49 protein-coding genes, 1 tRNA gene and 1 rRNA gene are annotated in these 57,671 nt (G+C 63.3%); 35 read left to right on the forward strand and 16 right to left on the reverse strand.

From position 1 onward, the window contains the following. Positions 1-30: 30 nt before the first annotated feature. Positions 31-144 (forward strand): 5S ribosomal RNA (rrf, locus tag BMW76_RS20455). 369 nt (positions 145-513) lie between these two features. Here rrf and BMW76_RS20460 read toward each other — a convergent pair. After that, positions 514-1,707, reverse strand: a complete 1,194-nt coding sequence (locus tag BMW76_RS20460) for a M20 aminoacylase family protein (protein ID WP_090868348.1) — start codon at positions 1,705-1,707, stop codon at positions 514-516. A gap of 171 nt (positions 1,708-1,878) precedes the next feature. On the opposite strand from BMW76_RS20460, the gene BMW76_RS20465 reads away from it, so the two are divergent. Both BMW76_RS20465 and BMW76_RS20470 read left to right on the forward strand, forming a co-directional pair. Continuing rightward, positions 1,879-3,957 carry a molybdopterin-containing oxidoreductase family protein gene (locus tag BMW76_RS20465; protein WP_090868350.1) on the forward strand — a complete coding sequence of 693 codons (2,079 nt, stop codon included), beginning with the start codon at positions 1,879-1,881 and terminating at the stop codon, positions 3,955-3,957. A gap of 175 nt (positions 3,958-4,132) precedes the next feature. Beyond that, positions 4,133-5,806, forward strand: coding sequence for a long-chain fatty acid--CoA ligase (locus BMW76_RS20470; protein WP_090868352.1), 1,674 nt, complete (start codon positions 4,133-4,135; stop codon positions 5,804-5,806). Between the two features lie 235 nt (positions 5,807-6,041). On the opposite strand, the gene BMW76_RS20475 is transcribed toward BMW76_RS20470, so the two are convergent. Next, a complete protein-coding gene (locus BMW76_RS20475; protein ID WP_090868354.1) occupies positions 6,042-7,202 on the reverse strand; it encodes a porin in 1,161 nt (386 codons plus the stop codon). Between the two features lie 290 nt (positions 7,203-7,492). Here BMW76_RS20475 and coq7 point away from each other — a divergent pair, with 290 nt between their 5' ends. From coq7 to lpxC, 18 genes are all read left to right on the forward strand, one after another. Next, positions 7,493-8,122: a 2-polyprenyl-3-methyl-6-methoxy-1,4-benzoquinone monooxygenase gene (coq7, locus tag BMW76_RS20480; protein ID WP_090868356.1), complete on the forward strand. Its 630-nt coding sequence runs from the start codon at positions 7,493-7,495 to the stop codon at positions 8,120-8,122. Between the two features lie 401 nt (positions 8,123-8,523). Then, on the forward strand, positions 8,524-8,952 hold the full coding sequence (mraZ, locus tag BMW76_RS20485; protein WP_090868358.1) for a division/cell wall cluster transcriptional repressor MraZ: 429 nt from the start codon (positions 8,524-8,526) through the stop codon (positions 8,950-8,952). Positions 8,953-8,979: 27 nt separating this feature from the next. Next, positions 8,980-9,921: a 16S rRNA (cytosine(1402)-N(4))-methyltransferase RsmH gene (gene rsmH, locus BMW76_RS20490; protein ID WP_090868360.1), complete on the forward strand. Its 942-nt coding sequence runs from the start codon at positions 8,980-8,982 to the stop codon at positions 9,919-9,921. Further along, complete coding sequence (ftsL, locus tag BMW76_RS20495; RefSeq protein WP_090868362.1) at positions 9,918-10,268, forward strand: cell division protein FtsL; 351 nt, start codon at positions 9,918-9,920, stop codon at positions 10,266-10,268. The genes rsmH and ftsL overlap by 4 nt, the downstream gene beginning before the upstream one ends. Further along, positions 10,265-12,139 carry a peptidoglycan D,D-transpeptidase FtsI family protein gene (locus tag BMW76_RS20500; RefSeq protein WP_090868364.1) on the forward strand — a complete coding sequence of 625 codons (1,875 nt, stop codon included), beginning with the start codon at positions 10,265-10,267 and terminating at the stop codon, positions 12,137-12,139. The genes ftsL and BMW76_RS20500 overlap by 4 nt, the downstream gene beginning before the upstream one ends. Continuing rightward, a complete protein-coding gene (locus BMW76_RS20505; protein WP_090868366.1) occupies positions 12,136-13,674 on the forward strand; it encodes a UDP-N-acetylmuramoyl-L-alanyl-D-glutamate--2,6-diaminopimelate ligase in 1,539 nt (512 codons plus the stop codon). The genes BMW76_RS20500 and BMW76_RS20505 overlap by 4 nt, the downstream gene beginning before the upstream one ends. Beyond that, positions 13,671-15,098 carry a UDP-N-acetylmuramoyl-tripeptide--D-alanyl-D-alanine ligase gene (locus tag BMW76_RS20510; RefSeq protein WP_090868368.1) on the forward strand — a complete coding sequence of 476 codons (1,428 nt, stop codon included), beginning with the start codon at positions 13,671-13,673 and terminating at the stop codon, positions 15,096-15,098. The genes BMW76_RS20505 and BMW76_RS20510 overlap by 4 nt, the downstream gene beginning before the upstream one ends. Before the next feature lie 17 nt (positions 15,099-15,115). Then, the gene (gene mraY, locus BMW76_RS20515; RefSeq protein WP_087735237.1) at positions 15,116-16,285 is read left to right on the forward strand and encodes a phospho-N-acetylmuramoyl-pentapeptide-transferase; all 1,170 of its coding nucleotides are present in this window, start codon (positions 15,116-15,118) and stop codon (positions 16,283-16,285) included. Between the two features lie 36 nt (positions 16,286-16,321). Beyond that, a complete protein-coding gene (murD, locus tag BMW76_RS20520; RefSeq protein WP_090868370.1) occupies positions 16,322-17,836 on the forward strand; it encodes a UDP-N-acetylmuramoyl-L-alanine--D-glutamate ligase in 1,515 nt (504 codons plus the stop codon). Beyond that, positions 17,833-19,116, forward strand: a complete 1,284-nt coding sequence (gene ftsW, locus BMW76_RS20525) for a putative lipid II flippase FtsW (RefSeq protein ID WP_090868372.1) — start codon at positions 17,833-17,835, stop codon at positions 19,114-19,116. Before murD ends, ftsW begins: the two co-directional genes overlap by 4 nt. A 94-nt stretch (positions 19,117-19,210) precedes the next feature. Continuing rightward, positions 19,211-20,326, forward strand: a complete 1,116-nt coding sequence (gene murG / locus BMW76_RS20530; protein ID WP_090868374.1) for an undecaprenyldiphospho-muramoylpentapeptide beta-N-acetylglucosaminyltransferase — start codon at positions 19,211-19,213, stop codon at positions 20,324-20,326. Then, positions 20,323-21,717, forward strand: a complete 1,395-nt coding sequence (gene murC, locus BMW76_RS20535; RefSeq protein ID WP_090868376.1) for a UDP-N-acetylmuramate--L-alanine ligase — start codon at positions 20,323-20,325, stop codon at positions 21,715-21,717. The genes murG and murC overlap by 4 nt, the downstream gene beginning before the upstream one ends. Further along, positions 21,714-22,655: a D-alanine--D-alanine ligase gene (locus BMW76_RS20540; RefSeq protein WP_090868378.1), complete on the forward strand. Its 942-nt coding sequence runs from the start codon at positions 21,714-21,716 to the stop codon at positions 22,653-22,655. The genes murC and BMW76_RS20540 overlap by 4 nt, the downstream gene beginning before the upstream one ends. 30 nt (positions 22,656-22,685) lie before the next feature. Further along, the gene (locus BMW76_RS20545) at positions 22,686-23,438 is read left to right on the forward strand and encodes a cell division protein FtsQ/DivIB (protein ID WP_090868380.1); all 753 of its coding nucleotides are present in this window, start codon (positions 22,686-22,688) and stop codon (positions 23,436-23,438) included. Between the two features lie 27 nt (positions 23,439-23,465). Then, positions 23,466-24,698 (forward strand): cell division protein FtsA, encoded by a 1,233-nt coding sequence (gene ftsA, locus BMW76_RS20550; RefSeq protein WP_007747080.1) that lies wholly within the window; start codon positions 23,466-23,468, stop codon positions 24,696-24,698. 121 nt (positions 24,699-24,819) lie between these two features. Beyond that, positions 24,820-26,010, forward strand: a complete 1,191-nt coding sequence (gene ftsZ, locus BMW76_RS20555; protein WP_090868382.1) for a cell division protein FtsZ — start codon at positions 24,820-24,822, stop codon at positions 26,008-26,010. A 237-nt stretch (positions 26,011-26,247) separates the two neighbouring features. After that, on the forward strand, positions 26,248-26,757 hold the full coding sequence (locus BMW76_RS20560; protein ID WP_090868385.1) for a peroxiredoxin: 510 nt from the start codon (positions 26,248-26,250) through the stop codon (positions 26,755-26,757). Between the two features lie 270 nt (positions 26,758-27,027). Further along, positions 27,028-27,945 carry a UDP-3-O-acyl-N-acetylglucosamine deacetylase gene (gene lpxC / locus BMW76_RS20565; protein WP_090868387.1) on the forward strand — a complete coding sequence of 306 codons (918 nt, stop codon included), beginning with the start codon at positions 27,028-27,030 and terminating at the stop codon, positions 27,943-27,945. 89 nt (positions 27,946-28,034) lie between these two features. On the opposite strand, the gene BMW76_RS20570 is transcribed toward lpxC, so the two are convergent. After that, positions 28,035-28,538: a DUF721 domain-containing protein gene (locus BMW76_RS20570; protein WP_090868389.1), complete on the reverse strand. Its 504-nt coding sequence runs from the start codon at positions 28,536-28,538 to the stop codon at positions 28,035-28,037. Positions 28,539-28,856: 318 nt separating this feature from the next. Between BMW76_RS20570 and secA the strand changes: the two genes are divergently transcribed. The 4 genes from secA to BMW76_RS20590 all read left to right on the forward strand — a co-directional run bounded on the left by secA (position 28,857) and on the right by BMW76_RS20590 (position 34,423). After that, positions 28,857-31,664: a preprotein translocase subunit SecA gene (gene secA, locus BMW76_RS20575; RefSeq protein ID WP_090868391.1), complete on the forward strand. Its 2,808-nt coding sequence runs from the start codon at positions 28,857-28,859 to the stop codon at positions 31,662-31,664. Between the two features lie 148 nt (positions 31,665-31,812). After that, the gene (gene argJ, locus BMW76_RS20580; RefSeq protein ID WP_090868393.1) at positions 31,813-33,054 is read left to right on the forward strand and encodes a bifunctional glutamate N-acetyltransferase/amino-acid acetyltransferase ArgJ; all 1,242 of its coding nucleotides are present in this window, start codon (positions 31,813-31,815) and stop codon (positions 33,052-33,054) included. Positions 33,055-33,113: 59 nt separating this feature from the next. Next, a complete protein-coding gene (locus BMW76_RS20585) occupies positions 33,114-33,983 on the forward strand; it encodes an ATP-binding protein (RefSeq protein ID WP_090868395.1) in 870 nt (289 codons plus the stop codon). Further along, on the forward strand, positions 33,980-34,423 hold the full coding sequence (locus BMW76_RS20590; protein ID WP_090868397.1) for an NUDIX domain-containing protein: 444 nt from the start codon (positions 33,980-33,982) through the stop codon (positions 34,421-34,423). Before BMW76_RS20585 ends, BMW76_RS20590 begins: the two co-directional genes overlap by 4 nt. A gap of 64 nt (positions 34,424-34,487) precedes the next feature. Here BMW76_RS20590 and yacG read toward each other — a convergent pair whose 3' ends face one another. The 9 genes from yacG to BMW76_RS20635 form a co-directional block, all read right to left on the reverse strand. Then, positions 34,488-34,682 (reverse strand): DNA gyrase inhibitor YacG, encoded by a 195-nt coding sequence (yacG, locus tag BMW76_RS20595; RefSeq protein WP_090868399.1) that lies wholly within the window; start codon positions 34,680-34,682, stop codon positions 34,488-34,490. 59 nt (positions 34,683-34,741) lie between these two features. Continuing rightward, on the reverse strand, positions 34,742-35,497 hold the full coding sequence (gene zapD / locus BMW76_RS20600; protein ID WP_007747120.1) for a cell division protein ZapD: 756 nt from the start codon (positions 35,495-35,497) through the stop codon (positions 34,742-34,744). Positions 35,498-35,692: 195 nt separating this feature from the next. Next, positions 35,693-36,295: a dephospho-CoA kinase gene (gene coaE / locus BMW76_RS20605; RefSeq protein ID WP_090868401.1), complete on the reverse strand. Its 603-nt coding sequence runs from the start codon at positions 36,293-36,295 to the stop codon at positions 35,693-35,695. 3 nt (positions 36,296-36,298) lie between these two features. Beyond that, positions 36,299-37,228, reverse strand: coding sequence for a prepilin peptidase (locus tag BMW76_RS20610; RefSeq protein WP_090868403.1), 930 nt, complete (start codon positions 37,226-37,228; stop codon positions 36,299-36,301). 31 nt (positions 37,229-37,259) lie between these two features. Beyond that, the gene (locus BMW76_RS20615) at positions 37,260-38,480 is read right to left on the reverse strand and encodes a type II secretion system F family protein (RefSeq protein ID WP_090868405.1); all 1,221 of its coding nucleotides are present in this window, start codon (positions 38,478-38,480) and stop codon (positions 37,260-37,262) included. Then, a complete protein-coding gene (locus BMW76_RS20620; protein WP_090868407.1) occupies positions 38,477-39,724 on the reverse strand; it encodes a GspE/PulE family protein in 1,248 nt (415 codons plus the stop codon). Before BMW76_RS20620 ends, BMW76_RS20615 begins: the two co-directional genes overlap by 4 nt. Before the next feature lie 91 nt (positions 39,725-39,815). Next, positions 39,816-41,123: an HlyC/CorC family transporter gene (locus tag BMW76_RS20625; protein ID WP_090868409.1), complete on the reverse strand. Its 1,308-nt coding sequence runs from the start codon at positions 41,121-41,123 to the stop codon at positions 39,816-39,818. 158 nt (positions 41,124-41,281) lie between these two features. Further along, positions 41,282-41,358 (reverse strand) — tRNA-Pro (locus BMW76_RS20630). Between the two features lie 43 nt (positions 41,359-41,401). Continuing rightward, positions 41,402-42,394, reverse strand: a complete 993-nt coding sequence (locus tag BMW76_RS20635; protein ID WP_090868412.1) for a polyprenyl synthetase family protein — start codon at positions 42,392-42,394, stop codon at positions 41,402-41,404. Between the two features lie 229 nt (positions 42,395-42,623). On the opposite strand from BMW76_RS20635, the gene rplU reads away from it, so the two are divergent. The 4 genes from rplU (at position 42,624) to proB (ending at position 45,761) form a co-directional block, all read left to right on the forward strand. Then, positions 42,624-42,935: a 50S ribosomal protein L21 gene (gene rplU / locus BMW76_RS20640; RefSeq protein ID WP_006025184.1), complete on the forward strand. Its 312-nt coding sequence runs from the start codon at positions 42,624-42,626 to the stop codon at positions 42,933-42,935. A gap of 24 nt (positions 42,936-42,959) precedes the next feature. Further along, the gene (gene rpmA / locus BMW76_RS20645) at positions 42,960-43,220 is read left to right on the forward strand and encodes a 50S ribosomal protein L27 (protein WP_090868414.1); all 261 of its coding nucleotides are present in this window, start codon (positions 42,960-42,962) and stop codon (positions 43,218-43,220) included. Between the two features lie 237 nt (positions 43,221-43,457). Then, positions 43,458-44,570: an Obg family GTPase CgtA gene (cgtA, locus tag BMW76_RS20650; protein ID WP_090868416.1), complete on the forward strand. Its 1,113-nt coding sequence runs from the start codon at positions 43,458-43,460 to the stop codon at positions 44,568-44,570. A gap of 72 nt (positions 44,571-44,642) precedes the next feature. Then, positions 44,643-45,761 (forward strand): glutamate 5-kinase, encoded by a 1,119-nt coding sequence (gene proB, locus BMW76_RS20655; RefSeq protein ID WP_090868418.1) that lies wholly within the window; start codon positions 44,643-44,645, stop codon positions 45,759-45,761. Positions 45,762-45,882: 121 nt separating this feature from the next. Here proB and BMW76_RS20660 read toward each other — a convergent pair whose 3' ends face one another. Both BMW76_RS20660 and BMW76_RS20665 read right to left on the reverse strand, forming a co-directional pair. After that, positions 45,883-46,458, reverse strand: coding sequence for a CNP1-like family protein (locus BMW76_RS20660; protein ID WP_090868598.1), 576 nt, complete (start codon positions 46,456-46,458; stop codon positions 45,883-45,885). 88 nt (positions 46,459-46,546) lie between these two features. Beyond that, positions 46,547-47,242, reverse strand: coding sequence for an RNA pyrophosphohydrolase (locus tag BMW76_RS20665; protein ID WP_090868420.1), 696 nt, complete (start codon positions 47,240-47,242; stop codon positions 46,547-46,549). A gap of 267 nt (positions 47,243-47,509) precedes the next feature. Between BMW76_RS20665 and BMW76_RS20670 the strand changes: the two genes are divergently transcribed. Further along, on the forward strand, positions 47,510-49,258 hold the full coding sequence (locus tag BMW76_RS20670; protein WP_090868421.1) for a proline--tRNA ligase: 1,749 nt from the start codon (positions 47,510-47,512) through the stop codon (positions 49,256-49,258). Between the two features lie 12 nt (positions 49,259-49,270). Continuing rightward, complete coding sequence (locus BMW76_RS20675) at positions 49,271-49,870, forward strand: MarC family protein (protein ID WP_090868423.1); 600 nt, start codon at positions 49,271-49,273, stop codon at positions 49,868-49,870. Positions 49,871-49,949: 79 nt separating this feature from the next. Here BMW76_RS20675 and BMW76_RS20680 read toward each other — a convergent pair whose 3' ends face one another. After that, a complete protein-coding gene (locus BMW76_RS20680) occupies positions 49,950-50,501 on the reverse strand; it encodes a hypoxanthine-guanine phosphoribosyltransferase (RefSeq protein WP_090868425.1) in 552 nt (183 codons plus the stop codon). A 151-nt stretch (positions 50,502-50,652) separates the two neighbouring features. After that, positions 50,653-52,020 (reverse strand): signal recognition particle protein, encoded by a 1,368-nt coding sequence (ffh, locus tag BMW76_RS20685; protein ID WP_090868427.1) that lies wholly within the window; start codon positions 52,018-52,020, stop codon positions 50,653-50,655. A 109-nt stretch (positions 52,021-52,129) separates the two neighbouring features. Here ffh and BMW76_RS20690 point away from each other — a divergent pair, with 109 nt between their 5' ends. From BMW76_RS20690 to BMW76_RS20705, 4 genes are all read left to right on the forward strand, one after another. Continuing rightward, positions 52,130-53,077: a cytochrome C assembly family protein gene (locus tag BMW76_RS20690; RefSeq protein WP_090868429.1), complete on the forward strand. Its 948-nt coding sequence runs from the start codon at positions 52,130-52,132 to the stop codon at positions 53,075-53,077. Between the two features lie 5 nt (positions 53,078-53,082). Further along, positions 53,083-53,406, forward strand: a complete 324-nt coding sequence (locus BMW76_RS20695) for a PP0621 family protein (protein WP_090868431.1) — start codon at positions 53,083-53,085, stop codon at positions 53,404-53,406. Further along, positions 53,403-54,023, forward strand: coding sequence for a 1,6-anhydro-N-acetylmuramyl-L-alanine amidase AmpD (gene ampD / locus BMW76_RS20700; protein WP_090868433.1), 621 nt, complete (start codon positions 53,403-53,405; stop codon positions 54,021-54,023). The genes BMW76_RS20695 and ampD overlap by 4 nt, the downstream gene beginning before the upstream one ends. A gap of 490 nt (positions 54,024-54,513) precedes the next feature. Beyond that, the gene (locus tag BMW76_RS20705; RefSeq protein WP_090868435.1) at positions 54,514-57,531 is read left to right on the forward strand and encodes a ribonucleoside-diphosphate reductase subunit alpha; all 3,018 of its coding nucleotides are present in this window, start codon (positions 54,514-54,516) and stop codon (positions 57,529-57,531) included. The last annotated feature ends 140 nt before the right edge of the window (positions 57,532-57,671 follow it).

Raw genomic sequence — 57,671 nt, forward strand, 5'->3', positions numbered from 1 at the left:
GTGCAAAGCGCGACGCAGCAACCCGTCATGCCTGATGACCATAGCGAGTCGGTCCCACCCCTTCCCATCCCGAACAGGACCGTGAAACGACTCCACGCCGATGATAGTGCGGATTGCCCGTGTGAAAGTAGGTAATCGTCAGGCTCCTCACCCCAGTCCCGGCCCCGCCCCTCAAAAGGCGGGGCCGCGGCGTTTGTGGCGTCGCGTTTTACCCTGCCGCTGGCCGGCGCTGGTGCAATGAAAACCGGCAAAACCCGGCCGTTTTTGCTACACCCATAGATAGTGCTTTCCAATTGATCCCCCGCTGAGCAACCCAGCGGCAAGTCATTGGGACGGACCTTGGTCGACACAACTGACCTACGCGGCCGGGCACATCACTCGCACGTGCGCCAGCGCGCGCTTTTTCGGTTATGCAGTTGCCGCAGTGGCCCGTTGAAACGCACGGTCTCTCATCGACCGAAACAACAGGCACCCACCCGGCATTTTGATGAATGCCACCCGCGCCCAACTTCCTCACTTCGCGGCCAAGAAACGCTGCGCCAACCGAACCCAGTACGTGGACCCGACTGGCAGCAAATCGTCGTTGAAGTCGTAGCTCGCGTTATGCAGCATACAAGGCCCGGCACCATGACCCGATTCGCGATGTCCACCGTCCCCATTGCCGAGGAATGCGTAGCATCCCGGCTTCTCTAGCAACATGAAGGAGAAATCTTCCGCGCCCATCGTCGGTTCGACGGCGTCGTCGACGTTTTCGTCGCCGACAATCTCCTTCATCACCGTCGCCGCGAACCGCGCTTCCTCGCTGCTGTTGATCGTAGGCGGATAGTTGCGGTGAAATGTGATTTCGACAGAGCAGTCGTAAGCTTCCGCCGTGCTTTGGACGATCTTGCGCATCCGGGCTTCGATCAGATCAAGCGTTTCCGTGGTAAAGGTCCGTACCGTGCCCGCAAGCCACGCCTCGTCCGGTACCACGTTCACCGCGTCGCCCGCATGAATCTGGGTGATCGAGAGCACAGCCGTATCGAGCGGCTTCTTGTTGCGCGTAATGATGCTTTGCAGACCATTGGCGATCTGCACCGCGGTGAACACTGGATCTCGGCCGTTATGCGGCAGCGCCGCGTGTGAGCCCACGCCCTTGATTTCGATGCGAAACTCATTACTGGAAGCCATGATCGGCCCTTCCGTCACACCGAAATTGCCGGCCGGCATCCCAGGCCAGTTGTGAATCCCGAATACCGCATCGACGGGAAAGCGCGTAAACAGCCCATCATCGATCATGGCCTTTGCGCCCGCGCCGCCTTCCTCGGCCGGCTGAAAGATGAACACGATTGTGCCGTCGAAATCGCCTTCCTTCGCGAGATGCCGCGCCGCGCCGAGCAGCATTGCCGTATGTCCGTCATGCCCGCACGCGTGCATTTTCCCTTCATTTTTCGAGCGATGATCAAACGTGTTCAGCTCGTGGATCGGCAGCGCATCCATATCGGCGCGCAGTCCGATCGATTTCGTTCCCGTACCATGCTTCAGTACGCCGACTACGCCGGTTTTGCCGATGCCTTCATGTACTTCGATTCCCCATCCAGCCAGCGTTTTTGCGACCAATGACGCCGTTTGCGCCTCCTCGTATCGCAATTCTGGATTAGCGTGAATCGTTCGTCGGAGACTCTGAATTTCGCCGCGTGCGGCTTGGATTTCGGGGATCAGTTTCATGATGGATTGAGAAAGTGGCAGTGAGCAGTGTGATCCGGACAAGTCGATTCCGGAGAGCGTGATAATTGATTCTACGCTCATCGCTATTTTTGACGGTCGTGTGTCAGATCGGATGAGGGGAACGTAATAGAATCAGAGCCTTCACTCGCGCAATCCCCGCTCGATATCAATATGAACGCTCCCGCTGAATTCGCCCGCGCCGTCTGCCCGCACGATTGTCCCGATACCTGCGCAATGCGCGTAACCGTCGAGAATGGCCGCGCCGTCAAGGTCGTCGGCGACCCGGATCATCCGCCGACGCAGGGCGTCCTGTGCACGAAAGTGAGCCGTTACGCGGATCGCGTTCATCATCCGCGCCGGCTGACGACGCCGATGCGCCGTGTCGGCCAGAAAGGCGAAGGGCGGTTCGAGTCCATCAGTTGGGACGAGGCGCTACGTCTCGCAGCGGAGCGGCTGTCGGAAATCGCGCGCCGCGCGCCCGAGGCGATTTTGCCGTACAGCTACGCCGGGACGATGGGTTTCGTGCAGGGCGACAGCATTGCGCAGCGCTTTTTCCATAAGCTCGGTGCGTCGCAACTCGACCGCACGATCTGTGCAGCGGCGGGCGCGGCGGGTCTCAAATATACGTACGGCGCGAGCCTCGGCATGCTCACGGAGTTTTTCGACGAAAGCGAGGTGATCCTGATCTGGGGTGCGAACCCGATCGCGTCGAATCTGCATTTCTGGACGCGCGCGCAAGAGGCCAAGCGCCGTGGCGCGCGCCTGATTGCCATCGATCCTTACCGCTCACTCACCGCCGAAAAGTGCCACCAGCACATTGCGCTGAAACCTGGCACGGATGGCGCGCTCGCGCTCGCCATGATGCATGTGCTGATCACGGAAGACATGCTCGATCATGCCTACATCGCTGACCATACGCTCGGCTTCGAGCAATTGAAGGCGCGCGCGCTCGACTATTCGCCATCGCGTGCGGCTGAAATTTGCGGAATCGATAAGCAGACGATCATCGATCTCGCGCATCTTTATGGCAGCACGAAAAAGGCGGCGATCCGCATGAATTACGGCATGCAGCGCGTGCGCGGCGGCGGCAACGCGGTGCGGGCGATCGCGTGTCTTCCGTCGCTGACGGGCGCATGGCGCGTGCGTTCAGGCGGTGTGCTGATGTCGTCGTCGGGCTGGGCGCCAGTCGATTCGCACGCATTGGCGCGACCCGATCTGATGCCGGGCTGGCCGTCGAACCAACCGCGCATCGTGAACATGAACGCGATCGGCGACGCCTTGTGCAACCCGGGCGACGCCGGGTTTGGCCCGAAGATCGAAGCGATTGTCGTGTACAACTCGAACCCTGTCGCCGTTGCGCCGGATTCGGAGCGCGTTGCAGCGGGCTTCGCGCGCGAAGATCTGTTTACGATCGTCCTCGAGCATTTCCAGACCGACACCGCCGACTACGCCGATTTGCTGCTGCCCGCGACGACGCAGCTCGAACATGTCGACATTCACAAGTCATACGGGCACACGCACGTAATGGTCAACCTGCCCGCGATTCCGCCCGTCGGTGAGGCGCGCCCGAATACGGAGATTTTCCGCGGCATCGCGCGCGCGATGGGTCTGCAGGAACCGGCACTGTACGAAAGCGATGAGACGGTCGCGTCGTCGGCGTACCGCTGGGACGATCCGATGCTCGACGGCGTCACATGGGAAACGTTGAAGCGTGACGGCTGGGCGAAGCTGAACGTTCCCGACGCGCCGTTCGCAAATGGCGGCTTCCGCACGCCGTCAGGCAAATGCGAGTTCTATAGCGAGCGGCTCGCGCAAGCCGGGCTCGAACCCGTGCCCGATTATGTGCCGCCTTACGAGTCGGCGGACGGCTCGCCCGAACTCGCCGCGCGCTATCCGCTCGCGATGATTTCGCCGCCGGCGCGCAATTTCCTGAACAGCACGTTCGTGAACGTGGAAAGCCTGCGCGCGACGGAAGGCGAACCGCATCTCGACATCCATCCCGCCGACGCCGCCGCGCGGGGCATCCATGACGGCGACCGGGTCCGCATCTTCAACGATCGCGGCTCGATGCAGGCGCGCGCCCGCGTCACCTACAAGGCGCGCGTGGGGCTCGTCGTCGGCCTGTCGATCTGGTGGAAGAAGCTCGCTCCGGACGGCCGCAACGCCAATCAGGTCACGAGCCAGGCGCTGACCGATCTCGGCGGCTCAGCGACGTTCTACGACTGCCTAGTCGAAATCGAGCGAGTCTGAGCCGCTTCTGAATGCGCAACGGAGATTCCCGCTGCGCCACCACATTCCCGGTCCCCCGGTCGGCGCTTTCGAGTGCCTCGTCTAACTGGGGGCTAACCCCGAATAATCACGCGTCGGCGCATGCTACGATGCGATTTTTAGCACGATCATTCGAAAATCACGGAGGAGACGCCGTATGGAAAAAGTCTGGCTGAAATCGTATCCGCCCGGCGTGCCCGAAGAGATCGATCCGACCCAGTACGAGTCGATTACCGCGATGCTGGAAGAGAGCTTCCGTGCGAACCGCGCGAAGCCGGCGTTCGCGTGCATGGGCAAGCAGATTACGTATGGCGAGCTCGACAGCCTCTCCATTCGGCTTGCAGCGTGGTTTCAGTCAAAGGGCATCGCGCGCGGCGCGCGCATCGCGATCATGATGCCCAACGTCCTGCAGTATCCCGTCGCCATCGCTGCGATCCTGCGCGCGGGCTATGTCGTCGTGAACGTGAATCCGCTCTACACGCCGCGCGAGCTTGAGCATCAGCTGAAGGACAGCAGCGCGGAAGCGATCATCCTGCTCGAAAATTTCGCGGTTACGTTGCAGGCGATCGTGCGCAACACGTCGGTGAGGCACATCATCGTGGCGTCGATGGGCGATCTGATGGGCGCGAAAGGCATGCTCGTCAATTTCGTCGTGCGACGCGTGAAGAAGATGGTGCCGGCTTGGAGTCTTCCTGGGCACCTCCGTTTCAACGACGCTATTTCCGAAGGCGCTCGCAGCCGGTTCACGCCGGTCAAGCAGGGCCCCAACGACGTCGCATTTCTTCAATACACGGGCGGCACGACTGGCGTCGCGAAGGGCGCGACGCTTCTGCATCGCAATCTGGTTGCGAACGTGCTGCAGTCGCACGTGTGGCTTGAGCCCGCGCGCTCGAAGCGCCCCGACATCGACCAGTTCGTGACCGTCGTCGCGCTGCCGCTTTATCACGTCTTCGCGCTGACCGTGTGCGGTCTGCTGACGATCCGCACGGGCGGTCTCGGCGTGCTCATTCCGAATCCACGCGACATCGCCGGGATGATCAAGTCGCTGCAAGGCTACAAGATCACGACGATCCCGGCCGTCAACACGCTGTACAACGCAATGCTCAATCATCCGGACTTTTCGAAGCTCGATTTCTCGAATCTGCTGGTCGCGAACGGCGGCGGGATGGCCGTGCAGGAAGCCGTCGCGAAACGCTGGTTCGAGCGCACGAACGCGCCGATTGTCGAGGGTTATGGCCTGTCGGAGACGTCGCCGTGCGTGACATGCAATCCGGCGATCGTCAGCGAGTACAGCGGCACGATCGGTTTGCCGCTGCCGTCAACGGAAGTGTCGATCCGCGACGACGACGGCAACGAACTGCCGATTGGCCAGGTAGGCGAGTTGTGCATCCGGGGGCCGCAGGTGATGGCGGGCTACTGGAACCGTCCGGACGAAACCGCGAAGGTGATGACGGCCGACGGCTTCTTCCGCTCGGGCGACATCGCGACCATCAGCGAAGACGGCTTCGTGAAAATCGTCGACCGGAAGAAGGACATGATTCTCGTGTCGGGCTTCAACGTCTATCCGAACGAAATCGAGGATGTGGTCGCGAAACATCCGGGCGTTTTCGAAGTGGCGGCCGTCGGGGTGCCGGACCAGCATTCTGGCGAAGCGGTGAAGCTCTTCATCGTCAAGAAGGATGAAGCGATCACCGACGCCGACATCTTCGCATTCTGCAAAGAGCAACTGACGGGTTACAAACGTCCGCGCATCGTCGAATTCCGCAAGGAACTGCCGAAGAGTAATGTCGGCAAGATCTTGCGCCGCGAGCTGCGCGACGGTCGGGCTTGACCGCGCGCGGGGCGAGAAGAACCGGAAAAGCGCGTAGGAGGCTACTGAAAACAGCTGGCGCGCCGCAGTGAAAGCACGGCCCAATGGACGCTACGTCATTGGGCCGTTTCCATTTGCGCAGTGGCAAACGAGCAACGGCAACAACGGTAGCCGACACCACGAACACAACAAACGCCGCGCAAATAAAAAAGGGCGCCCGAAGGCGCCCTCGAGGGTACTACGCATTCACAACTTATTAGAACTTGTGGCGGATACCGATACGAGCCGTGAACTGGTTCTCGTTCGACGACTGGGTCAGGCCATTGATTGCAGCGACAGCCGTCTTGCCCGTTGAGTCCGTGCCCGAAGCGTGCTGGTACACGCCGATCAGGTAGACGTCCGTGCGCTTCGACAGGAAGTAGTCGACGCCAGCCGAACCTTGGTGATACTTCGCAGCATCGTGACCGTTCAGGCTGCTGCCGTGCGTGTAGTCATACGCCGCACCGACCAGCAGAGCCGGCGTCAACTGATACTTGAAGTTGATTTCCGCGTTGTTGAACAATGCCGTCTGACCCGTGAGGCCCGGTGCTGCGAACGACGAGCCGAGGTCGTAGAAACGGGTGTACGAGTAGGTTGCACCGACCGTCGCTGCGCCGAACGTATATGCACCGCCCGCGCCGATCACCTGATACGTGTGAGCCGAACCGTAGCCGCTGTAGACCGGCGACGCGACGTTCGAAGCCGCGGGGTTGGGCGTGCCCGACGTGCTGTTGCCGAAGAACGAAACGTTCGGGTTACGAACGTTCAAATAACCGACGCCCAACACCAGCGGACCGTTGTTGTAGCCAGCGCCCAACGACCAGATCTGATTACGCGAGTAGTCGCCCGCAACGCCGCCCAGGCTGTACATACCGCCGAACGTCAGGCCAGCGTAGTTTGCGCTCGTGAACTTGACGGCATTGTTGGTACGGTATGCGTTGTTGAAGTTGTCCAGGTCGCCCGGGTGAGCGGCGATGTAGCCGCCCCACTGGTCGCCCGCTTCGAGCGGACCGACGTAGTCGACGACGGAGTCGTACTGGCGACCCATCGTGACCGTACCGAACTGGCTGCCCAGGCCGACGTAAGCCTGACGGCCAAACAGCAGGCCGCCTTGACCGGACTTGCCGTTGTTGACGTCGAAGCCGCTTTCGAGCACGAAGATCGCCTTCAGGCCACCGCCGAGGTCTTCCGTGCCGCGCATGCCCCAACGGCTGCCTTGCAGAACGCCGCTCGACAGGTTGTACAGGTGCTTGCCGCCCGAGTTGGTATTGATGTTAAAACCTTCGTCAATAATGCCGTACAGCGTCACGCTGCTTTGCGCATGAGCGACCCCAGCAAACGCGCCCAATGCTGCGAGAGCGAGAAGCGACTTTTTCATCGAAAGATCTCCAAGGATTTGCGAATTATTGTCAAGCAAGGCAAGTATTTATCTGCGTTGCGGCCTTGCGTAACTCCGTAAAGAAGTTGCACGTAATGTAACAAAGACACCTAAGTGAACAAAGAAAAAGCAGGCGGCCCGCCGGACCGCTGTTTCGTTTACGCAACATGGTCTAAAATCGAAAGTCGGCCGTCGGAACCACCCTGAAGTTTTTCTTGCCGTCAGCTGCAAACCCTTGATGTACAAGGCTCTGCGGAGAGGGGTGCGCGCGCCGCGTCGTGGAGGCCAAGATGCTGATTGATGAGTTGATTGCAGAGTTCGATCGGGGTTTACGCTCAATAAACGGGGTGTCGCGAATGTCGCGTCCGCTACCTGTTCCGCCCGCGTCTGTCGAACCTGTCGAACTGACCGATGAAGAGCGCGCGCATGCGGCGGGGCTGATGCGCGTCAATCATGTCGGCGAGGTGTGTGCACAAGCGCTGTATCAGGCGCAAAAGCTCGCGACGCGCTCGCCGGCGCTCAAGCAGGCATTCGAGCATGCCGCGCGCGAGGAGGAAGATCATCTCGCGTGGACCTACAAGCGCCTCGAAGCGCTCGATTCGCGCCCGAGTCTGCTCAATCCACTCTGGTATGCTGGCGCCCTCGCGATCGGCTTCGCGGCGGGGCGCCTTGGGGATCGAGTAAGTCTCGGCTTTATGGCCGAGACGGAGCGGCAGGTCGAGTTGCACCTCGGCGGCCATCTCACCACGTTGCCGGAAGGCGATCACGAATCGCGTGCGATCGTCGAGCAGATGCGTATCGATGAGGTCGCGCACGGCAAGGCCGCGGCGGACGCGGGAGGCGCCGAATTGCCGTTCCCGGCGCGTGCGTTGATGCGCGCCGCGTCCAAAATCATGACTCGCACCGCGTACCACGTTTGACCTGATTTATCGCTGTTTGCCTGAAGTGGGCGGCGCTCTCCGCGCCGTCACTAAAATCGCTCCAAATCCTCAGCCGCCCCGCGCCATTCGTCCTACCAGAACGCTTTCCCGCCACGCTTTTCGCTCACACATTTCACGTATCACCTTCACAAGCATCACTAGCCCATTCATTTATAACGGTTTTCCTTTTTTGCGCGCTGCGTGAGCAAGCGGCGCTAAGTCCTTGTTCTTGCAAACAAAATTCGTCAAAAAACCGCGCGTCACCCTTGACCGGTGTTGGGGGTTACTCTAAAGTGGGAGACAGTGTGAGAAAGTGTATTTTTGTGTGATCCGACGCGCTTTCTCCGGTAAATTTCCAGAATCGGGCGACATCTTTCAGCGCCCTGAAAAAGGGGAGCGACGTGTTCCAAGGGGCGTCAGCGCTGACACTCGACGCGAAGGGGCGGATGTCCGTCCCGGCTCGCTATCGGGACGCGCTGCAAGGGCAGGCAGAAGGACGGGTGACGGTTACCAAGCACCCGGACGGCTGCCTGTTGCTGTTTCCGCGCCCCGAGTGGGAGGTCTTCCGCGCGAAGATCGCCGCGCTCCCGATGGAAGCCAAGTGGTATCAGCGGATTTTTCTCGGCAGCGCCGCGGATGTCGATCTCGATACGGCCGGCCGCGTGCTGATCGCGCCGGAGCTGCGCCAGGCGGCCTCGCTGGAAAAAGACGTGATGTTGTTGGGAATGGGTAATCGCTTCGAACTGTGGGACAAGGAAACGTACATCGCGCAGGAACAGGCGGCGATGGCGCAGGGCATGCCCGAGTCTCTGAAGAACTTCACATTCTGAACGCAGGTAAACGAAATGGCGCCTGCGATGGGAAACGAATTGCAGCATCGCACGGTGCTGCTCGAAGAAGCGGTGAATGCGCTCGTCACGCGCACGGACGGCGTCTATGTTGACGGCACGTTCGGGCGTGGCGGCCATAGCCGCGCGGTGCTGGCAAGGCTGGGTGAGGCGGCGCGTCTGATCGCTTTCGACAAAGACCCGCTTGCGATCGCCACCGCGCAGCAGATCGCCGATCCGCGCTTCGAGATCGTGCATGAAAGCTTCGCATCACTGCGCGACGCGATGAGCGCGCGCGGGGTAGGGCGTGTGTCGGGGGTGTTGCTGGATCTGGGCGTGTCGTCGCCGCAATTCGACGATCCGGAGCGGGGTTTCAGTTTCCGCGCCGACGGCCCGCTCGACATGCGGATGGACCCGACGCGCGGCGAGTCCGCGGCGGACTGGCTGGCGCGGGCCACGGTGCAGGAAATGACGGAGGTGATACGGGATTATGGGGAAGAACGGTTTGCTTTTCAGATTGCAAAGGCGCTTGCTGCTCGCCGGGCAGAGTCCGACCGTCTTGGGCCTCTCGTCAGCACGGGCGAGCTTGCCCAAATCGTGGCTAACGTCGTCAAAACCCGTGAGAAGGGTAAGGACCCGGCAACCCGCACCTTTCAGGCTATACGGATTCACATCAATCAAGAGCTTGCGGAGCTGCAAGTCGTACTAGAAGCAGCATTGTCGTTGCTGGAGCAAGGGGGACGGCTGGTCGTGATCAGCTTTCATTCGCTCGAAGACCGGATCGTCAAGCGGTTCATGCAGGCGCAGTCCAGCGCGCCTGCTGTCGACCGCCGTCTGCCGATCCGCGCCGTCGATCTGCCGAGCCCTCCGCTCAAGCTGCTAGGCCGCGTATTCGCGAGCGACGCCGAAGTCGCCGCCAACCCGCGCGCCCGTTCCGCCGTGATGCGCGTTGCGGAGCGGATCGCGCCATGAATCGTCTCAACATCTTCCTGCTGATCGTCGTAATGGGTTGTGCGCTTTCCGTCGTCAAGGCGACGAACCAGCAGCGTCAGTTCTTTATCCAGTTGCAGCGTGCCCAATCACAGGAGCGCCAGCTGCAGCAGGACTATTCGCAGCTTCAATATCAGCAGAGCGCGCTGTCGAAGACCTCACGCATCGAGCAGATCGCGACCGACTCGCTGAAGATGCAGGGCGCGACCACGGGCCGCACACAATATCTGACGCTCGACGCCGTATCCGCGAAGGCCGAAGACGCACCGATTCCTACTTCCGCGCCGGCTTCGGCGCCTGCCGCGAACGTTCGTCGAGGCACGCGATGAAGAAATCGTCGAACAAGAACAAGAGCGTCGCGTTCTCGGCGAATCCGATTCTTTCGGTGCGCCTGCCGATGTGGCGCTCGAAGCTCGTCGTGTTTCTGCTCTTCATGGCGTTCGTCGCGCTCGCGGGGCGCGCGTTCTGGATTCAGGGCCCCGGCAACGCGTTCTATCAGAAGCAGGGCGAAAGCCGTTATCAGCGCCGGCTGGAGCTGCCCGCGACACGCGGCAAGATTCTCGACCGTAACGGCCTCGTGCTCGCGACGAGCTTGCCCGTGCGCGCGATCTGGGCGATTCCCGAATCAGTGCCGGACGATCTCGGCGCGGACAAGCTCTCCCAGTTGGCCAAGCTGCTCGACATGACGCAGCCGGAACTGCGCAAGAAGCTGTCGGAAGACAAGACGTTCGTCTATGTGAAGCGCCAGGTGCCCATCGAGGTGGCCGCGAAAGTGGAAGCGCTCAATATTCCCGGCGTCTATCAGCGCACCGAGTACAAGCGCTTTTATCCGGAAGGCGAGATCACCGCTCACCTGATCGGTTTCACGAACGTCGAAGACGAAGGCCAGGAAGGCGTCGAGCTCGGCGACCAGAAGCTGCTCGCGGGCGTGGCGGGCAGCCGCCGCGTGATCAAGGACCGTCTGGGCCACATCGTCGAGGACGTGGACGAGCAGGTCGTGCCGCACAACGGTCTGGACGTCGATCTGTCGATCGACAGCAAGATCCAGTACATCGCGTACACGAACCTCAAGGCGGCTGTGCAGAAGTTCAAGGCCAAAGCGGGCGCCGCGATGGTGATCGACGTGCGCACGGGCGAAGTGCTCGCGCTCGTCAATTACCCGACGTACAACCCAAATGACCGCTCGCACCTGACGGGCGAACAGCTGCGCAACCGCATCCTCACCGACACGTTCGAGCCGGGCTCGATCATGAAGCCGTTCACGGTTTCGCTCGCGCTCGATCTGCATCGCGTCACGCCGACTACACTGGTTGATACAGGCGGCGGCCGTTTCGTGCTTGACGGCGCGCCGATCACCGACGACTCCGCGTTCGGCGTGCTGACGGTCGGCGGCGTGATCCAGAAGTCGAGCAATATCGGCGCGACAAAGATCGCGATGCAGCTCAAGCCCGAAGAAATGTGGAACATGTACACCAGCATCGGTCTCGGCCAGGCGCCGAAGGTCGGTTTCCCCGGCGCGGCGGCGGGCCGTCTGCGTCCCTGGAAGAGCTGGCGCCGGATCGAGCAGGCGACGATGTCGTACGGCTACGGCCTCTCGGTGTCGCTGTTCCAGCTCGGGCGCGCGTACACGGCGATCGCGCACGACGGCCAGATTCTGCCCGTGTCGATCTTCCGCACGCCGAAAGATCAGCCGATGACAGGCGCGCAGGTTTTCTCGCCGACCACCGCGCGTGAAGTGCGCGCGATGCTCGAAACCGTCGTCTCGCCGGGCGGCACGTCGCCGGATGCGGCGGTGCCGGGCTATCGCGTGGGCGGCAAGTCGGGTACGGCGTACAAGCATGTCGGGCGCGGCTACGATCACAGCAAGTACCGCGCGTCGTTCGTCGGCATGGCGCCGATGCCGAATCCGCGCATCGTGGTGGCCGTGTCCGTCGACGAACCGACGGCGGGCAGCCACTTCGGCGGCCAGGTGTCGGGTCCCGTGTTCTCGTCGATCGTCGGCGATACGCTGCGCTCGCTGAACGTGCCGCCCGATCAGCCCGTCAAGCAGATGGTCGTATCCGACGACGTGAACCCCGCCACGCCCGCGGCCGCATCCCAACCGGCAGCGAACGGCGCGAAAAAACTCTCGACGCATTCGGCGCCGAAGAAGTTGACGATTTCAGATAACGCGAAGAACCGCCCCGGAGTAGTTCGATGAGTGCGCTGCGTTCTTCTCATCCGGCGCAACAGCAGATTGCTGATGCGCTTGCCTGGCTGCGCGCACGCGTGCAGCCAGGCGCACATTTGCACGCCGATACCCGCACGATCGCGGCGGGCGACGTGTTTCTCGCCTATGCCGTCGACGGCGCGGACAACCGTCCATTCATCGACAACGCGATCGAGCGCGGCGCAGCCGCCGTGCTGGTGCAATCGGATGGCTTCGGCGGCACCATCGACGCGGCGACGATGCTCGCCGTGCCCCACCTGAACGAACTGGCGGGCACGATCGCGAGCGCGTGGTATGGAGACCCGAGCGACGCGATGCGCGTGATCGGCGTAACGGGCACGAACGGCAAGACGTCGTGCACGAACTGGATCTCGGCGGCGCTGACGGCGCTCGGCGAGCCATGCGCGATCATCGGCACGCTCGGCAGCGGCATGCCGGGCCATCTCGTGCACACCGGCTTCACGACGCCCGATGCGCCCCAATTGCAGCGCAGCCTCGTTAATCTGCGCGCCGCGGGCGCGAAAGGCGTCGCGATGGAAGTCTCGTCGCATGCGCTGCATCAGGGCCGCGTGAACGGCACGGCGTTCAGCGTCGGCGTGTTCACGAATCTGACGCAGGACCACCTCGACTATCACGGCACGTTCGAAGCATACGAAGCGGCGAAGGCGCGTCTTTTCGCGTGGCCGGAACTGAAGGCCGCCGTCATTAACGCCGACGACGAAGCGGGCCGCCGCATGATCGCGAGCACGAAGGGCCACGCGAAGACGATCGCTTATGCGCTCGCGCCGCACACCGACGTGCAGGCCGATGCATCGATCGTCGCGTCGAATGTGCGCGCGACGGCGACGGGCACCGCATTTCATATCGCATCGGATTGGGGCGACACGGAGGTCGAGGTCAACACGCTCGGCGCATTCAACGTGAGCAATCTGCTCGGCGTGCTTGGCGCGCTGCTCGCGTCGGACGTGCCGTTCGACGCCGCCGTCGCGCAACTCACGAAGCTCGAATCGGTGAACGGCCGGATGGAGCGCCTCGGCGGCCGTTTGCAGAACGACGAACCGCTCGTCGTGATCGACTACGCGCACACGCCGGATGCGCTCGAAAAGACGCTGACGGCATTGCGCCCGATTGCGGATGCGCGCGGCGGCAAGCTGATCTGCACGTTCGGCTGCGGCGGCGACCGCGACGCAACGAAGCGTCCGCTGATGGGCGCAATCGCCGAGCGCTGCGCCGACGCCGTCGTCGTGACAAGCGACAACCCGCGCAGCGAAGATCCGCAAAAAATCATCGACCAGATTGCGGCCGGCATGAAGGACGACTCGAAGGCGCGCCGTATCGAAGACCGCGCGAGCGCGATCCTGCAAGCGGTGCGCTGTGCCGCGCGCGAAGACGTCGTCGTGCTGGCGGGCAAGGGTCACGAATCGACGCAGGAAATCATGGGCAAGAAGCGCGCGTTCTCGGATCAGGATCATGCACGGCTCGCGCTCGCAGCCCGCGCGACGCACGGACGCGGAGGTGGCGAATGACCCGGCGAGGTAACGCCATGTTTTCGCTGCGTGAAGCGGCAGCCGTCATTCCGGGTGCAACGGTGACGGGCGACGAATCGGTCTCGTTCGACGCCATCGCGACGGACAGCCGCACGTGCGGTCCCGGCGATCTGTTCGTCGCGCTGAAGGGCGACCGTTTCGACGCGCACGATTTCCTCGCTGACGTCGCCGCGCGCAACGTGAGCGCGGTGCTCGTCACGCACACGCCGGAGAACTTCGACGTACCCGCGTTGCGCGTGACAGGCGACACGCGCACGGCATTGGGCTCGCTCGCGAATGGCTGGCGCCGACGCTTTGCGATGCCGCTCGTCGCGGTGACGGGCAGCAACGGCAAGACGACCGTCAAGGAAATGATCTCGTCGATTTTCGCCGCGGCCGTCGGCGAATCATCGCGTCTCGCGACGGCGGGCAATTTCAACAACGACGTCGGCTTGCCGCTGACGCTGTTCCGTTTGAGCGAAGCGCACAAGCTCGCCGTCGTCGAGCTCGGCATGAATCATCCGGGCGAAACGGCGCTGCTCAGCAAGATCGCCGAGCCGACTGTCGCTGTCGTCAATAACGCGCAGCGCGAGCATCAGGAATTCATGGCGACCGTCGAGGCCGTCGCGCTCGAACACGCGGCCGTGATTCACGCATTGAAGCCGGAAGGCGTCGCCGTGTTTCCGGCGAACGACGCCTACGCCAGCATCTGGCGCGTCGCGGCGACGGGCAGCCGCGTCATCGATTTCGCGCTGAACACGGCGGAGCGCACGACGCAGGCGGTCGTTCAGGGCACGCTCGACGGCAACCAGCTGAGCATCGATACGCCCGAAGGCCGCGTCGACGTCACGCTGCAAGTGCTGGGCGCGCACAACGCGCACAACGCGCTGGCGGCGACGGCAGCGGCGGTCGCATCGGGTGTCGCGCTCGATGCGATCAAGCGCGGTCTCGAAGCGTTCGGCGCGGTGAAGGGCCGCCTGCAGGTGAAGCGCGCGGTGCTCGGCGCGATGGCGGGCGCGACCGTGATCGACGATACCTACAACGCGAATCCCGATTCGATGATCGCCGCGATCGACGTGCTGGCCGCGCGTGCATCGCCTCGCGTGCTGGTGATGGGCGACATGGGCGAAGTCGGCGACAACGGCCCGGAGTTTCATCGCGAAGTCGGCGGATATGCGAAGGCGCGCGGCATCGATGCGCTGTACGCGCTGGGCGACGCGTCGCGCGACGCGTGCGCCGCTTACGGCAGCGAAGCCAGGCATTTCGACGACGTGCATGCGCTCGTCGCGCAATTGCAGCAGGCCGGATACGGCGCGGCTGCGACGTATCTCGTGAAAGGCTCGCGCTTCATGAAAATGGAACGCGTGGTGGACGCCGTTACGAGTCCACAACCCGCACCGGGCGCGGCGCCCGGCGCACACTGAAAGAGAAGGACAGAAGTATGCTACTGGCGCTGGCGCAATGGCTGCAGAACGACGTCGGCTTTTTGCGCGTGTTCAGTTATCTGACGTTTCGTGCTGTCGCGGCGACGATCACCGCGCTGCTGATCGGGCTCGTCTGCGGCCCGTGGGTAATCCGCAAGCTGACGGCGATGAAGGTCGGCCAGGCCGTGCGCAAGGACGGCCCGCAAACGCACCTCGTAAAATCCGGCACACCGACGATGGGCGGCGTGCTGATCCTGATCGGCATCGCCGTGTCGACGCTGCTGTGGGCCGATCTGACCAACCGCTTCATCTGGATCGTGATGCTCGTCACGTTCGGCTTCGGCGTGATCGGCTGGGTCGACGACTATCGCAAGGTCGTCTACAAGGACCCGCGCGGGATGTCGTCGCGCGAAAAGTATTTCTGGCAGTCGGTGATCGGTCTGTTCGCGGCCGTGTATCTCGCGTTCAGCGTATCGGAAGCGAGCAACGTGCGCGTGTTCGATCTGTTCATGGCGTGGGTGCGCAGCGGTCTGTCGATGGGCCTGCCCGCGCGCGCCGACCTGCTGCTGCCGTTCCTCAAGTCGATGACCTATCCGCTCGGCGTGTGGGGCTTCATCGCGCTCACGTACTTCGTGATCGTCGGTTCGAGCAATGCGGTGAATCTCACCGATGGTCTCGACGGCCTCGTGATCATGCCCGTCGTGCTGGTCGGCTCGTCGCTCGGTGTGTTCGCGTATGTGATGGGCAGCGCCGTCTATTCGAAATATCTGCTGTTCCCGCACATCGCGGGCGCGGGCGAAATGCTGATCTTCTGCTCGGCGATGGGCGGGGCAGGGCTCGCGTTCCTCTGGTTCAACACGCACCCGGCGCAGGTGTTCATGGGCGACGTCGGCGCGCTCGCGCTCGGCGGCGCGCTCGGCACGATCGCGGTGATCGTGCGCCAGGAGATCGTACTCTTCATCATGGGCGGGATTTTCGTCGCCGAGACGGTGTCGGTGATGTTGCAGGTCACGTGGTTCAAGTTCACGAAGGCACGTTTCGGTGAAGGCCGCCGCATCTTCAAGATGGCGCCGCTGCATCACCACTTCGAATTGTCGGGCTGGAAAGAAACGCAAGTCGTGGTGCGTTTCTGGATCATCACGCTGATGTTGTGCCTGTTCGGTTTGTCCACGCTCAAGCTGCGTTAAGCGGCATTCAAATTTGCAAGCAAGGGGAAGCAGTCGATGTTTGGCGAGAAGTTTCGGGATCGGCAAAAGCCGATGGTGCTCGTGCTGGGGCTCGGTGAATCGGGCCTCGCGATGGCGCGCTGGTGCGCGCGGCATGGCTGCCGCCTGCGCATCGCCGACACGCGCGAAGTGCCGCCGAACCTGTCCGCGCTGGAAGCGCACGGCATCGCTGGCGATTTCGTCGGCGGGCCGTTTTCGCCCGTGCTGCTGGAAGGCGTCGAACTGGTCGCGATCAGTCCGGGCCTGTCGCCGCTCGCCGCCGATCTCGTGCCGCTGATCGCAGCGGCGCGCGAGCGCGGCATCCCTGTGTGGGGCGAGCTCGAATTTTTCGCGCAGGCATTGAGAACGCTCGGCGAAAGCGGCTACGCGCCGAAGGTGATCGCGATCACGGGGACGAACGGCAAGACCACCACGACGAGCCTGACGGGCCTGTTGTGCGAGCGCGCGGGCAAGAAGGTCGCGGTCGCGGGCAACATCAGCCCGGCCGCGCTCGACAAGCTCACGGAAGCCATCGACAACACCGCGCTGCCCGACGTATGGGTGCTCGAACTGTCGAGCTTCCAGCTGGAGACGGCGCACACCTTCGAGCCGGACGCGGCCGTGATCCTGAACATCACGCAGGATCATCTGGATTGGCACGGCGGCCTCGATGCGTATGCGGCGGCGAAGGGCAAGATCTTCGGCAAGAACACGGTGCGGGTGCTCAATCGAGACGACGCGCGCGTAATGGCGCTCGCGCCATCGGAGCGGAACGGCGCGCAGATGGTGACGTTCGGCGTCACGGAGCCTTTGCGCGACGGCGATCTCGGTCTGCTGCGCGACAGCGGCATGATCTGGCTCGTCGAGGCGCAGGACCGCGACGCGACCGACGAACCCACGCCGACGCGCCGTCGCAAGAGCGAATCCGCGACGCCGCCCGATATCGCGCTGAAGCGCCTGATGCCGGCTGACGCGCTGCGCATCCGTGGTCTGCACAACGCGACGAATGCGCTCGCCGCATTCGCACTCGCGCGCGCGATCGGCCTGCCCGGCGCGCCGCTTCTGCACGGCTTGCGCGAGTATCGCGGCGAGCCGCATCGCGTCGAGCTGATCGCATCGATCGACGGCATCGACTATGTGGACGACAGCAAGGGCACGAATGTCGGCGCGACGGTTGCGGCGCTTGACGGTCTCGCGCAACGCGTCGTGCTGATTGCGGGCGGCGACGGCAAGGGCCAGGCATTCGAGCCGCTCGCCGATCCGGTGACGCGCTGGTGCCGCGCCGTGATGCTGATCGGCCGCGACGCGCCGCAGATACGCGCCGCGCTCGCGCATACGGGCATTGCGATGACCGACCACGCGACGCTCGAAGAAGCGACGCGCGCTGCCAGCGCCGTCGCGGAACCGGGCGACGCCGTGCTGCTGTCGCCTGCCTGCGCCAGCTTCGACATGTTCAAGGGCTACGCGCATCGCGCTGCGGTCTTCCGCAGCGCGGTCGAAGACATCGCTGCCGAACGGGGGACGATGATATGAGCTGGTCGGAACGTTTCGGTTCGCAACTCGGCAAGCAGCGCGGCTCCATAGCGGGCCAGCCAGGCGGCGCGGCTGTATCGGAACGCACGTCGCGCACGGGCGGACTGTCGAGCGCCGTCAACGGCGTGCGTCCGCTGCGCTCGCGGATGCTCGACTACGATCATTCGCTCGTGTGGGTCGTCATTGCGCTGCTGGGGCTCGGCATCGTGATGGTGTACTCGGCGTCGATCGCGATGCCCGATTCGCCGAAGTACGCGTCGTATCACGACTACGCGTTCCTCATGCGCCAGGTCATCTTCGTCGTCATGGGCACGGTCGCGGGCGTGATCGCGTTTCGTGTGCCCATTTCGACGTGGGACAAGTACGCGCCGAAGCTCTTCCTGATCGCACTCGTCGCGCTCGTGATCGTGCTGATTCCGCACGTCGGCAAAGGCGTGAACGGCGCGCGCCGCTGGATTCCCCTCGGCATTACGAACATGCAGCCGTCGGAAATCATGAAGCTCGCCGTGACGATCTACGCGGCGAACTACACGGTGCGCAAGCAGGAATACATGCACAGCTTCGCGAAGGGCTTTCTGCCGATGGGCTTTGCCGTCGGCGTGGTCGGCATGCTGCTGCTGCTCGAGCCCGATATGGGCGCGTTCATGGTGATCGCGGCAATCGCGATGGGCTTGCTGTTTCTCGGCGGCGTGAACGGCAAGATTTTCGGCGGGCTGGTCGCAACGGCCGTGGGCACGTTCACGCTGCTCGTGTGGGCGTCGCCGTGGCGTCGCGAGCGGATCTTCGCCTATCTCGATCCGTGGGACGACCGCTACGCGCAGGGCAAGGCGTATCAGCTGACGCACTCGCTGATCGCGTTCGGCCGCGGCGAATGGTTCGGCGTTGGGCTCGGCGGCAGCGTCGAGAAGCTCAACTATCTGCCGGAAGCGCACACCGACTTCATTCTCGCCGTGATCGGCGAGGAACTGGGCTTTGTCGGCGTGCTGGTCGTGATCCTGATGTTCTACTGGATCGTGCGCCGTTCGTTCGAGATCGGCCGTCAGGCGCTCGCACTTGACCGCACGTTCGCGGGCCTGGTCGCGAAGGGCGTCGGCATCTGGTTCGGCGCGCAGACCTTCATCAACATGGGCGTGAACCTCGGCCTGCTGCCGACCAAGGGTCTCACGCTGCCGCTCGTCAGCTACGGCGGCTCGGGCATCTTGCTGAACTGCATCGCGGTGGCGGTGCTGATGCGGGTCGATTATGAAAATCGTGTGCTGATGCGTGGGGGGAAGGTATGACCCCCATGCAGCAGCGCACGATTTCGGCGAAGGCGCGCAGCGCCGCAGCCAAAACGGACTTGCTCCCATTCATGCTGATGCGCGGGGGGAAGGTATGACGATGCAACAACGCACGCTGATGGTGATGGCGGGAGGCACCGGGGGCCACGTGTTCCCGGGCCTCGCCGTCGCTCACCTGATGCAGGCGTGGGGCTGGCGTGTAGTATGGCTCGGCAATCCGTCTGGTATGGAAGCGACGCTCGTCCCAAAGCACGGCATTCCGATGCAGTACGTGCAGTTCGGCGGCCTGCGCGGCAAGGGCATCAAGACCAAGCTGATGCTGCCCGTGAATCTGCTGCGCGCGTGCATGCAGAGCCTTTCGGTGCTGCGTCGCGTGAAGCCGGACGTCGTGCTCGGCATGGGCGGCTACATCACGTTCCCGGCAGGCGTTATGACAGCATTGAGCGGCACGCCGCTCGTGCTGCACGAACAGAACTCGATCGCGGGCCTCGCGAACAAGGTGCTCGCGAAGCTCGCGAGGCGCGTGCTCGTCGCGTTCCCGAACGCGTTGCCTCACGCCGAATGGACGGGCAATCCGATTCGCGCGGAACTTGCGCGCACGCCGGCACCCAAAGCACGCTACGCGGCGCGCAGCGGTCCGCTGAACGTGCTGGTCGTGGGCGGCAGCCTGGGCGCGGCGGCGCTCAACGAAACGGTGCCGCGCGCGCTCGCGCAGCTCGCGCCGAACGAGCGGCCGCGCATCGTGCATCAGGCGGGCGCGAAGCATATCGACGCATTGCGCGCGAACTACGCCGCGGCCGGCATCGCGGCGGGAGACGACGCGCAGCTCGTGCCCTTCATCGACGACATGACGAGCGCCTACGCGAACGCCGATCTCGTGATCTGCCGTTCGGGCGCGATGACGGTCGCCGAGATCGCGGCTGTCGGCGTGGCGGCGTTCTTCGTGCCGTTCCCGTATGCCGTCGACGATCACCAGACAACCAACGCAGCGTTTCTCGCCGATCACGGCGCGGCGCTGCTCGTACAACAGCGCGACCTGACGGCGGAGAAGCTCGCCGACTGGTTGCGCAGCCAGACGCGGGACTCGCTCGCGGAGATGGCGGAGCGTTCGCGCTCGCTCGCGAAACCCGATGCCACCGAACAGGTCGCGCAGGTCTGCGCGACGGTTGCCGGCGTGACACCGAGCCTGAGCCCGGAAGGAAAGCAATGAAACATATCGTCAAACACATTCACTTCGTCGGGATCGGCGGCGCGGGCATGAGCGGCATCGCCGAAGTGCTCGTCAATCTCGGCTATCAGGTGAGCGGCTCGGATCTGTCGCGCAACGCCGTGACGGAGCGCCTCGCCGCGCTCGGCGCGCGCATCGCGATCGGCCACGACGCGGAGAACATCGAAGGCGCGAACGCCGTCGTCGTGTCGACGGCCGTGCGCAGCGACAACCCCGAAGTGCTCGCCGCGCGTCATCGCCGCATTCCCATCGTGCCGCGCGCGGTGATGCTCGCGGAACTGATGCGGCTGAAGCAGGGCATCGCGATCGCCGGGACGCACGGCAAGACCACCACGACCTCGCTCGTCGCGAGCGTGCTCGCGGCGGGCGGGCTCGATCCGACCTTCGTGATCGGCGGAAGGCTGATCAGCGCGGGCGCGAACGCGCGTCTCGGCACGGGCGATTTCATCGTCGCGGAAGCGGACGAATCGGATGCGTCGTTCCTGAACCTCTTCCCGGTGATCGAGGTCATCACGAACATCGACGCCGATCACATGGACACCTACGGCCACGACTTCGCGCGGCTCAAGCAGGCGTTCATCGAGTTCACGCATCGGCTGCCGTTCTACGGGATCGCGGTGCTGTGCGTCGACGATCCGAACGTGAAGGAAATTTTGCCGTTCGTGTCGAAGCCGATCATCCGCTACGGCTTCGCACCCGAGGCGCAGGTGCGCGCCGTCAACGTCGAAGCTCGCGAAGGCCGGATGCATTTCACGGCGATGCGCGAAGACGCGCCGCCCATCGACATCGTGCTGAACCTGCCCGGCATGCACAACGTGCAAAACGCTTTGGCCGCAATCGCAATTGCGACTGAACTCGAGGTGAAAGATGCCGATATCCAGCGAGCGCTCGCGGATTTCAACGGCGTCGGCCGGCGTTTCCAGCGTTACGGCGAAGTGCCCGTGGCAAGCGGCGGCGCGTACACGCTCGTCGACGACTACGGTCATCACCCGGTAGAAATGGCCGCGACGATCGCGGCGGCGCGCGGCGCATTTCCCGACAAGCGTCTCGTGCTGGCGTTCCAGCCGCACCGCTTCACACGCACGCGCGACTGCTTCGAAGATTTCGTGAAGGTGCTGTCGACGGTCGATGCGCTCGTGCTGACGGAAGTGTACGCAGCGGGCGAGTCGCCCATCGTCGCAGCGGACGGCCGTTCGCTCGCGCGCGCGATTCGCGTCGCAGGGAAAGTCGAGCCCGTGTTCGTCGAAACGGTGGATGAAGTGCCGGATGCGCTCGCTGCGATCGTGCGCGACGGCGATGTGGTGATCACGATGGGTGCGGGTTCGATCGGCGCGGTGCCGGGTCGGCTCGCAGAAAACGAAGGTGCGAAATGAGCGGTATCGATCCTAAATCTTTCGGCAAGGTTGCCGTGCTGATGGGCGGCGTGTCCGCCGAGCGCGAAGTGTCGCTGAACTCCGGCCGTCTCGTGCTGCAAGGGCTGCGCGACGCGGGCATCGACGCGCATCCGTTCGATCCGTCCGAGCGTCCTCTCGCTGCGTTGAAGGACGAAGGCTTCGTGCGCGCGTTCAACGCGCTGCATGGCGGCTACGGCGAGAACGGTCAGATTCAGGGCGCGCTCGATTTCTATGGCATCCGCTACACGGGCAGCGGCGTGCTCGGCTCGGCGCTCGGTCTCGACAAGTTCCGCACGAAGCTCGTGTGGCAGCAGCTCGGCGTGCCGACGCCGCCGTTCGAAGCAGTACTGCGCGGCGACGACTACGCCGCGCGTGCGCGGGACATCGTCGCGAAGCTCGGCTTGCCGCTCTTCGTGAAGCCCGCGAGCGAAGGATCGAGCGTCGCCGTGATCAAGGTGAAGACGGCCGATGCGCTCGTGCCCGCGCTCGAAGAGGCGGCGAAGTTCGACAAGATCGTTGTCGTCGAGAAGAGCATCGAAGGCGGTGGCGAGTACACGGCGTGCATCGCGGGCGATCTCGATCTGCCCGTCATCCGCATCGTGCCCGCCGGCGAGTTCTACGACTATCACGCGAAGTACATCGCCAACGACACACAATATCTGATCCCGTGTGGCATCGCCGCCGAAGAAGAGGCGCGCCTGAAGAAGCTCGCGCGCCGCGCGTTCGATGTGCTCGGCTGCACGGACTGGGGCCGTGCCGACTTCATGCTGGACGGCGACGGCAATCCGTACTTCCTCGAAGTAAACACGGCGCCCGGCATGACCGATCACTCGCTACCGCCGAAGGCCGCGCGCGCCGTCGGCATCAGCTACCGGGAACTGGTGGTGAAGGTGCTCGCACTGACGCTGAAGGACTGAACAGAGAACTGAAGGAATCGCACGCAGATCATGTGGAACAACGTTCGCCAGCTCAATCTCGCCGCCAGCGCGTTGCACGCGCTGTTGCTGCTCGTGCTGCTGGCGGCGGGCGGCTACTGGCTGATTCAGCGCCCGAACTTCGCGCTGCGCGAGATCCGCATCGACGGCGACACCGAGCACATCAACTCGCCGACCGTGCGCGCGAGCGTCGTCGGCCGCTTGAAGGGCAACTTCTTCACCGTCGATCTGGATTCGGCGCGCCAGGCGTTCGAGCAGATGCCATGGGTGCGTCACGCGAGCGTGCGGCGCGTGTGGCCGAATGCGCTCGCTGTCACGCTCGAAGAGTACCAGCCGCTCGGCACGTGGGGCACCGATCAACTCGTGAGCACCGACGGCGAGGTGTTCACCGCGAACCAGGGCGAGCTCGACGAAGAGCTGCCCGCGTTCGAGGGCCCGGATGGGTCCGCGAAAGAAGTCGTCGCGCGTTATCAGGACTTCAAGAAGTGGTTTGCGCCTGTCGGGGCGACGCCCGATGAAGTGACGCTGTCGTCGCGTTTCGCGTGGACGGTGAAGCTGTCGAACGGCATGCAGGTCGAACTGGGACGCGAGCGCAATCAGGACACGCTGTACGACCGCTGCAAGCGACTCACCGCGGCATGGGGCGCGGTGACGCAACGTTGGGGGAAGGATATCGAATATGCGGACTTGCGCTATCCGAACGGCTTCGCCATTCGTGCAGCAGGCATGCGCTTCATTACGGAACCCGACAAGGGCAAGAAGTAACAGGACATCACACGCAATGAGCACGCTATGAGTAAAGACTATAAAGATCTGCTGGTAGCCCTCGACATCGGCACGGCGAAAGTGGTTGCCATCGTCGCCGAGTTGAAGGGCGAAGGTCATTACGAGGTGATCGGACTCGGCCAGAGCGAATCGAAAGGGCTCAAGAAAGGCGTCGTGGTGAACATCGAGGCCACGGTGCAGTCCATTCAACGAGCGCTCGAAGAAGCCGAGCTGATGGCCGACTGCAAGATCACGAACGTATTCACGGGGATCGCCGGCAGCCATATCCGCAGCTTCAATTCGAGCGGCATGGTGGCGATCAAGGAAAAGGAAGTGACGCAGACGGACGTCGCACGCGTGATCGAGACGGCCAAGGCGATCAACATTCCGACCGATCAGCAGGTGCTTCACATCCTTACGCAGGAATTCATCATCGACGGCCAGGAAGACGTGCGCGAGCCGATCGGCATGAGTGGCATCCGCCTCGAAGTGAAGGTGCACATCGTGACGGGCGCGGTGAGCGCGGCGCAGAACATCGTGAAGTGCGTGCGCCGCTGCGGCCTCGAAGTGAACGATCTGATCCTGCAGCCGCTCGCGTCGTCGCTGGCGGTGCTGACGGAAGACGAAAAGGAACTGGGCGTGGTGCTCGTCGATATCGGCGGCGGCACGACGGACATCGCGATTTTCAGCGAAGGCGCGATCCGCCATACGGCCGTGATCCCCATCGCCGGCGATCAGATCACGAGCGATATCGCGATGGCGCTGCGCACGCCGACGCCGGACGCCGAGGACATCAAGGTGAGCTACGGCATCGCGAAGCAGGCACTCGCCGATCCCGACGAAATGATCGAAGTGCCGGGGCTCGGCGAGCGCGGTCCGCGCACGCTGTCGCGCCAGGCGCTCGCGGCCGTAATCGAGCCGCGCGTCGAAGAACTGTTTTCGCTCGTGCAGCAGGTGGTGCGCGAGTCGGGTTACGAAGAGCTGCTCAGCTCGGGCGTCGTGCTGACGGGTGGCGCATCGATGATGCCGGGCATGGTCGAGCTGGGCGAGGACATCTTCCTGAAGCCGGTGCGCATCGGCGTGCCCGAGTATGCAGGCGGTCTCGCGGACGTCGTGCGCAATCCGCGCTATTCGACGGCGATGGGTCTGCTCGTCGAAGGACGCTCGCAGCGGATGCGCGGCCGCAAGGTGGCCGTGCAGTCGGGATCGATGGGACAGGTGTTCACGAGGATGAAGGACTGGTTCCTCGGCAACTTCTAAAGAATCTGCAGCAAAGGGAAATACGCGCTGGTGCCGGCGGCTGGCGCGCGACAGAAGGTTGCCCGATCTTCTGCCGAATAACGGCCGAGTAAGCGGTACTTATTTTCTTGACGGAGGCAACATGGAATTCCAGATGCTGGAAACGGAAACCAACGGCACCATCATCAAGGTGGTGGGCGTGGGTGGTGCAGGTGGTAATGCAGTTGCACACATGATCAATCGCGGCGTGCAAGGCGTCGACTTCATCGTGATGAACACCGATGCGCAGGCGCTGTCGCGCTCGCGCTCGCCGAACGTCATCCAGTTGGGCAACACGGGTCTGGGCGCAGGCGCAAAGCCGGAAATGGGCCGCGCAGCAGCAGAAGAAGCACGTGAGCGCATCGCGGACGCATTACGTGGCGCGCATATGGTGTTCATCACGGCAGGCATGGGTGGCGGCACGGGCACGGGCGCAGCACCCGTGGTCGCGCAGATCGCGAAGGAAATGGGGATTCTGACGGTTGGCGTCGTCAGCAAGCCGTTCGAGTTCGAAGGCGGCAAGCGCATGCGCGTCGCCGAAGCTGGTTCGCAGCAACTGGAGGATCACGTCGACTCGCTGATCGTCGTTCTGAACGACAAGCTGTTCGAGGTGATGGGCGATGACGCCGAAATGGACAAGTGCTTCCAGTGCGCTGACGACGTGCTCAATAACGCAGTCGCGGGCATCGCTGAAATCATCAACGTCGATGGTCTCGTGAACGTCGACTTCGAAGACGTGAAGACGGTGATGGGCGAGCAAGGCAAGGCGATGATGGGCACGGCGACGGTGGCCGGCGTCGATCGCGCGCGTCTCGCAGCGGAACAGGCTGTCGCAAGCCCGCTGCTGGAAGGCGTCGATCTGTCGGGCGCACGCGGCGTGCTGGTGAACATCACGTCGAGCCGTTCGCTGCGTCTGTCGGAAACGCGCGAAGTGATGAACACGATCAAGAGCTATGCTGCTGATGACGCGACCGTGATTTTCGGCGCGGTGTACGACGACGCGATGGGCGATGCGCTGCGCGTGACGGTCGTGGCAACGGGTCTGGGCCGCGCTGCGAAGAAGCAGCAATCGGCGCCGATGACGCTGCTGCGCACGGGCACGGACAACCAGCCGGTCGGCGCAGCGCAGCATTATCCGCAGCATCACGCAGCGGCGGCGGATTACGGTTCGCTGGATACGCCGGCAGTGTGGCGCACCTCGCGTGATACGGCGGCTTCGCACGTGCAGGCGCTGCAGGAGAAGGGCGTCGATACCTACGACATCCCGGCCTTCCTGCGCAAGCAGGCAGACTGAGGTTCACGCAGGAGCGGGCTTTCCGCGGCGTAATCATCTGATTCTTGATTGCGCGCAGCAGGAATGCACGAGCGTGGCGGGTGGAACGGCAATGAGGCCGCGTTGGGTCGCGCGCGCGGCACGGACAGGTGCCCTCTTCGCATCGGCGAAGCGGTTTGGGACACTGTCGCCGGATGAAAACTCCACTGCGGCACGAGTACGTGCGAGCGTGCTCCGCATCGATGCGAAGGAACGAGCATGATTCAGGTAGGTGAAAAGCTTCCCCAGGCGACCGTTTACGAGTTGATCGAGGACGAGCGCGAGGGCTGCACGATCGGGCCGAACAGCTTCGACGTGCGCGAACAGACTGCGGGTAAGCGCGTGGTGATCTTCGGATTGCCGGGCGCGTTCACGCCGACCTGTTCGGCCAAACACGTGCCGGGTTACGTCGAGCAGGCGGAGAAGTTGCGCGCTGTCGGTATCGACGAGATCTGGTGCGTGTCCGTCAACGACGCGTTCGTCATGGGCGCGTGGGCACGCGATCAGCGCACCTCGGGCAAGGTGCGCATGATGGCGGACGGCAGCGCGGCTTTCACCCGGGCTCTCGGTCTGGAGCAGGACCTGTCGGCGCGCGGCATGGGAATCCGTTCCCAGCGCTACGCGATGGTGGTCGACGACGGCGTGGTCAAGACGCTGCACGTCGAGGCACCCGGCAAGTTCGAAGTGAGCGATGCGACGAGTATTCTCGCGACGTTGAGCCAGGCATGACGCGGCTTTGAAGCTTCGCCGCGACCGCGCAAACCGTGATTGTTGCGCTGCGGCAACGCTTTTATGACCTCGTTGTGACAGGCCGTAACGCGGGCCGATGACCGGAAACGCCTCCGTTCCGGGCATCGGCCCGTCACGCTTCCCGATGAGGTAACGCAGCGAAACAGATTGAAACGCCAGCGCAACGGCGCTCCGGAAACGATTGGAGTATACTTCGCGCTATGAAATAAAAAGTCCTGATTAGGATTTTCAATCGAATAGAAGATCACCATGTTGAAGCAGCGCACTATCAAACAGATCGTCAAAACGGTTGGCATCGGCTTGCACTCGGGCCGCAAGGTCAACCTGACGCTCCGCCCGGCGGCGCCGGACACGGGCATCGTGTTTTCCCGCGTGGATTTGCCCACGCCGGTGGACATTCCCGCGTCGGCGATGGCGATCGGCGATACGCGGCTTGCATCGGTGTTGCAGAAAGACGGCGCGCGCGTGTCGACGATCGAGCACCTGATGTCCGCGTGCGCGGGCTTGGGTATCGACAACCTCTACGTCGACGTCACCGCTGAAGAAATCCCCATCATGGACGGCAGCGCGGCATCGTTCGTGTTCCTGATCCAGTCGGCGGGCATCGAAGAGCAGAACGCGGCAAAGAAATTCATCAAGGTCACGAAGCCGGTCGAAATCCGCGACGGCGACAAGTTCGCGCGTCTCGATCCGTACTTCGGCTTCAAGCTGAAGTTCACGATCGACTTCCGCCATCCCGCCGTCGACAAGACGGGCCAGGCGCTCGAAGTGGACTTCGCGAATACGTCGTATGTGCGCGAGATCGCGCGTGCCCGTACGTTCGGCTTTGCGCACGAAGTCGAAATGATGCGCGAGCTCGGCCTGGCGCGCGGCGGCAGCATGGATAACGCGATCGTGCTCGACGAGTACCGCATCCTGAACAACGACGGCCTGCGTTACGACGACGAGTTCGTGAAGCACAAGATGCTGGATGCGATCGGTGACCTGTATGTGGTCGGCCATCCGCTGCTCGCGGCGTACGACGCATACAAGTCCGGCCATGGGCTGAACAACGCACTGCTGCGCGAACTGCTGGCGCACGAGGATTCGTATGAGATCGTCACGTTCGACGATCCGCAGAAGGCGCCGCGCGGTTTCGCGTATGACACGCAGACGGCGTTCGCCTGACTTCAAGCGCTCGGATAGTCACTGAGCAGCAACGCAAAAGCGGCCTGAAAAGGCCGCTTTTTTCATTCCAACGCGATTCTTCAGCGTATTCATTTTCGATGCCGGGCGGCCATGCGCGCGAGCGCGGCCTGCAACGGCGATGGCTCCAGCGATTCGCTAAGCTCGTGCAGCGCATCCGCGCCGGCGCGCGACATGCGCGCCTGTTTTTCGCGCGCAGGCTCTTTCGCGGGCTGCGGACGGACGCGGATTTTCAGCGAGTTCACCGGCCAGCCGCGCTGCTGCAGATCCGACAGCAGACGCGGCTCCAGATGCCGCAGTCGTGCCGCGAGCGCGTTGTGCGCGGCGAACAGCGCAAGCACGCCGTCCTTGATGAAGCCGGGTTCAACGCTCGTCGCCAGATAGTCGGGCAGCAATTCGGTCAGATCGCGCTCCAGCGCGGCGACCTGCTCGACGCCGGCTCGCAGTGCGGCGAATGCGTCGGTGCGGTTCAGCACTTCGGCGACGGCTTGCGGCCTGCGCACGTCGAACGAGCGCGAGCCGAGCTTCGGGCCGGGCTTCGGTGACTGCCTTGAAAACGGTGAGAAACGGCTCATCTGGGAGTTTGATTGGTAGCCGCGCCGTGTGCGGGGCCCATGCTGCGATTGTACCGGTTGTAACATGCGGCAGCGGCGCGAAACGGCGTTCGCACATGCCGCAACCGCCCGTATCCGCAGCGCTTTCGCCCTGGCCGGACGGCCAGTGGTCTTAGTGCTGACACAGGCGTACGCGGGGGCGCGTGCTAAAATCCATGATTCGAATTCACTCTTGGACCTAAGCCGCCGAGGCCCAAACGACCGAGGGTTGCAACAAGGTGAAAGGGTGTAAAAACCGGCCTTGCAACCCAGCCGAAGCCGCGACGCAACCACGATCCGATGACCACCGGTTTTCTACAAAAGATTTTTGGCAGCCGTAATCAACGGCTCGTCAAGCAATATCAAAAGACCGTCGCGGCGATCAATGCGCTCGAACCGCAGATCGAGCAATTGACGGACGATCAACTGCGCGCGAAAACGACGGAATTCCGGCAACGCGTCGGCAGTGGCGAGTCGCTCGACAAGCTGCTGCCCGAGGCGTTCGCGGTCTGCCGCGAGGCGAGCAAGCGCGTGCTGAAGATGCGGCACTTCGATGTGCAGCTGATCGGCGGCATGGTCCTGCACTACGGCAAGATCGCGGAAATGCGCACGGGCGAAGGCAAGACGCTCGTCGCGACGCTCGCGGCCTATCTGAATGCGCTGTCCGGACGCGGCGTGCACGTCGTGACGGTGAACGATTACCTCGCGCAGCGCGACGCAGAGTGGATGGGGCGCCTGTACAACTTCCTCGGGCTGTCGGTGGGTATCAACCTGTCGCAGATGGATCATGGCCTGAAGCAGGAAGCGTACGCCGCGGACATCACGTACGGCACGAACAACGAATTCGGCTTCGACTACCTGCGCGACAACATGGTCTACGAGACCGATGCGCGCGTGCAGCGGGCGCTGAACTTCGCGATCGTCGACGAAGTGGACTCGATTCTCATCGACGAAGCCCGCACGCCGCTCATCATCTCGGGTCAGGCCGAAGACCACACCGAGCTTTACGTGCGCATGAATGCGCTGCCGCCGCTGCTCGAGCGCCAGATCGGCGAAGAGAAGGCGGACGGCACGGGCGTCGAAAAGCCGGGCGACTACACGCTGGACGAAAAGGCGCGCCAGGTGTTCCTGACCGAATCGGGCCACGAAAAGGCCGAGCGGCTGCTCTCCGAGTGGGGCCTGATCGGCGAAGGCGAAAGCCTCTACGCGCCGCAGAACATCACGCTGATGCACCACGTGTACGCGGCACTGCGCGCGCACACGCTGTTCTACAAGGACCAGCACTACGTCGTGCAAAACGGCGAAGTGGTGATCGTCGACGAATTCACGGGCCGTCTGATGGCGGGCCGTCGCTGGTCGGACGGTCTGCACCAGGCCGTCGAAGCGAAGGAGCATGTGAAGATTCAGAGCGAGAACCAGACGCTCGCGTCGATCACGTTCCAGAACTATTTCCGCATGTACGCGAAGTTGTCCGGCATGACGGGTACGGCCGACACCGAAGCGTACGAATTCAACGAGATTTACGGCCTCGAAACGGTCGTGATTCCGACCAACCGCCCGCCGAAGCGGATCGACAAGCAGGACCAGATCTACAAGACGGCGATGGAGCGCTACAACGCGGTGATTCGCGATATCCGCGAATGCTATGACCGCAATCAGCCGGTGCTGGTTGGCACGACGTCGATCGAGAACTCGGAACTGCTGTCGCAGCTGCTGAACAAGGCCGGTCTGCCACACGAAGTGCTGAACGCGAAGCAGCACGCGCGTGAAGCGGCGATCGTCGCGGAAGCGGGCCGTCCGAAGCGCATCACGATCGCGACCAACATGGCCGGCCGCGGTACGGACATCGTGCTGGGCGGCAACGCCGAGAAACAGGCCGCGTTTATCGAAGCCGACCTGTCGATCCCCGAGGACGAAAAAGCCGCGCGCATCCAGAAGCTGCACGACGAGTGGCAGACGCTGCACGATCAGGTGAAGGCCGCAGGCGGCCTGCATATCATCGGCACCGAGCGTCACGAATCGCGTCGTATCGACAACCAGTTGCGCGGCCGCGCCGGCCGTCAGGGCGACCCGGGTTCGTCGCGTTTCTATCTGTCGCTCGAAGATCCGCTGCTGCGTATTTTTGCCGGCGACCGCGTGCGCGCGATCATGGACCGCCTAAAGATGCCGGAAGGCGAGGCGATCGAAGCGGGCATCGTCACGCGCTCGATCGAATCGGCGCAACGCAAGGTCGAAGCGCGCAACTTCGATATCCGCAAGCAGCTGCTCGAATACGACGACGTGTCGAACGATCAGCGCAAGGTGATCTATCAGCAGCGCAACGAACTGCTCGAAGCACACGACATCACTGAGACGATCGGCGCGATGCGTCACGGCGTGATCGGCGACATCGTGCATCAGTTCGTGCCGGCGGGCAGCATCGAAGAGCAGTGGGACGTGCCTGAGCTGGAAGAAGTGCTGCGCAATGACTGGCAGCTCGATCTCGCGATTCAGGAGATGATCAACGAGTCGCAGTCGATCGACGCCAGCGAGATTCTCGAAGCAGTGACGGCCGCCGCCGACGAGGCCTACGAGTCGAAGGTCGAGCAGGTGGGCCGCGAATCGTTCAGCGCGTTCGAGCGCTCGGTCATGCTGCAGACGCTCGACCGCAGCTGGCGCGAACATCTCGCCGCGCTCGATCATCTGCGTCAGGGCATTCACCTGCGCGGCTATGCGCAGAAGAATCCGAAGCAGGAGTACAAGCGCGAAGCGTTCGAACTGTTCGCCGCGATGCTCGACTCGGTGAAGCTCGAAGTCACGCGCATCGTGATGAACGTGCAGATCCAGTCACCGGAACAGCTCGAGCAGGCCGCCGAGCAGTATGAAGAGCAGGGCAGCCATCTCGAGAACATCGAGTTTCGCCATGCCGATTACGCGGAAGGCGGCGCGGCCGTCGCGGCGGCGCCTGTTGCGGCAAACGCGGCAGCATCGATGATCGACGACGCGATGGCGCACAGCCACAGCGCAGCGGCACCGCTTTCCGGCGCCGTGCCGAAAGTCGGCCGCAACGATCCATGCCCATGCGGCAGCGGCAAGAAGTACAAGCAGTGCCACGGCAAGATCGCGTGACACACGGAGCGGCGCGCATCATGCGCGCCGCGTCGTTTGAAGCACGCATTGCTGGTGATTTCGCGGTGGCGCGGCTCCATCCGGCGCCATCACCCTTGATCCCCGATGCCGGCGCCCGCCGGCATTTCAGTCTCGACAGGTCGCGACCATGGCTGTCAATTTCCCTTCGATCGATCCCGCTCAACTCCATCCCGTCGCCGGCGTCACGCTAGGCTGGGCCGAGGCGAACATCCGCAAGCCGAACCGCAAGGACGTGCTCGTCCTTTCCGTCGACGAAGGCGCGACGGTCGCGGGCGTGTTCACATCGAACCGTTTCTGCGCGGCGCCCGTCACGGTGTGCCGCGAGCACCTCGAGCGCGTGCGCGCGGGCGGCAAGGGCATTCGCGCGCTGGTCGTCAACACGGGCAATGCGAACGCGGGCACGGGCGAGCCGGGCATGGCGCACGCGCGTGAGACATGCGATGAACTTGCGCGCCTCGCGGACATCGCGCCGGAACAGGTGCTGCCGTTCTCGACGGGCGTGATTCTGGAGCCGCTGCCCATCGACCGTCTGAAGGCAGGGCTGCCCGCCGCGCTCGCGAACCGGCAGGCTGCGCACTGGTACGACGCCGCGCAGGCCATCATGACCACCGACACGCTGCCGAAAGCGGTGTCTCGCCGGGTCACGATCGGCGGCCACACGGTCACGTTGACGGGTATCAGCAAAGGCGCCGGCATGATCAAGCCGAACATGGCGACGATGCTCGGCTTCCTCGCGTTCGACGCGAATGTTGCGCAGCCGGTGCTCGACGAACTGGTGAAGCATGTCGCCGATCGCTCGTTCAACTGCATCACGATCGACGGCGATACGTCGACGAACGATTCGTTCATCCTCATCGCGTCGGGCAAGTCGAGCCTGCCCGCGATCACGTCGACGGATTCGCCCGCGTACGCCGCGTTGCGCGATGCCGTCACGGAAACGGCTCAGACGCTCGCGCAACTGATCGTGCGCGACGGCGAGGGCGCGACGAAGTTCATGACGGTGCAGGTCGAAGGCGGTTCGAGCGTGGCCGAGTGCCGCCAGATCGCGTATGCGATCGGCCATTCGCCGCTCGTCAAGACGGCGTTCTACGCGTCGGACCCGAACCTCGGGCGCATTCTGGCCGCTATCGGCTACGCGGGCGTGACGGACCTCGATGTCGGCAAGATCGACCTGTACCTGGACGATGTACTCGTCGCGAAAGCGGGCGGCCGCAATCCGGAGTACAAAGAGGAAGACGGGCAGCGCGTGATGAAGAAGGCGGAAATTCTGATTCGCGTCGTGCTGGGCCGTGGCGATGCGCAGGCGACGATCTGGACGTGCGACCTGTCGCACGACTACGTGAGCATCAACGCCGACTACCGTTCGTGATTTGCGCGCGATAGCCGCGTGATTGGCTCCTGATTCCAGATTCGTTCCGATCTCATCACATGGATAAACTCGAACAATTTCTGACCCGCGCCGAAGCCGTGCTGGTGCGGCTCGAAGCGATGCTTCCGCCGGCCGCGCCGGATATCGACTGGTCCGCCGCCGTTGCGTTTCGCTGGCGTAAGCGCCAGGGGCGCGGCTATCTGCAGCCGGTGCCCGCCATTTCGTCGATTTCGCTGGACGACCTGCAGAACATCGATCGTCAGAAGAACCTGATCGACCAGAACACGAAGCAGTTCGTGAGCCGGCAGCCCGCGAACAATGTGTTGCTCACGGGCGCGCGCGGTACGGGCAAGTCGTCGCTGATCAAGGCGTGTCTGAATGCGCACTCGAAAGACGGTTTGCGTCTGATCGAAGTCGACAAGGACGACCTGCACGACCTCGGCGATATCGTCGATCTGATTTCGGCGCGTCCCGAGCGCTTCATTGTGTTTTGCGACGATCTGTCGTTCGAGGAAGGCGAGTCGGGTTACAAGGCGCTGAAGGTGGCGCTCGACGGATCGGTGGCTGCGCAGTCGGACAACGTGCTGATCTACGCGACGTCGAACCGCCGCCATCTGCTGCCCGAGTACATGAGCGACAACGAGACGTACAAGCACATGCCCGACGGCGAGATTCATCCGGGCGAAGTGGTCGAAGAAAAGATTTCGCTGTCGGAGCGTTTCGGCCTGTGGGTCAGCTTCTATCCGTTCAAGCAGGACGACTATCTGTCGATCGTCGCGCACTGGCTACATCACTTCGGCTGCAACGATGCCGATGTCGAAGCCGCGCGCGGCGATGCGCTGATCTGGGCGCTGGAGCGCGGCTCGCGTTCGGGGCGCGTCGCGTGGCAGTTCGCACGCGACTGGTCGGGCCGGCGGGCGCAAGCATGAGCGACCCGGTGCAAAACGGCATGCAGAACGCGAGCGAACTGAACGCTGCGGGCCGGCCGGTCACGGAAGTGGCCGTCGGCGTGCTGGTTCAGCCCGATGGCCGCTATCTGCTCGCGCAACGGCCAGCCGGCAAGCCCTATGAGGGCTACTGGGAATTTCCGGGCGGCAAGCTGGAGCCGGGCGAATCGGTCGAAGCGGCACTTGCGCGCGAACTGCACGAAGAGCTCGGCATCGACGTGCAGTCGAGCCATCGCTGGCACGTGCTCGAACACGACTATCCGCATGCGTACGTGCGTCTCTATTTCTGCAAGGTGACGGCGTGGCACGGCGAGCCGCATGGGCGCGAAGGTCAGGCGTTCGCGTGGCAGGCGTTGCCGGCCCAAGTGTCGCCGCTTTTGCCCGCGACGATTCCTGTGCTGGAGTGGCTGGCCGCGGAGTGAGAGGAGGGCGCAGCCGCAGCACGCGGCCTGCGCCTCGATGATGATGCGCGGCGCGCGCCGCGTTTCAGTGCGAGCGGTTTTCGCCGGGCGTGTCGTCGGTTGTCGGTTCGTCGTCGGTGCCGCCGATCTTGTACTTTTCGGCAGCCCATGCGCCGAGATCGATCTGCTTGCAGCGCTCGGAACAGAACGGACGGAAGCGGTTTTCAGGAGTCCAGCGGACATCCTTTCCACAGGTCGGGCATTTGACTACAGTGGTCATTCGGTCAGACGTTCAATCGCAAACGGTGAAGTTCCAAATATGAGGCGCTTTGCCTCAGATTAAAGACTGCACAGCGTCAACTGGAACGGCACGTCGACATCGACGGCGCGCGGACGCAAGTCACCATCCTGCACCGTGAAGCGCACCCACAGCATGTACTTGTTGGCGCTCGCTTCGGGAATCACACGCAATTCGGGTGCCACGCGCACCTGCATCAACTGATATGTGCGGCCCGACAGCATCTGCTGGTAGCTGCCCTGCATCGCCATCACTTTCGACGCCTGCCCCGATTCGCGCGCGAGTCGCAGCACGATGGCGGCTGCGTCGCGCAGCGGCAGAAGCGGCATGACCCACTTGGCGATGTCCTGACGGCGTTGATCGGGGTGCGTCTGCTGCCATGCGTAATACGACGGAAGATCGAACTTGCAGGTGCCGCCGGGGATGATAGCGCGACTGCGGATGCTCGCGAGCCACTCGTTGTCCGCAAGATGCTGGCCAGTCTTGCCTTGCATTTGTGTAAGCCCGGCGAGAGTCTGTTCGATTTCGCCGAGGACGGCTTCGAGCGCGTTCTGTTCGATGCCGGGATTGCCGCGAAACGGCGCGAGCGTTTGACGTTGCCGCTCCAGTTCCTTCATCAGATCGGACTTCAGATCGGCGCGGCCCGCGACTTCGGAGATTTCGAACAGCGTGGTCAGCGCGACATGATGTTCCCTGGCGTCTTCCTGAGTCAGAAAGAACGTGAAGCGCTCGAACAGATCTTCGAGGCGCAGCAGCGTCCGGATTCGCTCATTGAAGGGATACTCGTAAAGAATCAAGCGGGCTCGCCTCGGGCGTGGTCGGTGACGGAATTGCAGGACATTCTAATGCCGTGGGACTACCCTCGCAATCACACACTATTTCCGCGGGCTTCTGTCAATTTTTGCGCTGTATCGTGCGCATTCGTTGCGCGCTCGCGCTGTTCCCGACAACATGCGCCCGCTTTACAGACGCTGAACAGAATCGCTTACGGCTCACGCGGCCGCGAGTGAAAGATAGATGCGGTGAAGGCGATCGACATCAAGGTCGAGCGCTTCGAGCGATGCGCCGTCATTGACGATTATGTCGTCGGCTGCGGCGAGGCGTGCTTCGCGCGAGGCCTGCCGCGCGATGATCGCCTGCACCTGCTCGCGCGTGAACGCATTGCGGAGCATGACGCGAGCGATCTGCGTCTCGACGCTGCAGTCGACGGTCAGCACCCGGTCCACGCGTGTCTTCCAATTGCCCGATTCGACGAGCAGCGGCACGACCATGATCACGTAAGGTCCTTGCGCCTGTTGACGCTCGCGTTCCGTCTCGACTCGAATCAACGGATGCGTGATGGCTTCGAGACGTTTGCGCGCATTCTCGTCGCTGAAGACGAGTGCGCGCATGCGGGCGCGATCGAGCGAGCCATCGGACGCGACGAACGATGCGCCGAATTCGGCGGCAATGTCGGGCATCGCGGGCCCGCCCGGCGCGGTAACACGATGCGCGATCAAGTCGGTATCGACGAGCGTCACGCCGCGCTTCGCAAACAGATCGGCGACAGTGGACTTGCCGCTGCCGATGCCGCCCGTCAATCCAACAGCAAACATGCGTCAGCCTCCGAAAGCCATATAAAGCGGCGTGCCGAGAAAGAGCGTAATGACGCCGGCGGCCGCGAGGAACGGGCCGAATGGCAGTGGCTCTTCGAAGCGCATGCGGCCAATCCATGTCGCGACCAGTCCGATGACGGCGCCCGCCACGGCTGCAATCAGAATGATCTGCGGCAGTGCAGCCCATCCAAGCCAGGCGCCGAGCGCGGCGAGCAGCTTGAAATCGCCATAACCCATGCCTTCGATGCCGCGCACGAGCCTGAATACCCAGTGCACGCACCACAGTACCAGGTAGCCGGCGATCGCGCCGATCACCGCGTCGTGCAGGCTCGCGAACACCGAATTGAAGTTGACGATAAAGCCCGCCCACAGCAACGGCAAGGTCAGTGAGTCGGGCAGCAGATGCGTGTCGATATCGATCGCGCTCATTGCGAGCAGCGCGGCGCAAAGTCCGTATGCCGCGAGCGCCGTGCCCGTTGGGCCGAACGAGACGAACGCGCTGAGCGCCAGAGCCGCGCTCGACAGCTCAAGCAGCGGATAGCGAAAGCTCACGCGGCTTTTGCATTGCGAGCAACGGCCGCGCAACAGCAGATAGCTGAATACAGGAATGTTCTCCCACGCGCGCAGCACGTGGCCGCAATGAGGACAGGCGCTGCGCGGCAGCCAGAGGTTATAGCGCGCGGGCAGGCCGTCGTCGTCGAACGAGTGGCCTGTTGCTTCGCTCACCTCGGCGCGCCACGCGCGTTCGAGCATGATCGGCAAGCGATGCACGACGACATTCAGAAAACTGCCGATCACGAGGCCGAACACGATGACGAACGCAATCTGCGCGAGAGCGGGCAGCGCGCCGAATGCCACGCCGATGCTGTCCGCGAAACGGGTGAGCGGGCCGCTGAAGGATAGGTCTGACACGGGCGTGAGCGTGGTCGGCATGGTCGATTAAGTGGATTCGGCTGCGATGCTACTACACCACGTTGCCAAGTTGGATGATGGGAAGATACATCGCGATCACGAGACCGCCGACGAGCCCGCCCAACACGACAATTACGAGCGGTTCGCACAGGCTCGCGAGGCCCGTGATCTTTTCGTCGACCTGTCGATCGCTGAGCGACGCGACGTCGAGCAGCATCGTGTCGAGCGTTCCCGATTCCTCTGCGATGGCGACGGGTTGCACGATGTCCTCGGGAAAGCATTGCGCTTCACGCATCGCGGGCGCGAGCCGCACGCCGCGACGAAGCTGAGCCGAGATCGCGATGGTCGCGCGATCGAACCAGGCGTTGCCCGTTGCGTGCGTGAGCGAATCGAATGCGTCGGCGAGGGGCGTCCCCGCCGACAGTAGCGTACCGAGCGCACGGCTCCAGCGCGCGGCACAAAGTGTCGCGAGCAGCGAGCCGGCGATGGGCAGCCGCAGCATCGCGCGGGAGAATTGCAGCCGGGCCGCCTCAGAACGGCTCAGCAGTTGCCGCATGGCGAGCACAAGCACGCATAGGATCGAAGCGAGCGGCACGCTCCAGCGGCCGGCCGCTGCCGACATCGCGAGCACAAGTTGCGTCGGCGCGGGCAGCTTCGCGCCGAAGCCATCGAAGATCTGCTTGAACGTCGGAACGACCCACACCAGCAGCGCGGCCGTAATCGCGATTGCAAGCAGCAGGATTGCGACGGGATAGGTGAGCGCGGCACGCACTTTGGCCCGCTGTGCGGCGGCGCGCTCGCGGTCGTCGGCGAGTCGCGCGAGCACGGCAGGCAGCGCGCCCGATGCTTCGCCTACTTCGACCAACTGACGATACAGTGCGCCGAACTGCACCGGATGACGGGCGAGCGCCGCCGAGAAGCCGAGTCCTGCCGTGATATCGCGAGCGAGCACGTTGACGATGCGCGGCATGCCTTTGGCCCGTTCGCTGTCTTTCGATGCATTCGCCAGCAGTTCGAGCGATGACGCAAGCGGCAGGCCCGCACGCAGCAGGCTCGACAGCTGGCGCGTAAACAGCGTGACATCGGCGGCGCGCGCGTTGGGCTGCGGTGCTGCGCCACGCACATTCCATTCGACGCCATAGAGCGCGTCCTGCTTCAGCATTGAGCGAGCAGTCGCGAGGTCCGGCGCGATCACGGTGCCGCGCCGACGCACGCCCTGCGCGTCGAGCGCGCGCCATGCGAATCGCTGCTCCTGGATCGTCGTTGCCGTCATGCGACCTCCGTTGCGCTGAGCGCTTCGGCGAGGCTCGTCGTGCCGTCGAACGCGCGGGCCAATGCCGCTTCGCGCAGCGTCCGGACCTGTTCGGCGCGTGCCTGTCTAGCGATCTCGTGCGTGCCTGCGCGCGCAACGATCAGCTCTCGCATCGCATCTGAAACGGGCATCACCTGATGGATGCCGACGCGTCCGCGAAAGCCGATGCCGTGGCAGGCTTCGCATCCTTGCGGAACGTAGGGATGCCAGTGCCCGGTTTCGGCGTCGGGCACGCCGGCTGCGCGCAACGACGCGGGCGTTTCAATGGACAACTGCCTACATGCGACACACAGGCGCCGCACCAGCCGCTGCGCCGTCACCAGACGCAGCGCGGCCGCGAGGTTGTATGGCTCGACGCCAATGTCGATCAGGCGCGCGATGGCGGCGGGCGCGTCGTTCGTGTGCAGCGTCGACAAAACCAGGTGGCCAGTTTGAGCTGCCTTCACGGCTACATCGGCCGTTTCTTCATCGCGGATTTCGCCGACCATGATCACGTCCGGGTCCTGGCGCAGGAAAGCACGCAATGCGACGGCGAACGTGAGGCCCGCCTTCTCGCGAACGCTGACCTGATTGATGCCCGCAAGCTGGATTTCCGCCGGATCTTCGACCGAGCAGAGATTGCGGGACTCGGCGTTCAACCGTTGCAGGAAGCAGTACAGCGACATCGTCTTGCCGCTGCCCGTCGGTCCCGTGACGAGCACGAGCCCATGCGGCGCGCTGATCGAGCGATCGACGATATCGCGCTGAGCGGGCGCAAGGCCAAGCGAATCGAGCGACAGATCGGCTGGCAGCGCGTCGAGTCTGCGCAGCACGAGCTTTTCGCCGAACAGCGTGGGCAGCGAATTGACGCGATAGTCCTCGACCCTGCCCGCAGCGACGGGCAGCCGCAAGCGGCCATCCTGTGGCACGCGCCGTTCGGCGATATCCATCCGCGCCAACACTTTCACACGCGTGATGAATGCGTCGCGCAGATGCGCCGGCGGGCGGGCGATCTCGTGCAGCACGCCATCGACGCGCAGCCGCATCCGCCAGCCGTGCTCCATCGGTTCAATATGCAGATCGGATGCGTTGAGGCGCGCGGCTTCGAGAAGCGTATCGGCGAGCAGGCGGACGGCTGGCGGGCTGTCTGCGTCGGCCGTAGCGGGCGGCTGCCGGCTAGTGGCAACCTTGAGCGGAGGGGAAGCCGGATGGGGGGACGTGCGCATCGAAAACCGGCTGGGAGCCGCCTGTAGAACATGACGGCTTCATCATCGGGGATCGTGCACCTGGCCGCTATTCGGCCGAATGGCCAGTGCGCTATCCGCGGCTCACGAGCCGCTTGATCTTCGACCCCGGCGGAGGACCGGGGCGAAAGATCTTAACTGTTCTGATCGCCTGGTCATCGCTGCGCATCACTTCAAGTTTGATGTCCGCGATCTTCACGCAGACGTCGCCTTCCGGAATCTCTTCGAGAATTTCCAGGATCAGTCCGTTAAGGGTTTTCGGGCCGTCAGTCGGCAGGCGCAATTGCAGCCAGCGGTTGAGTTCGCGAAGGGGCATGCTGCCCGCGACGATGCACTCGCCGTCTTCGTTCCAGCCGCCGCGCGAACTCGCGCTGCGCGGCACCGACGTCGTGAATTCGCCAATCAGTTCCTCGATGATGTCCTCGGGCGTCACGAGCCCCTGCAGTTCGCCGTATTCGTCGACGACGAGCGCAATCCGATGACGGCTTTCCTGGAAATACTGGAGCTGCTGAAAGACGGGCGTGCCCGTCGGCACGAAGTACGGCTCGGCGAGCAGTTCGCGCAGCGTGTCGCGCTCCAGTTCCTGGTTGTGCAACGCGGAGAGCGTCTTGCGCACATGAAGCACGCCGAGCACGCGGTCGAAGTCGCCCTGATAGACGATCAGCTTGTTGTGATAGCACGTTTCGAGCTGATGCAGGATCTGCTCGAATGGCGCGTCGAAATCGAGCGCCTCGATGCGGCGGCGGGGAATCATCACGTCGTCGACGGTGATGTTTTCGAGGTCGAACAGGTTCAGAAGAATGCTGCGGTGCTTGGTCGGCATGAAGCTGCCGGACTCGAGCACGATGGTGCGCAGTTCCTCCGTCGACAGCCGCTGTTCGTGCGCGCTTTTCGTGTTGATGTGCAGCACGCGCAGGATGCTGTTGGCGAACAGGTTGACGAACCAGATCAGCGGCTTGGACACGCGCATCAGCGGCGCGATCAGCAGGCTGGCCGGCAGTGCGATTTTTTCCGGGAACGTTGCGCCGACGATCTTCGGCGTGATTTCGGCGAACACGATGATGAGAAACGCGACGATACCCGTCGCAATCGACAGCACGACGCTGTTGCTGCCGAACGTGTGCAACGCGATCGACGTGGTGAGTACCGGGATGATCGTGTTGAACAGGTTGTTGCCGATCAGCACGGCGCTCAGCAGCTCATCGGTGCGCGCGAGCAGGCCTTGCGTGGTTTTCGCGCCGAGCGCGCCCTTGCCGGCAAGGTGCTTCAGACGATGACGATTGATCGCCATCATCGCTGTCTCGGTAATGGAGAAGAAGCTTGAGCAGATGAGAAGCAGGACGACGGCGCCTATTTGCGCCCATAAGGGAAGTTGTTCCACGCGACGTGAATAAGAGAAGGGGAGGGATGGGGAGAATATAGCAGAGGGGCCGGACGGCTCTCATCGGCCGGATGGCCAAGTCGGCTTGCTGTCCACTCAGGTGATTAGCAAAGCGACGGACGAAAAAAAACCGCGCAATGCGCGGTTTTTTCAAAATCTGGTCGGGGTGAGAGGATTCGAACCTCCGGCCTCTACGTCCCGAACGTAGCGCTCTACCAGGCTAAGCTACACCCCGATTTGGTAACTCGACTCAGACTAATCCGACGCTTCAGTCTCGTTTAAGACTGTCTCGTCGTCGAGTAAGAACATAATTCTAGCAGGCTTTCTTTGTAAATGGAACTGGGAAACGAAGAAATTGCCGCCGCCGCCGCTTGCGCTTCCTGCTTCGCGCATTCGAGCGTGTGATCGAGCGCGCCCGAGCGCGTGATCGCGTCGAAAATCTCGTCGAAGCGATCGGTGCCGCCTTGCTCGATTGCCTCGCGCGCGAGTGCGGCCTGCTCCGGCGTGCCACGCTCGATCAGATAGATGAGCGGAAGCGTCGGCTTGCCTTCGCGCAGATCGTCGCCGGCGTTCTTGCCCATCGACTCGGGCGTGCCCGTGTAGTCGAGCCAGTCGTCCATGATCTGGAACGCCGTGCCGATACGGCGGCCGAACTCGGCGGCGGCGGCTTCCGTGGTTGCGTCCACGCCCGACAGCACGGCGCCCAGCTGGGCGGCCGCTTCGAACAGCTTGGCCGTCTTGTAACGGATGACCTGCATGTAGCGCGCTTCGTCGACGTCGGCGTCGTGCATATTCAGCAGTTGCAGCACTTCGCCTTCGGAAATGATGTTGGTCGCTTCCGAAAGAATCTCCATCACGCGCATCTTGCCCACGCCGACCATCATCTGAAACGAGCGTGAATACAGAAAGTCGCCGACCAGCACGCTCGCCGCGTTGCCGAATAGTGCATTTGCCGTCTGACGTCCGCGGCGCAGATCGGACTCGTCGACGACGTCGTCGTGCAGCAGCGTTGCCGTGTGAATGAACTCGACGACGGCCGCCAGTTCGTGCCGATGCCCCGTCCTGTCACCGAGCGCGCGCGCCACGAGCAGGAGCAGCGCGGGGCGCAGGCGCTTGCCTCCGGCACTGATGATGTACTCGGAGATCTGGTTGATCAGCATCACCTCGGACGCCAGACGGTGCCGGATGACGCGATTCACCTGCTGCATGTCTTCGACGATCGGAGCGAGCAGATTGGCTGCGTTAGGGGTAGGAGTGGCGGTTGACGACATGGTGACGAATTCGGGTAGTGCCGCGAATTATAAGGCGAACTGCGCTAATTCAGCGCCGTACACCCTACCATCGTGGCCGTTTTGGCATTGGTATGTCACGTTTGTCGCGCGTACGACGGCCTCGTACGGCCGTTGTCAACTACTTTTGACCGCGTAGCTAACTCTATGTATAATCGAGAGTTTCCGCGCGTGGTGCGTCGGGAAAAATGAATCCAGAGTGAGGTTTTCAATGTACGCGGTCATAAAAACCGGCGGCAAGCAGTATAAGGTTGCTGTCGGCGAAAAACTTAAAGTAGAACAGATACCGGCAGACATTGACGCTGAAATCACGCTCGACCAGGTTCTCGCAGTGGGCGAAGGCGAATCGATTAAATTCGGTACGCCGCTGGTCAGTGGGGCTTCCGTCAAGGCTACCGTTGTGTCGCACGGTCGTCACGCCAAAGTGACCATCTTCAAGATGCGTCGCCGGAAGCACTACCAAAAGCATGGCGGCCACCGCCAGAACTACACCGAACTGCGCATCGACGCGATCAACGCGTAAGCGCATCGGGCAAGGAGTAATCACATGGCACACAAAAAGGCAGGCGGCTCTTCCCGGAACGGCCGCGACTCCGAGTCGAAGCGCCTCGGCGTGAAGGTTTTCGGCGGTCAGGCGATCCTGGCTGGCGGCATCATCGTGCGTCAGCGCGGTACGCGCATGCACGCTGGTGAAAACGTCGGCATCGGCAAGGATCACACGCTGTTCGCGCTGGTCGACGGCCACGTCAAGTTCACGACGAAGGGCGCCGACAAGAAGCACATGGTCAACGTCGTCCCGGCTGTCTGAGATTAATTCAGGCACGGGCTTCAGGACCGGAAAAAGGCCCCGCGAAGTTTGCGGGGCCTTTTTGTTTGCGGATTTCGTTGGCGGGTCTCCTTTGAGAGTTTTCGTTTGCGGGCCCGTATCGTCGCGGCATTCCATTGTCGCGAACAGACAAGAATCAAGTTCAATCTGGCCGAACGGCCAATGGTGCATGCGCGCAACGCGCGGCAAAATAGCAATACACACGGGACGGAGTAACGCATGAAGTTCATTGACGAAGCGAGGATCGAAGTCATCGCCGGCGACGGAGGAGATGGCAGCGCGTCGATGCGCCGCGAGAAATTCGTCCCGTTCGGCGGTCCGGACGGCGGCGATGGCGGCCGGGGCGGCAGCGTCTATGCAGTCGCAGACCGCAACATCAACACGCTGATCGACTACCGCTACGCGAAAAAGCATCAGGCGCGCAACGGCGAGAACGGCCGCGGGTCGGACTGCTACGGCAAGGGCGGCGACGACATCACGCTGCGCATGCCCGTCGGCACGATCATCGCGGACATGGACACGGGCGAAGTGATCGCCGACCTCACCGAGCACAACCAGACCGTGCTGGTCGCGCAGGGCGGCGCGGGCGGCCTCGGCAATCTGCACTTCAAGTCGAGCACGAACCGCGCGCCGCGTCAGAAGACGGACGGCAAGCCGGGCGAGCGCCGCATGCTGCGTCTGGAACTGAAGGTGCTCGCGGACGTGGGCTTGCTGGGCATGCCGAACGCGGGCAAGTCGACGTTCATTTCATCGGTGTCGAACGCGAAGCCCAAAATTGCCGATTATCCGTTCACGACGCTCGCGCCGAATCTCGGCGTCGTTCGCGTCGGGCCGAGCCGCAGCTTCGTGATCGCCGACATTCCCGGTCTGATCGAAGGCGCGGCGGAAGGCGCGGGCTTGGGCCACCAGTTTTTGCGGCACTTGCAGCGCACGGGCCTGCTGCTGCATATCGTCGATCTCGCGCCGTTCGACGAAACCGTCGATCCCGTCGCGGAAGCAAAGGCGATCGTCAACGAACTGCGCAAGTACGACGAGGAGTTATACGGCAAGCCGCGCTGGCTCGTGCTGAACAAGCTCGACATGGTCGCGGAAGAAGAGCGGGAGGCGCGCGTCGCCCGCTTTATCAAAGACTTCGAATGGGACGGTCCCGTTTTCGAGATTTCGGCGCTGACGGGCCAGGGCTGCGAGAATCTTTGCTACGCGGTCTACGACTACCTCGCCGAGCACTCCGATGCGCACCGTGCAGCCGAAGCGGAGGATCTCGCCGCCGACGTGCGTTTCCGCGACCAGCAGGCGGGCAGCACGGGGGCATCGGCCGAGCCGCAGGAGTAACAGCCGTACCCTGGATGCCGGCGCACTCCCAGCACGCGCCGGCCTTACGAATCATCTTGGAGACCGCGCACAATGCGTTCCGTTATCGCAGATTCCAGGCGATTGGTGGTGAAAGTCGGGTCGAGCCTTGTCACGAACGATGGGCGCGGGCTCGATCACGCAGCAATCGGTCGCTGGGCCGCTCAGATTGCCGCGCTGCGCGAACAGGGCAAGGAAGTCGTGCTTGTCAGTTCCGGCGCGATCGCCGAGGGCATGCAGCGCCTTGGCTGGACGAAGCGCCCGCGCGAAATCGACGAGTTGCAGGCGGCCGCCGCCGTCGGGCAGATGGGGCTCGCTCAGGTCTACGAAAGCCGCTTCGCCGAGCATTCGATCCGGACCGCCCAGATCCTTTTGACGCATGCCGATATGGCAGATCGCGAACGCTATCTGAATGCGCGCTCGACGCTGCTGACGCTGCTGCGTCTTGGCGTCGTGCCGATCATCAACGAGAACGACACGGTCGTCACCGACGAAATCAAGTTCGGCGACAACGATACGCTCGGCGCGCTGGTCGCGAACCTGATCGAAGGCGACGCACTGATCATCCTCACCGACCAGCAAGGCTTGTTCACCGCCGATCCGCGCAAGGATCCGAGCGCGACCCTTGTCCAGCAGGCCGACGCAGGCACGCCGGAGCTGGAGGCGATGGCGGGCGGTGCCGGGTCGAGCATTGGGCGCGGCGGCATGCTGACGAAGATTCTCGCGGCAAAACGCGCGGCGCATAGCGGCGCGAACACGGTGATCGCAAGCGGCCGCGAGGCGGATGTGCTCGCTCGGCTCGCAGCGGGCGAGGCGATCGGCACGCAACTCATCGCGCGTACCGCGCGCATGGCGGCACGCAAGCAGTGGATGGCCGATCACTTGCAGGTGCGCGGGCACGTCGTAATCGACGACGGCGCGGTCGAAAAGCTCACAGAAGGCGGCAAGAGCCTGCTGCCGATCGGCATCGTCGGCGTGCAGGGCGCGTTTGCGCGCGGCGAGGTGATCGCGTGTCTGAACGCATCGGGACGCGAGGTCGCGCGCGGACTGACGAACTACAGCAGCGCGGAGACGAAGCTGATCCAGCGTCGTCCGAGCGGTGAGATCGAAACGGTGCTGGGCTATATGCTCGAGCCGGAATTGATCCACCGCGACAATCTGGTGCTCGTCTAGCTGTCAGTCACGTACCCGTCCCCCCAGAAAACAAAAAGCCGCCCCATCGCAAGACGGGACGGCTTTTTTCGTTGCGTCGTCATCGAGATTCCGCGCTTTCCGCACGCGGATCGAACGCGGATCAGTTGCCGCGAATCAGTGTGCTGTTCGCGCGCTTGTATCTGAGGTTGGTCAGGATCGCATCCGCCTTGCCCGTTGGCATCTTGCTCGAGCAGAAGTAGTCCTGATAGAGCGACGCGTGGTACGCGTTCAGATCGCCGTTTTCGATACGCGTCCAGTCGTTTTCGACCGTGCGGTCCCAGCCGTCGTGGTCTGCGTTGAGGCCCGCGTACAGCTTCCATGAGTAGTCCTGGCAGCGGATACCCTCGTAGTTGACGTTGCGCGCGCCGCTCGGGCTCGTGATCACCACCGTGTAGCGAACGACGCCGTCGTTATCGACGGTCAGCGATTTGGCATCGAGCGCGAACTGGAGCGTCGTGTTCTGCGAAACGGTGAACGGCAGCAGATTGCCGGGCTGCGGCATGGGCGGGAGCGTATCGACCTTCTTTTCGGTCCAGGTCGAAGGCCGGTCGAGCAGGTACTGAAAGTCGCTCTTCGGTCCGTCGGACGCGTTGGAGTTGGAACTCTTGGTGCTCGAACAGCCAGCCAGAAGAACGCCAGTGGCGACGCACGCCACGGCGAAAGCAGATACTTTCAATATGGTTTCCTCGAAACGCCGGCGCAGCGTGTCGTACCCCACAACGGCACGCTGCGTCGGCAGATGCGGCATGGATAGCCGCACAGAGTCAGTCGCGCAGCCCCGGCACCGGAACGACCGGGTCTTCCGACGACGAACAGTCCGACCCGATTGTCGCACGCAGCGACGTTTCGACGACGATCGTCGTCGTGACCGTGGTCACGGATGACGCGGACGCCATCGACGCTCCGGGAGGCGTATTCACCGACGAGGCCATCCGTGGATAGCGTTGGCCGTGATGATGTCCGCCGGGCCGTTCCGTGCGCGGCTGAGGCCGCCGCAGGAAGCGGGACAACTCTGTTAACGCCAGCTGATACACATCCCGCTTGAACTCGATCACACAGTCGAGCGGCACCCAGTACTCGTTCCAGCGCCAGGCATCGAACTCCGGGTGATCGGTCGCGCGCAAACAGATGTCGCAATCGCGTCCAATCATCCGGAGCAGGAACCAGATCTGCTTCTGGCCGCGGTAGTGACCGCGAACCTCGCGCTTGATGAACTTGTCCGGCACCTCGTAACGCAACCAGTCGCGCGTGCGACCGATAACCTTGACGTGCTCCGGAAGCAGGCCGGTTTCTTCGTGTAACTCCCGATACATCGCTTGCACGGGGGTTTCACCGTATTTGATGCCCCCTTGCGGAAACTGCCAGGAATGTTCACGGAGCCGTTTGCCCCAAAACACCTCGTTGCGAGCGTTCAAGAGGATGATGCCGACGTTCGGGCGAAAGCCTTCACGATCCAGCATACAACCACCTTCGAATCCTTTAAAATTGCTTTGATTATAAACAGATAACGGGTCCGACGCACCGCTTCGCACCAGATCGGCGCGATTGGACGTAACAGGCCGCGCCCGCTGCCGCGAGAGCCGCTTCCCAGCGCCGTCGGGCAAAAGCCGGCGCATGCGACAATTGCTATTCGGCGTGTGTTGGTGTGGCCCGCGCTCAGGCGCGCGAACCCATCGTCTTACCTCTTCGGGCGGCCCTTTTGGTCCGCCGCTTTTGGAAAATTCTGAATGAAAGCCTCCCGTTTCTTTATCGGCACCCTGAAGGAAGCGCCTTCTGACGCGGAAATCGTCAGTCACAAGCTCATGGTTCGCGCAGGGATGATCCGTCGCGTCGCTGGCGGCATTTACAACTACCTGCCAATCGGTCTGCGTTCGATCCGCAAGGTGGAAGCGATCGTGCGCGAAGAAATGAATCGGGCAGGCGCGCTCGAACTGCTGATGCCGGCCGTGCAGCCGGCGGAGCTGTGGCAGGAATCCGGCCGCTGGGAAAAATACGGCCCCGAACTGCTGCGCTTCAAGGACCGCAAGGAGAGCGACTTCGTGATGGGACCGACGCACGAAGAGGTGGTCACGGATATCGCGCGCAACCAGATCAAGAGCTACCGGCAGATGCCCGTGAACTTCTATCAGATCCAGACGAAGTTCCGCGACGAGATCCGCCCGCGCTTCGGCGTGATGCGCGGCCGCGAGTTCATCATGAAGGACGCGTACTCGTTCGATAAGGACCTCGACGGCCTGAAAGAGACGTATCGCAAGATGTACGAAGCGTACGTGCGCATCTTCACGCGCCTCGGACTCGATTTCCGCGCGGTCGCGGCGGACAACGGTTCGATCGGCGGCAGCGGTTCGCACGAGTTCCACGTGATCGCGGAGACGGGCGAAGACGACATCGCGTATTGCCCGACCTCGGACTTCGCTGCGAACGTCGAAGCGGCCGAAGCGTTGCCGCTGATCGCCGAACGCGCAGCGCCGAAGGAAGAGCTGAAGAAGACGCCGACCCCGGGCAAGGCAAAGTGCGAAGCCGTGGCCGAGTACCTGGACATTCCGCTCGAACGCACGATCAAGTCGATCGTTCTCGCTACCGACAACAAGACGGAAAACGAAGGCGCCGAGCCGAACATCTGGCTGCTGATGCTGCGCGGCGATCACGATCTGAACGAGATTAAGACGAACAAGCTGCCGGGTCTCGCCGAGTATCGCTTTGCGACGGAAGAGGAAATCGTCGAATGGTTCGGCACGCCGCCGGGTTACCTCGGGCCGCTCAACACGAAGAAGCCGGTCAAGGTGATCGCGGACCGCACGGTCGCGAACATGAGCGATTTCGTCGTCGGCACGAACGAAGTGGATTTCCACACGACGGGCGTCAACTGGGGCCGCGATCTGCCGGAGCCTGTCGTCGCGGATATCCGCAACGTGAAGAAGGGCGACCCGTCGCCGGATGGCCAGGGCGTCATCGAGATCTGCCGCGGCATCGAGGTCGGACACGTGTTCCAGCTCGGCACCAAGTATTCGGATGCGATGAACGCGAAGTATCTGGACGAGTCGGGCAAGCCGCAATCGATGCAGATGGGTTGCTACGGCATCGGCATCACGCGTATTCTCGGCGCCGCGATCGAACAGAACTTCGACGACAAGGGCATCATCTGGCCGGAATCGATCGCGCCGTTCGAAGTCGTGCTGTGTCCGATGGGCTATGACCGCAGCGACGCCGTGCGCGAACACGCCGACAAGCTGTACGCGGAACTCGTCGCAGCCGGCATCGACGTGATCCTCGACGATCGCGGCGAGCGTCCGGGTGTGATGTTCGCGGACTGGGAACTGATCGGCGTGCCGCATCGTCTCGTGATCGGCGACCGTGGCCTGAAGGACGGCAAGATCGAGTACCAGGGTCGCCGCGATGTCGAAGCCACGCTGCTGCCCGTCGATGGCGCAGCGCAGTTCGTGAGCGAGAAGATCAAAGCCGCACTCGCGCACTGACGGGAGCGGACAGTGGAGTACAACTTCCTGTCTGCCACCGTTCTGCTCATTCTCATCACTGATCCACTCGGCAACATCCCGCTCTTCATCAACTGCTTGCGGGGTGTTGCGCCTCACCGGCGCATCCGCGTGATTCTGCGCGAAGTCGCGATTGCGTTCGTGATCCTGCTGGTCTTCATGCTCGTCGGCGACCGCTTTCTGCGGATGATGAGCCTGACCGATCTGTCGTTGCGTATCGGCGGCGGGATCGTGCTGTTCCTGATCGCGCTGCGGATGATCTTCCCGCATCCCGATGGCCCGTTCGGCGCCGATTCGCGCGCCGCCGAGCCGCTGATCGTGCCGCTCGCGATTCCGGCGCTCGCAGGTCCGTCGGCACTCGCGACAGTGATGCTGCTGACGTCTCAGGCGCCGAGCAAGATGGCCGAATGGGTGGCGGCGCTGACGGTGACGATGATCGTCTGCGCAATCGTGCTGGTGCTGGCCGAACGTATCCAGCAGTGGCTCGGTGAGCGCACGGTGACGGCGTTCGAGCGGTTGATGGGTCTCGTGCTGGTCGCGATTTCAGTCGAAATGATGCTGGGCGGCATTCGCTCCTTCGTGCATCAGCTTTGAAGCCGAATCAATGAAGCAATAAAAAAGGCGACCCACGAGGTCGCCTTTTTGTTTGGGCATCAGCATCAGCGGAAACGCGTTACGCGCCTTCCGTCAATGCGCGAATAGTGGGCAGGTTGCGCCAGTATCCCTTCGCATCCATTCCGCAACCGAACACATAACGGTCCGGCACTTCGAAGCCGCAAAAATCCGGGCGCAGCGGCTTCGCCTTCGGGATGATCTTCTCGCACAGCACCGCGCTCATGAAGCGCTTCGCGCCCATCGCCATGATGCGGTCGCGGATCGCGGCCATCGTTTCGCCTTCGTCGAGGATGTCGTCGAGCACCAGCACGACGCGGTCCTTCACCGACTCGGCGGGCGCAACGCGCCATTGCATTTCCGCGCTGCCCTTGATCGCGTTGCGATAGCGGGTGAGGTGGATGTAGTCGAACTCGAGCGGAAAATCCAGGTGCGGCAGCAACATGCCCGTGAACACCGCCGCGCCACCCATCACCGACAGCACGAGAGGAAAGTCTTCGGCCATTTCGACGCGGATGGCGTCCGCCATGCGGCCGATGGAGGCGTTGACGTCGCTGGCCGAAACGATTTCTTCGGAGTGGCTGAAAATGTGGAGAGCTTCTTCGCGATTCATGACGTCTGGCGGGCGGTAACTGTATACATAGTGTGAGAGACAACGACCCGGTGCGCTACAGCATATACCCGCGCCTTCATTCGGCATACGCACCGGTTCGGGATGGCCGCCGCGCTCGCGTTCGCCAAGGAGCGCGCGCGGCCGGGAAGGATCAACGCATGCCCGGCATCATGCCCTTCATGCCGCGCATCATCTTCTGCAGGTTGCCGCCCTTCAGCTTCTTCATCATCGTGCGCATCTGGTCGTACTGGTTCAAGAGACGATTGACTTCCTGCACCTGCACGCCCGCGCCTGCCGCGATGCGGCGCTTGCGCGTTGCCTTGATCAGTTCGGGCTTCGCGCGCTCGGCGGGCGTCATCGAGTTGATGATGCCTTCCATGCGGCGCATCTGCTTTTCGGCCTGGCCCATGTCGGCATTCGACGCGGCCTGCTGGAACTGCGCGGGCAGCTTGTCCATCAGCGACGACAGGCCGCCCATCTTCTTCATCTGCGAAAGCTGCGCGCGGAAATCGTTCAGATCGAAGTCGCCGCCTTTCTTGACCTTGTCGGCGAGCTTCTGCGCCGCCTGCACGTCGACGCCGCGCTGCGCTTCCTCGACGAGCGCGAGAATGTCGCCCATGCCGAGAATCCGGTTCGCCATCCGGTCCGGATAGAAAACTTCGAGGCCGTCGAGCTTTTCCGCGACACCGACGAACTTGATCGGCTTACCCGTCACGTGACGCACCGACAGCGCCGCGCCGCCGCGCGAATCGCCGTCGAGCTTCGTCAGCACGACGCCCGTGAGCGGCAGCGCGTCGTTGAACGCCTTCGCGGTGTTCACGGCGTCCTGGCCGAGCATCGCATCGACGACAAAGAGCGTTTCCGCCGGATCGAGCGCCTTATGCAGCGCTGTGATCTCGTTCATCATCGCTTCGTCGATACCGAGACGGCCGGCCGTGTCGACGAGCAGCACATCGTGATAGTGACGCTTCGCCCAGTCGACAGCGGCGCGCGCGATATCGACAGGCTTCTGGTCGGGTTGCGACGGGAAGAAATCGGCGCCGACCTGCTCGGTCACGGTCTTCAGCTGAGCGATAGCGGCGGGGCGATACACGTCGCACGACACCGTCAGCACTTTCTTCCTGTATTTCTCGCGTAGAAGTTTGGCGAGCTTGCCGACGGTGGTCGTCTTACCCGCGCCCTGCAGACCCGCCATCAAAATGATCGCAGGTGGCGTGACGGCGAGATCCAGCTCGGCGGCCTTGCCTTCGTAGTCGCCGCCGATCACGGCCGTCAGCTCGCGCTGCACGACGCCGACGAGCGCCTGACCCGGCGACAGGCTGGCGATCACTTCCTCGCCGAGCGCCTTTTCCTTCACCTTCGCGATGAAGTCGCGCACGACGGGCAGCGCCACGTCCGCTTCGAGGAGCGCGAGGCGCACTTCGCGCAGCATCTCCTGGGTGTTGGCCTCGGTGAGCCGGGCTTCGCCGCGCAGCGTCTTGACGACGCGCGCCATCCGTTGAGTGAGATTGTCGAGCATGGGGAGCGATGAGCAGTGCGGCCCGTTCCGTCACCGCGCCAGAGCGGCCGGCGCCGCTAGCGCAGCGTCGCAAACGTCATGGAGAAGGGGCCTAGTGTAAACTTCCAATATGGATATTGTACTGTATGCCCTCACTGCGCTCCTGTACGGCGGTCTCGCCGTCGCGGGCTGGCGCGCGCACCGTCAGGCGGCCGAGCGGCCCATGCTCGAAAGCGTGTCGCCCGTTTCGTCCGCGGCGCCGTTGCCGGCGGGCGGCGGGCGAGGGCTGTCATCCGAAGCGTCGGTGGGCATGTCGATGACCACGCGCGTCGTGCTGCTCGTCGCGCTGCTCGCACACGGCGTGCTGCTGCACACGACGATCTTCCCGCACGACGCGATGGTGTTCGGTTTCGCGTTCGCGCTCTCCGCGATGTTCTGGCTTGGCGCGGGCATCTATTGGATCGAGAGTTTCTTCTTTCCGCTCGACGGTTTGCGCCTGCTCGTGTTGCCGCTTGCGTGCGTCGCGTCTTTGCTGCCGCTGCTGTTCAGCGGCGTGCACGTGCTGTCGTACGCGGCCGATCCGCTCTTCAAGCTGCACTTCCTGATCGCGAACGTCGCGTATGGTCTCTTCGTGATCGCGGCGCTGCACGCGGTGCTGATGCTGCTCGTCGAGCGACGGCTGCACGCGATGCGCGGCGGCACACTCGCGCGGCAAGGCGCCGCAGCCGCGAACGGCTGGCTGTCGAGCTGGCTCGATACGCTGCCGCCGCTGCTCACGCTGGAGACGCTGCTGTTCCGTCTGATCGGCGCGGGTTTCGTGCTGCTGACGCTGACGCTGCTCTCCGGCATCCTGTTCAACGAACAGCTCGCCGACCGCGCGTTGCAGCTCGATCACAAGACCGTATTCGCGATTCTCTCGTGGCTCATGTTCGGCGCGTTGCTGACGGCGCGCAAAGTGTCCGGCTGGCGTGGGCGCGCGGCGTTGCGCTGGGTGCTCGCGTCGTTCGTCGCGTTGCTGCTCGCATATGTCGGCAGCCGCTTTGTCTTTGAGGTGCTGTTGCACCGTCCTGTGGTCTGAGTGTCATGCGACAAATTTTTCTGCTCATCCTGTTGTTCATCGTCGGCCAGTGGCTGGTGAAGGCGCTGCGCCGCGCCGATGCGTCGCGCACGGCGCGCACGGGCGCGGGCGATCACGCGGGTGCCGATGCGCACGCGGGCGCGCGCAGCCATGGTTACGCGAGCGGCAAGGCCGCGGGCCAGCTCGCCGAGCCGATGATCCGCTGCGTCGAATGCGGCGTGCACGCGCCTAAGAGCGATTCCGTCATGGTCGAAGGGCAGACGTTCTGCTCGCACGATCACGCGAAGCGCTACGCCGCCGCGCGTCCTGCGGGCCGCAACGCGCGATGACGGCAGGCACTGCCGCGCGTTTCACCGTCGATGCAAACGGCTGGGTCAACGAAGCGCACAAGCTGCCGTCGCCGAATTTCGAGGCGCGCCCGAACGGCGCGCGTCCCACGCTGATCGTCGTTCACAACATCAGCCTGCCGCCGAATGAATTCGGCGGCACGGGCATCACCGATCTCTTCCTCAACAGGCTCGACTGCGACGCGCATCCGTACTACGACGCGCATCTGCGCGACGTGCGCGTGTCCGCGCATTTCGTGATCCGTCGCGACGGCAGGCTGGAGCAGTACGTATCGTGCGACGAGCGCGCGTGGCATGCGGGCGCGTCGAACTTCTTCGGCCGCGAACGCTGCAACGACTTCTCGATCGGCATCGAGCTCGAAGGCAGCGACACGACGCCGTTCGAAGCGGCCCAATACGAGACGCTCGCGCCGCTCGTGCGGGCGCTCGCCGCGCACTATGCGATCGACGCGCTCGCCGGTCACGCCGACGTCGCGCCCGGCCGCAAGACCGATCCCGGTCCGCATTTCGACTGGCCGCGTTTGCAACGCGATACGGCACTCGCCGATCCGTACTTCCCCTATCTGCATCCGTCGTCGCGCGCGCCGATAACGTCGTAAGCACGTCACTTCGCGTTCGTACGATGCCGCACCGACAGCGCGAGATCGCTGTGTCCCGCCGTCGCCTTCATCCGGCGCGGGCTACCCAAAAGTCAATACCGTCTGACCAAATAAAACAATTTGCGATAGCCGTTCAGTACACTATACTTCGTGCCGTAATGCAGTCGATGCACTATATCTTGTGTTGATCAGGCGGCGCCCCGCTCCAGGAGCATGGCGCCGTCAGCATTCCCGGCATTGAAAAAACTTGATGCGGCGCGGTCGGTTGAGAGAGCCGGCGCGCCCGCAGCTACGAAGAAAAGGGCGCAGTCAGTGATCGCGACACACATGATGAAGACGTACGTCCCGACGGATCTGTCGCATCCGGCCACTCTGTTTTACGGTCCCCGCTACCTCTTTTCTTTTGCCCCATCGCATGCGTCCGGGGTGGCGCAGCGTTTGTACTAACCGCGGATCACTCCGCACCATTCCAAGACCAGGAGCTTTGCACATGCAAACGACCGACAACGTGACGACCCGGTTCGAGGGCGCACCCACTGGCCGCCCCGTCGAAGGGCTCGCACAGGGCGCCCAGGCGCTCGCGCCGCAGACGGGCTATGCCGACTACAAGGTGATCCGTCGCAACGGCAGCGTGGTGTCGTTCGAGCCGTCGAAGATCGCCATCGCGGTGACGAAGGCGTTTCTGGCCGTCAACGGTGGTCAGGGCGCGGCGTCGGCGCGCGTTCGCGAGCTGGTCGAGCAGCTCACGCAGAACGTCGTGCGCGCGCTCGTGCGCAGCCGTCCGAACGGCGGCACGTTCCATATCGAAGACATTCAGGATCAGGTCGAACTCGCGCTGATGCGCACGGGCGAGCACAACGTCGCGCGCGCCTACGTGCTGTATCGCGAGAAGCGCAGCCAGGAGCGCGGTCATGAGGCGGAGGCACCCGCGGGCGCGCCGGGTCTGAACGTGACCGACAACGGCATCACGCGTCCGCTCGACCTGCCGGCGCTGCGCGGCCTGATCGAATCGGCGTGTGCGAACCTGGGCGATGCAGTGAACGCGGAGCCGATCGTCGCCGAGACGGTGAAGAACCTGTACGACGGCGTGCCGATGAGCCAGGTCTACGACTCGGCCATCCTCGCTGCGCGCACGATGATCGAGAAGGACCCGGCGTACAGCCAGGTCACGTCTCGCATCCTGCTGCACACGATCCGCCGCGAGATCCTGGAAGAGGAAGTCACGCAAGCCGAAATGGCCGGCCGCTATGCCGAGTACTTCCCGCTCTTCATCAAGCGCGGCGTGCAAGCCGAATTGCTCGACGACAAGCTGCTGCAGTTCGACCTGAAGCGTCTCGGCGCCGCGCTCGACGCGGACCGCGACCTGCAGTTCGGCTACCTCGGCCTGCAGACGCTGTATGACCGATACTTCCTGCACGTCGACGGCACGCGCATCGAAATGCCCCAGGCATTCTTTATGCGTGTCGCGATGGGCCTCTCGCTGAACGAGATCGACCGCGAAGCGCGCGCGATCGAGTTCTACAACGTGCTGTCGAGCTTCGACTTCATGTCGTCGACGCCGACGCTGTTCAACTCGGGCACGCGCCGCTCGCAGCTGTCGTCGTGCTATCTGACGACGGTCGACGACGACCTCGACGGCATCTACGAAGCGCTGAAGGAAAACGCGCTGCTGTCGAAGTTCGCCGGCGGTCTCGGCAACGACTGGACGCGCGTGCGCGCGCTCGGCTCGCACATCAAGGGCACCAACGGCAAGTCGCAAGGCGTCGTGCCGTTCCTGAAGGTCGTCAACGATACGGCCGTCGCGGTGAACCAGGGCGGCAAGCGCAAGGGCGCGGTGTGCGCGTACCTGGAATCGTGGCACCTCGACATCGAAGAATTCCTCGAGCTGCGCAAGAACACGGGTGATGACCGTCGCCGCACGCACGACATGAACACGGCGAACTGGATTCCCGACCTGTTCATGAAGCGCGTGCTCGAAGGCGGCGACTGGACGCTGTTCTCGCCGTCCACCTGCCCGGACCTGCACGACAAGTTCGGCGCGGAGTTCGAAACCGCTTACACGGCTTATGAAGACAAGGTCGCGCGCGGTGAGATCAAGCTGTTCAAGAAGATTCCGGCGGCGCAGTTGTGGCGCAAGATGCTCGGCATGCTGTTCGAAACGGGTCATCCGTGGATCACGTTCAAGGACCCGTGCAATGTGCGCTCGCCGCAACAGCACGTCGGCGTCGTCCACTCGTCGAACCTGTGCACGGAAATCACGCTGAACACGAGCGACACCGAAATCGCCGTCTGCAACCTGGGCTCGGTGAACCTCGTCGCGCACCTGAAGGAGCAGGCCGACGGCACGCTCGCGCTCGACCACGACAAGCTCAAGCGCACGATCAGCGTCGCGATGCGCATGCTCGACAACGTCATCGACATCAACTACTACGCGGTCGCCAAGGCGCGTAACTCGAACCTCAAGCATCGCCCCGTCGGCATGGGCATCATGGGCTTCCAGGACTGCCTGCACGTGCTGCGCACGCCGTACGCATCGCAGGAGGCCGTCGAGTTTGCCGACCGCTCGATGGAAGCCGTCTGCTACTACGCGTACTGGGCGTCGACGGAACTGGCGGAAGAGCGCGGTCGCTACTCGACCTATCGCGGCTCGCTGTGGGATCGCGGCATCCTCCCGCAGGACACGCTGAAGCTGCTCGCCGACGCACGCGGCGGCTACGTCGAAGTGGACTCGAGCGAATCGATGGACTGGGCGTCGCTGCGTTCGCGCATCGCCACGCACGGCATGCGTAACTCGAACTGCGTCGCAATCGCGCCGACGGCGACGATCTCGAACATCATCGGCGTGTCTGCATGTATCGAGCCGACATTCCAGAACCTGTACGTGAAGTCGAACCTGTCGGGCGAATTCACGGTGGTGAACGACTACCTCGTACGTGACCTGAAGGCGCGCGGCCTGTGGGACGAAGTGATGGTCGCCGACCTGAAGTACTTCGACGGCTCGCTGTCGCGCATCGACCGCGTGCCGGCCGACCTGCGCGCGATCTACGCCACCGCGTTCGAAGTCGATGCAACGTGGCTGGTCGAAGCGGCGTCGCGCCGTCAGAAGTGGATCGACCAGGCGCAGTCGCTGAACATCTACATGGCGGGTGCGTCGGGCAAGAAGCTCGACGAGGTCTACAAGCTCGCATGGCTGCGCGGCCTGAAGACGACGTACTACCTCCGCACGATGGCGGCGACGCACGTCGAGAAGTCGACGGTCGCGCACGGCGCGCTGAATGCAGTGCCGTCGGGTGATGGTGGCGAGGGCGGCGCGGCGGGTGGCTTCGGTATCGGCGGCGGTGCGGGTTCGTCGGGCGTGACGGGCGGCTTCCAGGCATCGGCTGCGGCAGCGATGGCAGCGACGGCAGTGGCCGCAGCGGCAAGCGAAGCAGCACCCGAAGCCGATGGTCCCGTCTGCATGATGCGTCCGGGCGACCCTGGCTTCGAAGAGTGCGAAGCCTGCCAGTAAGCACGCGCAGTCAGCAGGCAGTACTGCCGTCAGCAGCAAGCGGCAGCAAGCCGTAACCCGCCGCCGGTCCTCGCCGGCGGCGCACAAAAAGAGATGGGCGGCGCAGGCAGGACGCGCCGCTCATTGCGAAGCGAAGTCGA

This window comes from Paraburkholderia diazotrophica, from assembly GCF_900108945.1.
Lineage (GTDB): Bacteria > Pseudomonadota > Gammaproteobacteria > Burkholderiales > Burkholderiaceae > Paraburkholderia > Paraburkholderia diazotrophica.

What these genes read in the sequence shown, in the direction of transcription:
- BMW76_RS20460 (WP_090868348.1), bottom strand. Translation starts at nt 1,707, where the DNA reads ATGAAACTGATCCCCGAAATCCAAGCCGCACGCGGCGAAATTCAGAGT.
- BMW76_RS20465 (WP_090868350.1), top strand. Translation starts at nt 1,879, where the DNA reads ATGAACGCTCCCGCTGAATTCGCCCGCGCCGTCTGCCCGCACGATTGT.
- BMW76_RS20470 (WP_090868352.1), top strand. Translation starts at nt 4,133, where the DNA reads ATGGAAAAAGTCTGGCTGAAATCGTATCCGCCCGGCGTGCCCGAAGAG.
- BMW76_RS20475 (WP_090868354.1), bottom strand. Translation starts at nt 7,202, where the DNA reads ATGAAAAAGTCGCTTCTCGCTCTCGCAGCATTGGGCGCGTTTGCTGGG.
- coq7 (WP_090868356.1), top strand. Translation starts at nt 7,493, where the DNA reads ATGCTGATTGATGAGTTGATTGCAGAGTTCGATCGGGGTTTACGCTCA.
- rsmH (WP_090868360.1), top strand. Translation starts at nt 8,980, where the DNA reads ATGGGAAACGAATTGCAGCATCGCACGGTGCTGCTCGAAGAAGCGGTG.
- ftsL (WP_090868362.1), top strand. Translation starts at nt 9,918, where the DNA reads ATGAATCGTCTCAACATCTTCCTGCTGATCGTCGTAATGGGTTGTGCG.
- BMW76_RS20500 (WP_090868364.1), top strand. Translation starts at nt 10,265, where the DNA reads ATGAAGAAATCGTCGAACAAGAACAAGAGCGTCGCGTTCTCGGCGAAT.
- BMW76_RS20505 (WP_090868366.1), top strand. Translation starts at nt 12,136, where the DNA reads ATGAGTGCGCTGCGTTCTTCTCATCCGGCGCAACAGCAGATTGCTGAT.
- BMW76_RS20510 (WP_090868368.1), top strand. Translation starts at nt 13,671, where the DNA reads ATGACCCGGCGAGGTAACGCCATGTTTTCGCTGCGTGAAGCGGCAGCC.
- mraY (WP_087735237.1), top strand. Translation starts at nt 15,116, where the DNA reads ATGCTACTGGCGCTGGCGCAATGGCTGCAGAACGACGTCGGCTTTTTG.
- murD (WP_090868370.1), top strand. Translation starts at nt 16,322, where the DNA reads ATGTTTGGCGAGAAGTTTCGGGATCGGCAAAAGCCGATGGTGCTCGTG.
- ftsW (WP_090868372.1), top strand. Translation starts at nt 17,833, where the DNA reads ATGAGCTGGTCGGAACGTTTCGGTTCGCAACTCGGCAAGCAGCGCGGC.
- murG (WP_090868374.1), top strand. Translation starts at nt 19,211, where the DNA reads ATGACGATGCAACAACGCACGCTGATGGTGATGGCGGGAGGCACCGGG.
- murC (WP_090868376.1), top strand. Translation starts at nt 20,323, where the DNA reads ATGAAACATATCGTCAAACACATTCACTTCGTCGGGATCGGCGGCGCG.
- BMW76_RS20540 (WP_090868378.1), top strand. Translation starts at nt 21,714, where the DNA reads ATGAGCGGTATCGATCCTAAATCTTTCGGCAAGGTTGCCGTGCTGATG.
- BMW76_RS20545 (WP_090868380.1), top strand. Translation starts at nt 22,686, where the DNA reads ATGTGGAACAACGTTCGCCAGCTCAATCTCGCCGCCAGCGCGTTGCAC.
- ftsA (WP_007747080.1), top strand. Translation starts at nt 23,466, where the DNA reads ATGAGTAAAGACTATAAAGATCTGCTGGTAGCCCTCGACATCGGCACG.
- ftsZ (WP_090868382.1), top strand. Translation starts at nt 24,820, where the DNA reads ATGGAATTCCAGATGCTGGAAACGGAAACCAACGGCACCATCATCAAG.
- BMW76_RS20560 (WP_090868385.1), top strand. Translation starts at nt 26,248, where the DNA reads ATGATTCAGGTAGGTGAAAAGCTTCCCCAGGCGACCGTTTACGAGTTG.
- lpxC (WP_090868387.1), top strand. Translation starts at nt 27,028, where the DNA reads ATGTTGAAGCAGCGCACTATCAAACAGATCGTCAAAACGGTTGGCATC.
- BMW76_RS20570 (WP_090868389.1), bottom strand. Translation starts at nt 28,538, where the DNA reads ATGAGCCGTTTCTCACCGTTTTCAAGGCAGTCACCGAAGCCCGGCCCG.
- secA (WP_090868391.1), top strand. Translation starts at nt 28,857, where the DNA reads ATGACCACCGGTTTTCTACAAAAGATTTTTGGCAGCCGTAATCAACGG.
- argJ (WP_090868393.1), top strand. Translation starts at nt 31,813, where the DNA reads ATGGCTGTCAATTTCCCTTCGATCGATCCCGCTCAACTCCATCCCGTC.
- BMW76_RS20585 (WP_090868395.1), top strand. Translation starts at nt 33,114, where the DNA reads ATGGATAAACTCGAACAATTTCTGACCCGCGCCGAAGCCGTGCTGGTG.
- BMW76_RS20590 (WP_090868397.1), top strand. Translation starts at nt 33,980, where the DNA reads ATGAGCGACCCGGTGCAAAACGGCATGCAGAACGCGAGCGAACTGAAC.
- yacG (WP_090868399.1), bottom strand. Translation starts at nt 34,682, where the DNA reads ATGACCACTGTAGTCAAATGCCCGACCTGTGGAAAGGATGTCCGCTGG.
- coaE (WP_090868401.1), bottom strand. Translation starts at nt 36,295, where the DNA reads ATGTTTGCTGTTGGATTGACGGGCGGCATCGGCAGCGGCAAGTCCACT.
- BMW76_RS20610 (WP_090868403.1), bottom strand. Translation starts at nt 37,228, where the DNA reads ATGCCGACCACGCTCACGCCCGTGTCAGACCTATCCTTCAGCGGCCCG.
- BMW76_RS20615 (WP_090868405.1), bottom strand. Translation starts at nt 38,480, where the DNA reads ATGACGGCAACGACGATCCAGGAGCAGCGATTCGCATGGCGCGCGCTC.
- BMW76_RS20620 (WP_090868407.1), bottom strand. Translation starts at nt 39,724, where the DNA reads ATGCGCACGTCCCCCCATCCGGCTTCCCCTCCGCTCAAGGTTGCCACT.
- BMW76_RS20635 (WP_090868412.1), bottom strand. Translation starts at nt 42,394, where the DNA reads ATGTCGTCAACCGCCACTCCTACCCCTAACGCAGCCAATCTGCTCGCT.
- rplU (WP_006025184.1), top strand. Translation starts at nt 42,624, where the DNA reads ATGTACGCGGTCATAAAAACCGGCGGCAAGCAGTATAAGGTTGCTGTC.
- rpmA (WP_090868414.1), top strand. Translation starts at nt 42,960, where the DNA reads ATGGCACACAAAAAGGCAGGCGGCTCTTCCCGGAACGGCCGCGACTCC.
- cgtA (WP_090868416.1), top strand. Translation starts at nt 43,458, where the DNA reads ATGAAGTTCATTGACGAAGCGAGGATCGAAGTCATCGCCGGCGACGGA.
- proB (WP_090868418.1), top strand. Translation starts at nt 44,643, where the DNA reads ATGCGTTCCGTTATCGCAGATTCCAGGCGATTGGTGGTGAAAGTCGGG.
- BMW76_RS20665 (WP_090868420.1), bottom strand. Translation starts at nt 47,242, where the DNA reads ATGCTGGATCGTGAAGGCTTTCGCCCGAACGTCGGCATCATCCTCTTG.
- BMW76_RS20670 (WP_090868421.1), top strand. Translation starts at nt 47,510, where the DNA reads ATGAAAGCCTCCCGTTTCTTTATCGGCACCCTGAAGGAAGCGCCTTCT.
- BMW76_RS20680 (WP_090868425.1), bottom strand. Translation starts at nt 50,501, where the DNA reads ATGAATCGCGAAGAAGCTCTCCACATTTTCAGCCACTCCGAAGAAATC.
- ffh (WP_090868427.1), bottom strand. Translation starts at nt 52,020, where the DNA reads ATGCTCGACAATCTCACTCAACGGATGGCGCGCGTCGTCAAGACGCTG.
- BMW76_RS20690 (WP_090868429.1), top strand. Translation starts at nt 52,130, where the DNA reads ATGGATATTGTACTGTATGCCCTCACTGCGCTCCTGTACGGCGGTCTC.
- BMW76_RS20695 (WP_090868431.1), top strand. Translation starts at nt 53,083, where the DNA reads ATGCGACAAATTTTTCTGCTCATCCTGTTGTTCATCGTCGGCCAGTGG.
- ampD (WP_090868433.1), top strand. Translation starts at nt 53,403, where the DNA reads ATGACGGCAGGCACTGCCGCGCGTTTCACCGTCGATGCAAACGGCTGG.
- BMW76_RS20705 (WP_090868435.1), top strand. Translation starts at nt 54,514, where the DNA reads ATGCAAACGACCGACAACGTGACGACCCGGTTCGAGGGCGCACCCACT.